Source organism: Streptomyces ochraceiscleroticus, from assembly GCF_000720485.1.
Lineage (GTDB): Bacteria > Actinomycetota > Actinomycetes > Streptomycetales > Streptomycetaceae > Streptomyces > Streptomyces ochraceiscleroticus.
Genome location: NZ_JOAX01000013.1, coordinates 112,881 through 170,169 on the forward strand (window position 1 = coordinate 112,881; position 57,289 = coordinate 170,169).

50 protein-coding genes (2 of these 50 only partly in view) are annotated in these 57,289 nt (G+C 72.2%); 24 read left to right on the top strand and 26 right to left on the bottom strand.

The genetic code is table 11. The features are described from left to right. Positions 1–228: the 3' portion of a hypothetical protein gene (locus IG84_RS0117790; protein ID WP_031057893.1), read on the top strand. Its footprint begins 15 nt before the window's first position; the window shows 228 of its 243 coding nt (coding positions 16–243); the start codon falls outside the window, past its left edge; its stop codon occupies positions 226–228. Next, complete coding sequence (locus tag IG84_RS0117795) at positions 221–1,252, top strand: ferredoxin--NADP reductase (RefSeq protein WP_031057897.1); 1,032 nt, start codon at positions 221–223, stop codon at positions 1,250–1,252. Before IG84_RS0117790 ends, IG84_RS0117795 begins: the two co-directional genes overlap by 8 nt. A 34-nt stretch (positions 1,253–1,286) precedes the next feature. On the opposite strand, the gene IG84_RS0117800 is transcribed toward IG84_RS0117795, so the two are convergent. Continuing rightward, on the bottom strand, positions 1,287–2,138 hold the full coding sequence (locus tag IG84_RS0117800; protein WP_031057899.1) for an IclR family transcriptional regulator: 852 nt from the start codon (positions 2,136–2,138) through the stop codon (positions 1,287–1,289). 159 nt (positions 2,139–2,297) lie between these two features. Between IG84_RS0117800 and hsaA the strand changes: the two genes are divergently transcribed. From hsaA to IG84_RS0117825, 5 genes are read left to right on the top strand one after another with little or no spacing between them, the layout of a single operon-like run. Further along, positions 2,298–3,482 carry a 3-hydroxy-9,10-secoandrosta-1,3,5(10)-triene-9,17-dione monooxygenase oxygenase subunit gene (gene hsaA / locus IG84_RS0117805; RefSeq protein WP_031057902.1) on the top strand — a complete coding sequence of 395 codons (1,185 nt, stop codon included), beginning with the start codon at positions 2,298–2,300 and terminating at the stop codon, positions 3,480–3,482. Beyond that, the gene (hsaD, locus tag IG84_RS0117810; protein WP_245659388.1) at positions 3,482–4,354 is read left to right on the top strand and encodes a 4,5:9,10-diseco-3-hydroxy-5,9,17-trioxoandrosta-1(10),2-diene-4-oate hydrolase; all 873 of its coding nucleotides are present in this window, start codon (positions 3,482–3,484) and stop codon (positions 4,352–4,354) included. The genes hsaA and hsaD overlap by 1 nt, the downstream gene beginning before the upstream one ends. Before the next feature lie 39 nt (positions 4,355–4,393). Then, a complete protein-coding gene (locus tag IG84_RS0117815) occupies positions 4,394–5,305 on the top strand; it encodes a VOC family protein (RefSeq protein WP_031057906.1) in 912 nt (303 codons plus the stop codon). Then, a complete protein-coding gene (locus tag IG84_RS0117820; protein ID WP_031057909.1) occupies positions 5,293–5,793 on the top strand; it encodes a flavin reductase family protein in 501 nt (166 codons plus the stop codon). The genes IG84_RS0117815 and IG84_RS0117820 overlap by 13 nt, the downstream gene beginning before the upstream one ends. After that, positions 5,793–7,478 (top strand): FAD-dependent oxidoreductase, encoded by a 1,686-nt coding sequence (locus IG84_RS0117825; protein WP_031057912.1) that lies wholly within the window; start codon positions 5,793–5,795, stop codon positions 7,476–7,478. The genes IG84_RS0117820 and IG84_RS0117825 overlap by 1 nt, the downstream gene beginning before the upstream one ends. 63 nt (positions 7,479–7,541) lie before the next feature. On the opposite strand, the gene IG84_RS0117830 is transcribed toward IG84_RS0117825, so the two are convergent. The 3 genes from IG84_RS0117830 to IG84_RS0117840 all read right to left on the bottom strand — a co-directional run bounded on the left by IG84_RS0117830 (position 7,542) and on the right by IG84_RS0117840 (position 10,261). Beyond that, positions 7,542–8,300: a glucose 1-dehydrogenase gene (locus IG84_RS0117830; RefSeq protein WP_031057917.1), complete on the bottom strand. Its 759-nt coding sequence runs from the start codon at positions 8,298–8,300 to the stop codon at positions 7,542–7,544. Further along, positions 8,300–9,430, bottom strand: coding sequence for an LLM class flavin-dependent oxidoreductase (locus tag IG84_RS0117835; protein WP_031057919.1), 1,131 nt, complete (start codon positions 9,428–9,430; stop codon positions 8,300–8,302). Before IG84_RS0117835 ends, IG84_RS0117830 begins: the two co-directional genes overlap by 1 nt. Before the next feature lie 180 nt (positions 9,431–9,610). Continuing rightward, entirely contained in the window at positions 9,611–10,261 is a 651-nt protein-coding gene (locus tag IG84_RS0117840) for a TetR/AcrR family transcriptional regulator (RefSeq protein WP_051861896.1), read from the bottom strand. 155 nt (positions 10,262–10,416) lie between these two features. Here IG84_RS0117840 and IG84_RS0117845 point away from each other — a divergent pair, with 155 nt between their 5' ends. The 4 genes from IG84_RS0117845 to IG84_RS0117860 all read left to right on the top strand — a co-directional run bounded on the left by IG84_RS0117845 (position 10,417) and on the right by IG84_RS0117860 (position 17,085). Continuing rightward, positions 10,417–11,730, top strand: a complete 1,314-nt coding sequence (locus IG84_RS0117845) for a UDP-glucose dehydrogenase family protein (protein ID WP_031057923.1) — start codon at positions 10,417–10,419, stop codon at positions 11,728–11,730. 59 nt (positions 11,731–11,789) lie between these two features. Beyond that, entirely contained in the window at positions 11,790–13,025 is a 1,236-nt protein-coding gene (locus IG84_RS0117850) for a glycosyltransferase (RefSeq protein WP_031057926.1), read from the top strand. Then, entirely contained in the window at positions 13,022–14,668 is a 1,647-nt protein-coding gene (locus IG84_RS0117855; protein ID WP_245659390.1) for an MDR family MFS transporter, read from the top strand. The genes IG84_RS0117850 and IG84_RS0117855 overlap by 4 nt, the downstream gene beginning before the upstream one ends. A gap of 287 nt (positions 14,669–14,955) precedes the next feature. Next, positions 14,956–17,085: a glycoside hydrolase family 3 N-terminal domain-containing protein gene (locus IG84_RS0117860; protein ID WP_051861898.1), complete on the top strand. Its 2,130-nt coding sequence runs from the start codon at positions 14,956–14,958 to the stop codon at positions 17,083–17,085. Positions 17,086–17,145: 60 nt separating this feature from the next. Here the strand turns inward: IG84_RS0117860 and IG84_RS0117865 are convergent, their stop codons facing one another. Further along, positions 17,146–17,445 (bottom strand): hypothetical protein, encoded by a 300-nt coding sequence (locus tag IG84_RS0117865; RefSeq protein WP_031057935.1) that lies wholly within the window; start codon positions 17,443–17,445, stop codon positions 17,146–17,148. Between the two features lie 455 nt (positions 17,446–17,900). Here IG84_RS0117865 and IG84_RS0117870 point away from each other — a divergent pair, with 455 nt between their 5' ends. From IG84_RS0117870 to IG84_RS38940, 4 genes are all read left to right on the top strand, one after another. Beyond that, positions 17,901–19,295 (top strand): family 2B encapsulin nanocompartment shell protein, encoded by a 1,395-nt coding sequence (locus IG84_RS0117870; protein ID WP_031057938.1) that lies wholly within the window; start codon positions 17,901–17,903, stop codon positions 19,293–19,295. After that, a complete protein-coding gene (locus IG84_RS0117875; RefSeq protein WP_078648953.1) occupies positions 19,282–20,547 on the top strand; it encodes a cysteine desulfurase in 1,266 nt (421 codons plus the stop codon). Before IG84_RS0117870 ends, IG84_RS0117875 begins: the two co-directional genes overlap by 14 nt. Positions 20,548–20,707: 160 nt before the next feature. Beyond that, positions 20,708–20,953 carry a hypothetical protein gene (locus tag IG84_RS0117880; RefSeq protein WP_157848901.1) on the top strand — a complete coding sequence of 82 codons (246 nt, stop codon included), beginning with the start codon at positions 20,708–20,710 and terminating at the stop codon, positions 20,951–20,953. A gap of 109 nt (positions 20,954–21,062) precedes the next feature. After that, on the top strand, positions 21,063–22,049 hold the full coding sequence (locus IG84_RS38940) for a LysR family transcriptional regulator (RefSeq protein ID WP_031057944.1): 987 nt from the start codon (positions 21,063–21,065) through the stop codon (positions 22,047–22,049). Here the strand turns inward: IG84_RS38940 and IG84_RS0117890 are convergent. The 3 genes from IG84_RS0117890 to IG84_RS0117900 all read right to left on the bottom strand — a co-directional run bounded on the left by IG84_RS0117890 (position 22,027) and on the right by IG84_RS0117900 (position 24,790). Continuing rightward, the gene (locus IG84_RS0117890; protein ID WP_031057947.1) at positions 22,027–22,803 is read right to left on the bottom strand and encodes an SDR family NAD(P)-dependent oxidoreductase; all 777 of its coding nucleotides are present in this window, start codon (positions 22,801–22,803) and stop codon (positions 22,027–22,029) included. The genes IG84_RS38940 and IG84_RS0117890 overlap by 23 nt on opposite strands. After that, complete coding sequence (locus IG84_RS0117895) at positions 22,796–23,290, bottom strand: cupin domain-containing protein (protein WP_037800438.1); 495 nt, start codon at positions 23,288–23,290, stop codon at positions 22,796–22,798. Before IG84_RS0117895 ends, IG84_RS0117890 begins: the two co-directional genes overlap by 8 nt. 138 nt (positions 23,291–23,428) lie before the next feature. After that, entirely contained in the window at positions 23,429–24,790 is a 1,362-nt protein-coding gene (locus IG84_RS0117900; RefSeq protein WP_031057952.1) for a sugar porter family MFS transporter, read from the bottom strand. A 195-nt stretch (positions 24,791–24,985) separates the two neighbouring features. Here IG84_RS0117900 and IG84_RS0117905 point away from each other — a divergent pair, with 195 nt between their 5' ends. The 4 genes from IG84_RS0117905 to IG84_RS0117920 all read left to right on the top strand — a co-directional run bounded on the left by IG84_RS0117905 (position 24,986) and on the right by IG84_RS0117920 (position 30,068). Next, the gene (locus tag IG84_RS0117905; RefSeq protein ID WP_031057955.1) at positions 24,986–25,810 is read left to right on the top strand and encodes an amidohydrolase family protein; all 825 of its coding nucleotides are present in this window, start codon (positions 24,986–24,988) and stop codon (positions 25,808–25,810) included. Between the two features lie 194 nt (positions 25,811–26,004). Further along, entirely contained in the window at positions 26,005–26,763 is a 759-nt protein-coding gene (locus tag IG84_RS0117910) for an SDR family NAD(P)-dependent oxidoreductase (protein WP_031057959.1), read from the top strand. Further along, on the top strand, positions 26,760–27,794 hold the full coding sequence (locus IG84_RS0117915; protein WP_078648958.1) for an aldo/keto reductase: 1,035 nt from the start codon (positions 26,760–26,762) through the stop codon (positions 27,792–27,794). The genes IG84_RS0117910 and IG84_RS0117915 overlap by 4 nt, the downstream gene beginning before the upstream one ends. A gap of 168 nt (positions 27,795–27,962) precedes the next feature. After that, positions 27,963–30,068: an ATP-binding protein gene (locus IG84_RS0117920; protein WP_051861900.1), complete on the top strand. Its 2,106-nt coding sequence runs from the start codon at positions 27,963–27,965 to the stop codon at positions 30,066–30,068. Positions 30,069–30,097: 29 nt separating this feature from the next. Here the strand turns inward: IG84_RS0117920 and IG84_RS0117925 are convergent, their stop codons facing one another. The 10 genes from IG84_RS0117925 to IG84_RS0117970 all read right to left on the bottom strand — a co-directional run bounded on the left by IG84_RS0117925 (position 30,098) and on the right by IG84_RS0117970 (position 40,122). Further along, entirely contained in the window at positions 30,098–31,087 is a 990-nt protein-coding gene (locus tag IG84_RS0117925; protein WP_031057967.1) for a CDP-alcohol phosphatidyltransferase family protein, read from the bottom strand. A 111-nt stretch (positions 31,088–31,198) separates the two neighbouring features. Then, positions 31,199–31,867, bottom strand: a complete 669-nt coding sequence (locus IG84_RS0117930) for a hypothetical protein (RefSeq protein ID WP_031057968.1) — start codon at positions 31,865–31,867, stop codon at positions 31,199–31,201. Continuing rightward, complete coding sequence (locus IG84_RS0117935; protein ID WP_031057970.1) at positions 31,864–32,721, bottom strand: carbohydrate ABC transporter permease; 858 nt, start codon at positions 32,719–32,721, stop codon at positions 31,864–31,866. Before IG84_RS0117935 ends, IG84_RS0117930 begins: the two co-directional genes overlap by 4 nt. Further along, positions 32,721–33,677: a carbohydrate ABC transporter permease gene (locus IG84_RS0117940; protein WP_031057973.1), complete on the bottom strand. Its 957-nt coding sequence runs from the start codon at positions 33,675–33,677 to the stop codon at positions 32,721–32,723. The genes IG84_RS0117935 and IG84_RS0117940 overlap by 1 nt, the downstream gene beginning before the upstream one ends. An 11-nt stretch (positions 33,678–33,688) precedes the next feature. Further along, positions 33,689–34,963: an ABC transporter substrate-binding protein gene (locus tag IG84_RS0117945; RefSeq protein ID WP_031057976.1), complete on the bottom strand. Its 1,275-nt coding sequence runs from the start codon at positions 34,961–34,963 to the stop codon at positions 33,689–33,691. Between the two features lie 2 nt (positions 34,964–34,965). Continuing rightward, positions 34,966–35,712, bottom strand: coding sequence for a cupin domain-containing protein (locus IG84_RS0117950; RefSeq protein ID WP_031057978.1), 747 nt, complete (start codon positions 35,710–35,712; stop codon positions 34,966–34,968). A gap of 35 nt (positions 35,713–35,747) precedes the next feature. Further along, positions 35,748–36,683: a DUF6807 domain-containing protein gene (locus tag IG84_RS0117955; protein ID WP_031057981.1), complete on the bottom strand. Its 936-nt coding sequence runs from the start codon at positions 36,681–36,683 to the stop codon at positions 35,748–35,750. A gap of 8 nt (positions 36,684–36,691) precedes the next feature. Next, positions 36,692–37,882, bottom strand: coding sequence for a Gfo/Idh/MocA family protein (locus tag IG84_RS0117960; protein WP_211266474.1), 1,191 nt, complete (start codon positions 37,880–37,882; stop codon positions 36,692–36,694). Between the two features lie 130 nt (positions 37,883–38,012). Continuing rightward, entirely contained in the window at positions 38,013–39,641 is a 1,629-nt protein-coding gene (locus IG84_RS0117965; RefSeq protein ID WP_031057987.1) for a phytoene desaturase family protein, read from the bottom strand. Position 39,642: 1 nt separating this feature from the next. Continuing rightward, a complete protein-coding gene (locus IG84_RS0117970) occupies positions 39,643–40,122 on the bottom strand; it encodes an SRPBCC family protein (RefSeq protein ID WP_031057990.1) in 480 nt (159 codons plus the stop codon). Positions 40,123–40,268: 146 nt separating this feature from the next. Between IG84_RS0117970 and IG84_RS0117975 the strand changes: the two genes are divergently transcribed. Beyond that, positions 40,269–41,321, top strand: a complete 1,053-nt coding sequence (locus IG84_RS0117975; protein ID WP_051861904.1) for an SDR family oxidoreductase — start codon at positions 40,269–40,271, stop codon at positions 41,319–41,321. On the opposite strand, the gene IG84_RS0117980 is transcribed toward IG84_RS0117975, so the two are convergent. The 6 genes from IG84_RS0117980 to IG84_RS0118005 all read right to left on the bottom strand — a co-directional run bounded on the left by IG84_RS0117980 (position 41,254) and on the right by IG84_RS0118005 (position 47,983). Beyond that, positions 41,254–42,741 carry an APC family permease gene (locus IG84_RS0117980; protein WP_031058000.1) on the bottom strand — a complete coding sequence of 496 codons (1,488 nt, stop codon included), beginning with the start codon at positions 42,739–42,741 and terminating at the stop codon, positions 41,254–41,256. The genes IG84_RS0117975 and IG84_RS0117980 overlap by 68 nt on opposite strands. Further along, positions 42,741–44,285, bottom strand: coding sequence for a GMC family oxidoreductase (locus tag IG84_RS0117985; protein WP_031058001.1), 1,545 nt, complete (start codon positions 44,283–44,285; stop codon positions 42,741–42,743). Before IG84_RS0117985 ends, IG84_RS0117980 begins: the two co-directional genes overlap by 1 nt. 39 nt (positions 44,286–44,324) lie before the next feature. Beyond that, entirely contained in the window at positions 44,325–45,791 is a 1,467-nt protein-coding gene (locus IG84_RS0117990; RefSeq protein ID WP_031058014.1) for an aldehyde dehydrogenase family protein, read from the bottom strand. Positions 45,792–45,902: 111 nt separating this feature from the next. Further along, positions 45,903–46,748, bottom strand: coding sequence for a cytochrome c oxidase assembly protein (locus IG84_RS0117995; protein WP_037800442.1), 846 nt, complete (start codon positions 46,746–46,748; stop codon positions 45,903–45,905). Then, positions 46,748–47,296 (bottom strand): DUF2243 domain-containing protein, encoded by a 549-nt coding sequence (locus IG84_RS0118000; protein WP_031058018.1) that lies wholly within the window; start codon positions 47,294–47,296, stop codon positions 46,748–46,750. Before IG84_RS0118000 ends, IG84_RS0117995 begins: the two co-directional genes overlap by 1 nt. Before the next feature lie 96 nt (positions 47,297–47,392). Then, positions 47,393–47,983 carry an AAA family ATPase gene (locus tag IG84_RS0118005; protein ID WP_031058020.1) on the bottom strand — a complete coding sequence of 197 codons (591 nt, stop codon included), beginning with the start codon at positions 47,981–47,983 and terminating at the stop codon, positions 47,393–47,395. 96 nt (positions 47,984–48,079) lie between these two features. Between IG84_RS0118005 and IG84_RS0118010 the strand changes: the two genes are divergently transcribed. Next, positions 48,080–48,874, top strand: a complete 795-nt coding sequence (locus IG84_RS0118010; protein ID WP_031058022.1) for an SDR family NAD(P)-dependent oxidoreductase — start codon at positions 48,080–48,082, stop codon at positions 48,872–48,874. Between the two features lie 112 nt (positions 48,875–48,986). Continuing rightward, positions 48,987–50,081 carry a YihY/virulence factor BrkB family protein gene (locus IG84_RS0118020; protein ID WP_078648960.1) on the top strand — a complete coding sequence of 365 codons (1,095 nt, stop codon included), beginning with the start codon at positions 48,987–48,989 and terminating at the stop codon, positions 50,079–50,081. Positions 50,082–50,207: 126 nt separating this feature from the next. Here the strand turns inward: IG84_RS0118020 and IG84_RS38945 are convergent, their stop codons facing one another. Continuing rightward, on the bottom strand, positions 50,208–50,609 hold the full coding sequence (locus IG84_RS38945; RefSeq protein ID WP_051861905.1) for a hypothetical protein: 402 nt from the start codon (positions 50,607–50,609) through the stop codon (positions 50,208–50,210). Positions 50,610–50,746: 137 nt separating this feature from the next. Between IG84_RS38945 and IG84_RS0118030 the strand changes: the two genes are divergently transcribed. Continuing rightward, positions 50,747–55,165 (top strand): cation-translocating P-type ATPase, encoded by a 4,419-nt coding sequence (locus tag IG84_RS0118030; RefSeq protein WP_211266475.1) that lies wholly within the window; start codon positions 50,747–50,749, stop codon positions 55,163–55,165. Here the strand turns inward: IG84_RS0118030 and mdlC are convergent. Continuing rightward, positions 55,152–56,744 (bottom strand): benzoylformate decarboxylase, encoded by a 1,593-nt coding sequence (mdlC, locus tag IG84_RS0118035; RefSeq protein WP_031058032.1) that lies wholly within the window; start codon positions 56,742–56,744, stop codon positions 55,152–55,154. The genes IG84_RS0118030 and mdlC overlap by 14 nt on opposite strands. A gap of 211 nt (positions 56,745–56,955) precedes the next feature. Here mdlC and IG84_RS0118040 point away from each other — a divergent pair, with 211 nt between their 5' ends. Next, positions 56,956–57,289 carry the 5' portion of an MFS transporter gene (locus tag IG84_RS0118040; protein WP_078648962.1) on the top strand. Its footprint extends 1,049 nt past the window's final position, so the window shows 334 of its 1,383 coding nt (coding positions 1–334); the start codon lies at positions 56,956–56,958; the stop codon falls past the right edge of the window.

Below are 57,289 nucleotides of genomic sequence, written 5' to 3' on the forward strand. Positions count from 1 at the left end.
TGCGCGGCCTGCGGCAACCAGGTCCTCTGCGAGAAGTTCAGCCCCGCCCACACCTCCGTGCAGTGGACGGCCGAAGCGGCGTCCGTCTGCCCGGAGTTCAGCGCCCTGGTGGCCGCGGGAGAAACCGCTGCCCGGATCCGGACCTGCGCGGCGCTGCGCCACAGCATCGACCGGGCCGCTGCCGAGGGAACCCTGCGCGTCACCACGTGGGAGGCCGCCGATGCCTGAGCCGCGTACGTACCGGGTGCGGATCCGCGAAGTGATCGAGGAGACGGCCGAAGCGCGGTCGCTCGTCCTGCAGGTGCCGCCGGAGAGCACCGAGCGATTCGCTTACCGCGCCGGGCAGTTCCTCACTCTGAAGCTGCCGGGTGCGGACGGCGAAACGGTTGCAGCCCGCTGCTACTCCCTGTCCAGCTCACCCGAGACCGGCGAGCCCTTGAAGATCACGGTCAAGCGGGTGGCCGGCGGGTACGGCTCCCACTGGCTCTGCGACCACGTGACCGCCGGCGACGAGCTGGAGGTGCTGCCGCCGGCCGGCACCTTCACGCCGGGCTCCCTCGACCGCGACCTGCTGCTCGTCGCGGGCGGCAGTGGCATCACGCCGGTCATCTCCATTGCCAAGTCGGTGCTGGCCGGCGGGCGGGGCAAGGTCGCGCTGCTGTACGCCAACCGCGACGAGTCCTCGGTCATCTTCCGCGACGAACTGCGCGAGCTGACCGCGCAACATCCTGACCGGCTGTTGGTCGTCCACTGGCTGGAGTCGGTTCAGGGGCTGCCTGCCGCGGACCGGCTGGCAACCGTGCTCGCCCCGTACGCGGACCGGGAGGCGTACGTCTGCGGGCCCGCGCCCCTGATGGACGCGGTCGAGGAGTCCCTGCGCGGGCGCGGCCGCCGCGTCCACCGGGAGCGGTTCTTCTCGCTGAGCGGGGACGTCTTCGCGGAGCCCGGCGGGGAAGACGCGCCGGTCCTGGAAGAGGGCGCCGCGGAGGCCGAGGTGGAGCTGGACGGCGACACGCACACCGTCTCCTGGCCGCCGCAGACACCCCTCCTGGACGCCCTGCTCGCCGCCGGCGTCGACGCTCCGTACTCCTGCCGGGAGGGCGCGTGCAGCGCCTGTGCGTGCCGGGTCGTGGCCGGCGAGGTGAAGATGCTCCGCAACGACGTGCTGGAGGACGAGGACATCGCCGAGGGGTACGTCCTGGCCTGCCAGGCCGTCCCCCTCACCGACCGGGTCGGGATCAGCTACTCCTGAGCCCGCGGGCGGATGCTCACATCCACTCCGCACATCACATCCACTCCGCGAACCGCATCCACGACATCATCGTGTCCATCTGTGCCGGTTCGAGGGCCGGTTCCGGGGGCGGCGCCGCGGTCGTACGGGGGACGGCCGCAGCCCGCCCCGGCCCGTACAGTGACGCCCAGATCGCCCGCGCGGTCCCCCGCACCACCGGGGCGAGCCGCTCCAGTTCGCGGTGGAGGCCGTTGCCGCAGACCGAGACCGCGGCGATCGCGCGCCCGGCGCCCCGCAGCGGCGCCGCCACGCACGCCACGCCGCGGAAGCTCTCCTCTCGGTCGAAGGCCACGCCGCGCTCGCGGATGCGCGCCAGCTCCGCGCGGAAGGGGCCGGGCCGGGTGAGGGTGTACGCCGTGCGCGGCCGCAGCCCGGCCCGCAGCACCTCCGCGACCAGCGCCTCCTCGCCGAACGCCAGGATCGCCTTGCCGGTGGCCGTGCAGTACGCCGGCTGCCGGCCGCCGATCCGCGACGGTACCGACGCGTCCGCGACGCCGCCGAGCCGTTCCAGGTACACCACTTCGGGTCCGTCGAGCACGGCGAGGTGCACCACGTGCCCGGTCTTCTCGTGCAGCGCGTGCAGATGCGGCAGCGCGGCCCGGCGCAGTCGGTTGTGGTGCGCGGCCATCGCGCCCAGCTCCAGCATCCGCATGCCCAGGCGGTAGTCCCGGCCGTCGCGGTCCAGCCAGCCGAGCTGTACGAGTTGGTCGAGGATGCGGTGCACGGACGAGCGGGGCAGCCCGGAGCGGCGTACCACCTCGGTGAGCGTCAGCCGGGGCGTGGCGCCCTGGAAGGCGCCCAGGACGAGCGCGGCCTTCTCCAGAAGTGACGGCGGACGCACTGTCATCGGCGACTCCTGCGAGGAGCGGGGAGGGGTGCCGAGAGCCTGCCACGGTTCCCGCTCAGCGGGAACCCGCTATTTCGAATCGAAATAGTCAGGCGTAGATTCGCGGCACTTCGCACCTCCGCATCACACGGCCACATTCACGACCTGAGAGGGGTCGCCATGAGCGAAGACGCCATGAGCGCGCACGAGGTCCTCGCCGCCGTCCGGGAGCTGGCCCCGGTGCTCCGCGAGCGCGCCGCCGAGGCCGAGGAGCTGTGCCGGGTGCCCGACGCCTCGGTCAAGGACATCGAGGGCACGGGGTTCTTCCGGCTGCTGCAGCCCAGGGCGTACGGCGGCTGCGCGGCGGACCCGGTGCTCTTCTACGAGGCGGTCAAGGAGATCGCCAAGGCGTGCGGCTCCACCGGCTGGGTCGCTTCCGTGGTCGGCGTCCACCCCTGGCACGTCGGCCTGTACGACCCGAGGGCGCAGGAGGAGGTCTGGGGCGTGGACCGCACCACCCGGATCGCCTCCTCCTACGCCCCGACCGGCCGGGTCACCGTGGCCGACGGCGGCTTCCGGATCTCCGGCCGCTGGCACTTCTCCTCCGGCTGCGACCACGCCGACTGGGCGCTGCTGGGCGGCCTCGTCCTCGGCGAGGACGGCGCGCCGGTCGACATGCGCACCTTCCTCGTGCCCCGGACCCAGTACACGATCGACCGGGTCTGGGACACCGTGGGCCTGCGCGGCACCGGCAGCAACGACATCGTCATCAAGGACGCCTTCGTGCCCGAGTACCGGGCGCTGAGCTTCGGCCCGGTCAGCGCGCTGCGGACGCCGGGCCAGGAGCTGAACCCCGAGCCGCTGTACCGGCTGCCGTACGCCTCGGTCTTCACCACCACCATCTCCACCCCGATCGTCGGCATCGCCGAGGGCGCGTACGAGGCGTACACCGAGGCCACCAAGCGGCGGATCCGGGTCTCCTACGGCCAGAAGGTCGCCGAGGACCCCTTCGCGCAGGTCCGCATCGCCCGCGCGGCCAGTGACATCGACGCCTGCTGGCTGCAGCTCCGCCGCAATATGAGCGAGCTGTACGCGTGCGCGGAGCGCGGCGAGGACCCGTCGGCGGAGCTGCGCGCCCGCGTCCGCCGCGACCAGGTGCTCGCCACGGAACGCGCGGTGGCGGCGGTGGACCTGCTGGTGGAGAACGCCGGCGGCAGCGCGATGCGCAACGGCCCCAACCCCGTCCAGCGCGCCTGGCGCGACGCGCACACCGGCCGCGGGCACGCCGCCAACGACCCCGAGCGCGCGCTGGTGCTCTTCGGGCAGGCGGCGCTCGGCCTCGACATCCAGGACACGATGCTCTGATGGGGGATCAGATGGCGGTGCTTACGTATGAGTCGACGTCCCGGATGGTCAAGGCGGGCGGCGTCGAGCTGCACTTCCATGAGGCGGGTCCCGCCGAAGCGCCCGTCGTGATCATGCTGCACGGCGGCGGGCCCGGCGCCTCCGGCTGGAGCAACTTCGGCGGCAACCTGCCCGTCTTCGCCCGTACCTTCCGCACCCTCCTCATCGACCAGCCCTGCTTCGGCCGCTCCGCCAAGCCCGAACTCGACAGGGACTACTTCAGCTACAGCGCCGGCTCCGTCGCGGCCCTGATGGACGAACTCGGCATCGAGCAGGCGCACTTCATCGGCAACTCGCTCGGCGGCGGCACCTCCGTCCGCATGGCACTGGACCACCCGGACAGGGTCGGCAAGCTGCTGCTGATGGGGCCCGGCGGCGTCTCCCTCAACCTCTTCGCGCCGGACCCGACCGAAGGCATCAAGCGGCTCTTCGAATTCCAGGCGTCGCCCGAGCCGACCAAGGAACAGCTCCGTGCGTTCCTGAGCGTCATGGCGTACGACCAGTCCCTCATCACCGACGAGCTGGTCGAGGAACGCTGGGCATCGGCCACCGACCCGGAGACGAAGCTCGGCAACGCCCGGATGGCGGCCGCCTTCGCCAACCCCGCCTGGGCCCAGGACTGGATGCTGTGGCGCGAGGCCCACCGGATCACCCAGCCCGTCCTGCTCACCTGGGGCCGCGAGGACCGCACCAATCCGCTCGACGGCGCGCTGGTGGCCCTGAAGTCCATCCCCGACGCCCGGCTGCACGTCTTCCCGCACTGCGGCCACTGGGCGCAGACCGAGCAGGCCGACGAGTTCAACCGCCTCGCGATCGCCTTCTTTTCTCAATGAACAGCAGCTTTTCTCACTGACGCCCGAAGGGGACCGACCATGGACATCCGTGCTCTCGGCTATCTGCGCGTGGAGACCGCCCGCTTCGAGGAGTGGCGCACGTACGCGCTGGACCTCCTCGGCATGGTGGCGGCCACCGGCACCGACGACGACACCCTCTACCTGCGCATCGACGACCGCGCCCACCGCCTCGCCGTCGTCCGCGGCGCCGCCGACCGGCTGCAGGCCGCCGGCTGGGAGGTCGCGAACGCCGCCGCGCTCGTGGACGCCGCCCGGGAACTGGAGGCGGCCGGTGTCGCCGTCAAGGCCGCCGACGACGCCGTACTCGCCGAGCGCCGCGTCCAGGGCCTGATCCAGTTCACCGACCCCTGCGGCAACCCGCTGGAGCTCTTCTGGGGCCAGGCGCAGGACCACACCCCGCTCGGCACCCCGTACGGCAACCGCTTCGTCACCGGCACCGCCGACGGCACCGGCGACCTGGGCCTGGGCCATGTCGTCCTGCCGGTCCCCGACATCGAAGCGGCGCTGGACTTCTACGAGAACGTCCTCGGCTTCCAACTGCGCGACTCCATGAAGCTGCCCCCGCAGGCCGTCCCCACCGCCAAGGAGCAGCGGGACTTCCACCTGATGCACTTCCTCAGCCCCAACCGGCGCCACCACAGCCTCGGCCTGTACCCGGGTGAACTGCCGCCCGGCATCGTGCACTTCATGGTCGAGCTGGAGACCCTCGACGACGTGGGGCGCGGCCTGGATCGCATGCACGAGGCGGGCATCCCCATCGCCTCGACCCTCGGCCGGCACACCAACGACCGGATGGTCTCCTTCTACGCCCAGGCGCCCGGCGGCTTCCAGGTCGAGTACGGCTGGGACGGCCTGGTCGTCGACCCCGCCACCTGGGTCGCCAAGGAGATCACCGCCGACAGCTTCTGGGGGCACCGGTGGAACGGCTGATCGGGCGTACAGCGGTGGACCCGGCCGGATTCAGGGACGTCCTGGGCCGCTTCGCCACCGGCATCACCGTCGTCGCGGGGCTCGACGACAACGGCCGCCCGGCCGGCTTCGCCTGCCAGTCCTTCGCCTCACTCTCCCTCGACCCGCCACTGGTCATGCTGGCCGCCGGCAAGACGTCCACGAGCTGGCCGCGCATCGAACGGACCGGCCGTTTCTGCGTCAACATCCTCGCCGAGCACCAGCGGGAGATCTGCGCCGCGCTCGGCCGCAGCGGCCCCGACAAGTTCGCCGGCGTTCCCTGGACCACCGGGGAGCACGGCACCGTACGCATCGACGGCGCCCTGGCGCACATCGAGTGCGCACTGAGCACCGTGCACGAGGCCGGCGACCATCACCTGGTCACCGCCGAGGTCCTCGCGCTCGACGCGCGCGAGGACGGCCGCCCGCTCCTGTACTTCCGCAGCCGCTACGCAGTGGGGGCCTTCTGATGCCGGAGCACCGCACCCCTTCCTGGGACCACACCTACGACGTCGTGGTGATCGGCTCCGGCGCCGCCGGAATGGCCGCGGCCCTCACCGCCCGGCTGCGCGGGCTCACCGTCCTCGTGGCCGAGAAGACCGACCTGTACGGCGGCTCGACCGCGCTGTCCGGCGGCGCCATCTGGGTACCGGGCAACTTCCACCTCGACGCGGCGGGCCTCGGCGACACCGTCGAGAAGGCCCGCGCCTACCTCGACGCGACCGTCGGCGACCGGGTACCGGCCGCGCGCAAGGACGCCTACCTCGCACACGGCCCGGCCATGGTCCGCGAGTTCCACGACCGGACCGCCGTCCGCTTCGCGTACACCCCCGGCTACAGCGACTACTACCCGGAGCGGCTCGGCGGCTTCGCGCAGGGCCGGTCCGTCGAGCCCGAGGTCTTCGACTTCAGGAAGCTGCGCCCCGGACTGCGTGCCACCATGCGCCGCGCGGGCCTGCCCACGTACGGGCTCACCATCACCTCCCGGGACTTCCGCCATCTCAACATGGCCGCGCGCACCTGGGCCGGCAAACGCACCTCGGTGAAGCTCGGGCTGCGCGCGCTCGCGGCCCTGGCCACCGGCCGCCGGCCGCTGGCGCTCGGCGAGGCGCTGGTCGCCCGGATGCGGTATTCGATGGACCGACTGGGCGGCGACCTGTGGCTCTCCGCGCCGCTCACCGGCCTGGTGACCGAGGACGGCAAGGTCACCGGCGTCCGGCTCGACCGGGCGGGCAAGGAGATCACCGTACGGGCCTCCGGCGGCGTCGTGCTGGCCTCCGGCGGCTTCTCGCACAGCAGCCGGCTGCGCGAGAAGTACCTCCCGGCGCCCACCTCCACCGCCTGGTCGTCGGCGGCCGAGGGGCAGACCGGGGACGCCCTCGAAGCGGCCGTCGCGGCGGGCGCCGCGACCGACCTGATGGACAAGGTGTGGGGCGCGCCGTCCGTGGTGGCGCCCGGCGAGAAGCCGTTCTTCCTGGTCGCGGACCGCGGCATCCCCGGCATGGTGATCGTCGACCAGTCCGGCGCACGGTACGCCAACGAGGCGGCGCCGTACCACGAGTTCGTCGACGCGATGTACGCGCACGACCGGCCCGGTGCGTCCACCGTGCCTTCCTGGCTGATCCTGGACGCCACCTCCAAGGCCCGGTACGTCTTCATGGGGCTGCTGCCGGGGCAGCCGTTCCCGAAGAAGTGGACGGCGAGCGGCTTCGTGAAGCAGGCCGGCACGGTCGAGGAGCTGGCCGCGCGGACCGGTTTGCCGGCCGACCGGCTGCGGGCGACGCTCGACCGCTTCAACGGCTTCGCCCGCGCGGGCCGCGACGAGGACTTCGGGCGCGGCGACAGCGTCTACGACCGCTACTACGGCGACCCCACCTTGCCCGCGCCCAACCTCGCCCCGCTGGCCAAGCCCCCTTTCCACGCCGTCCCCGTCCACCCCGGCGATATCGGCACCAAGGGCGGCCCGGTCACCGACGCGACGGCCCGCGTACTGCGCGAGGACGGCTCGGTCATCGAGGGGCTGTACGCCTCCGGGAACGCCTCGGCCGCGGTGATGGGCGAGACGTACCCGGGGCCGGGCGCGACCATCGGCCCGGCGATGACCTTCAGCTGGATCGCGGTCAACGCCATCGCGAAGGCGCTCGCCGGGCGCTGATCCCGTACGCACCGAGGAAGCCCGCCGGTTCCGTACCGGCGGGCTTCCTCCGTGCGTACGGCCTTACTGAGCGGTCAGCCCGCCGTCGATGGCGAACTCGGCGCCCGTGACGTACGCCGACGCGTCCGACACCAGATACAGCACCAGCTCCGCGACCTCCTCCGAGCGGCCCATCCGGCGCAGCGGTACGTTCGGCCACTCGCGCTCCCCGGCATCGGCGCCGAGCGCGCCCGCGACCATCGGGGTGTCCACCATGCCGGGGTGCACGGAGTTGACCCGGATGCGGTGCCGGGCGAGGTCGAGGGCCGCGGACTTGGTGAGCCCGCGCAGCCCGAACTTCGTCGCCCCGTACGAGGCGTGGCCCTGAATGCCGACCAGCCCGGCCGTGGAAGAGATGTTCACCACCGACCCGCCGTTGCCCGTCGCACGCATCGCCGGGACCACCGCCTGGAGGCCGAGGAACGGCCCGACGAGATTGACCTGGAGCAGCCGCTGCAGATTCGCCTCGCTCTCCTCCTCGATGGGCGCGGTGCGCCACAGCGCGGCGTTGTTCACCAGCGCGTCGATCCGGCCGAAGGTGCCGAGCGCGGCCTCGGTCACGCGCTGCCAGCCCGCCGCGTCGGTCACATCGTGCGGTACGAACACCGCCTGTTTCCCGAGGTCCGAGGCGACGTCGCGGCCCGTGTCCTCCTGGACGTCCGTGAGGACGACACGCGCCCCGTGCTCCGCGAACAGCCGTGCCTCGGCGGCACCTTGCCCGCGCCCGGCTCCGGTGACGAGTACGACCTTGCCGGCCAGCCGCCCCACCGTGTCCGAGGCCATCAGCCCGCGGTCCCTTCCAGGGCGCGGAAGTGCGGGATGACGCGCTCGCCCCACTGCCGGATGGTCTCCATGCACACGTCCTGCGGCACGGTGCCCATCTGGATCAGACACATCACCTCGTCGACGCCGATCCTGCGGAGCTGCTCGACGTAGTCGATGGCGGTCCCGGCGGTGCCGTAGGCGTGCTCGGCGTTGTAGGTGCCGGTGTCGGCGGGGCGGGCCGGGATGTCCGCCTCGTGCAGCTTGGCGACGAGCTCGTCGCGGCGGCGCCCCATCGCGGCGACATGGTCCTCGTCCTCCGCGTACACGGTCGGCTTCGGGCCGTTCCCGTACCAGTGCGCGATGGACTCGGCGAAGAACCGCTGGCCCCGCGTGCCGATCCGGTAGGCGGCGTCGGCGTCGTCCAGGACGATCGTCGGGCACAGCGCGGAGAAGTGGTCGTTGACCTCGGTGGAGACGAAGCGCTCGGTACCACGTACGGAGATGGCCTCGTCGTAGACCTTGCGCATCTCGCGGATGTCGTCGGCGCCGGCGAAGCCCAGCACGAGTGCGCCGACGCCCAGTTCGGCGGCGAGCTTGAGGGTGTCGTGCTTGCTGCACGCCATGAACAGCGGCGGGTGCGGGGCTTGTACGGGACGGGGGAGCACGGCGCCGGGACCGATGTCGAGCGACCCGTGCCACTCGAAGGTCTCGTCGCGCCAGGCGCTGCTGATGATCCGCAGCGCCTCCTCCATCTGCGGATAGGTGTCCTCGGGCCGCACCCCGAACATGGACATCTCCTGCTTGGTGGCGCCGCGTCCGGAGCCGATGTCGACGCGGCCGCCGGAGAGCACGTCGAGCATGGCGGACCGTTCGGCGACCCGTACCGGGTGCTGGTAGCCGAAGGGCATGGTCACCACGCCGTGGCCGATCCGGATCCGGGAGGTCTTCGCCGCCACCCAGGACAGGAAGACCTCGGAGGCGCTCATGTGCGCGTACTGCGTCAGCGAGTGGTGCTCGACCGCCCAGATCCGGTCAAATCCCATCTCCTCGGCGAACACGGCCTGTTCGACGCAGTCCCGGATCACCTGCCGCTCGGATGCGGGAGACGGATCGGCCATCTGCGCCTCGAAGATCATCGAGAACTTCACGACGGGCTCCTTCGCTCGACTGTTTCTGTTCCGACTGTTTCTGTTCCGACTATGCCTATTAGAAATACACCTATCAGAACTGCGGAGGAGAGGGAAGGCAGTGCGCGGAGCCGGAAAACGACGACGGGCCACGGCCGTTGGAGCGGCCGTGGCCCGTCGGGGCGGGGGAGAGTGGCGGGCTCAGAGCCCGCAGGGACAGCTGCACGTGCAGCCGCAGTCGCGCTGGTCCGGCTGCAGGAGGGCGGCGAGGCCGGCGCGGAGGTGGGTCTCCAGGGTGGCGGGCGAGGCCGCGTCCAGGGCGGGCGTGCGGAACGCCTTGCGCATCAGGCTCGTACCGAGGAGCCAGGCGGCGAGCAGCTCGGCGCGCAGCTCCGCGTCGGGTCCCTCCAGGCGCTCGGCGAACCGGCCGGAGAACACCTCGGCGACCTTGTCGCGGAAGTGCCGGAGGGCCTCCTCGCGGCTGGAGGAGCGGAGCACGGACAGTACCGGGTGCGGTACCTCCTCGTCCGGCGGGCTGTTGGTGACGAAGTCGCAGACCCAGGCGGCGACCTCGTCGAGCGGGACCTCCAGCAGCGGGTCGAATATCGCGGGGTCCATGGACACCGACGCGAACAGGGCTTCCTTGGAGCCGAAATAGCGGTACACGAGGGCGGCGTCGACCCCCGCGTCCCCGGCGATGTCCCGGATGCTGGCGCCGTCGTAGCCGTACCTCCCGAAGCGCAGCGCCGCGGCCTCCATCAGGGCGCTGCGGGTGCCCGCCGCGTCGTGTTTGCGCGCCCGTGCGGGCTGCTCGCCGGTGTCGTGCTTCGCCTTCGCTGTCGATCGGTCCACGCGTTCGTACCTTCTTCGGCTCGTCGTTCAGCAGCACATGGTCCAGGATCCGGAGCGTGTCCGGAAGTCATCGGTTGTTGTCATCGATCGTTGACCCACTCCGGGGCCCCTCCATAAGGTCGGGCCGCGACGATCATTCGAAAAGGTGATTATCAGTGACTGAGAGACGCGTTGCCGTCATCGGTACCGGTTATGTGGGCCTGACCACCGGCGCCTGCCTGGCCTCACTCGGGCACCGGGTGGTGTGCGCGGACGCCGACCCGGGCAAGGTCGAGCGGCTCCGCAGGGCCGAGGTCGACATCCTGGAGCCGGGACTGCCCGAACTGGTACAGGAGGGGCTGGATTCGGACCTCCTGCAATTCGTGGGGGACACCCCGGCCGCCGTGCGCGACGCCGATGTGGTCTTCCTCTGCCTCCCGACGCCCATGGGCGCGGGCGGCGCCGCCGACCTGGCCGCCGTCGAGGCCGTCGCGGGGGAGATCCGCGCCGAGCTGCCGCACGGTGCCGTCGTGGTGAACAAGTCCACGGTGCCCGTCGGCACGGCGGACCGGGTCGCCGCGCTGCTCGGCCGGCCGGACGTCTCCGTGGTGAGCAACCCGGAGTTCCTCCGCGAGGGGCGCGCCGTGCACGACTTCCTGCACCCGGACCGGATCGTGGTCGGGGGAGCGGAGGCCGAGGCCGCGCGGCGGGTGGCGGAGCTGTACACCGACCTCGCGGCACCGCTGGTCGTCACCGACGCCGCCAGCGCCGAGCTCACCAAGTACGCGGCCAACTTCTTCCTCGCCATGAAGCTGTCCTTCGCCAACAACCTGGCGACGCTGTGCGAGCGCTTCGGCGCGGACATCGGCGACGTCACGGCGGGCATCGGCCACGATCCGCGCATCGGCGCCGCCTTCCTCCAGCCGGGCCCCGGCTGGGGCGGCTCCTGCCTGCCCAAGGACACCCACGCGCTGCTGTCCGTCTGCGAGGCGGCCGGGATCGACTTCCCGCTGCTGCGCGCCACCATCGAGACCAACGTCGAGCACCAGGCCCGCCTCGTGGAACGCGTCGCGGCCCAGTCCTCGCGCGGCGACGGCTCGCTCGACGGCGTACGGCTGGCCCTGTACGGCCTGGTGTTCAAGGCCGGCACCGCCGACCTGCGCGACTCGCCCGCGCTGGCCATCGCCCGGCAGCTCCGGGAGCGCGGCGCCGAGCTGTACGCCTACGATCCCGCGCTGACCGAGGCCCGGCCCGACCTGAGCGACCTGGTCACCCTCGTGGACGACCCGCTGAAGGCGGCCGAGGGAGCCGAGGCTGTCCTCGTCCTCACCGAATGGCCGGACTTCCTCGAACTGGACTGGGAGGAGGTCGCCGCCCGTCTCGACGGCCGCCTCGTCCACGACTTCCGCAACGTGCTCGACCAGGAGCGGCTGGAGCGCGCCGGGCTCGTCCGGCAGAGCATCGGCAGCCCGTACACGATGGCCGGCTGACCACGGCCCGGGGCCGGCGCCCCACCCCCCACGACGGACCGAACCGAAAGGCCCCTTTCATGCGAGTCTTGTGCACCACCACAGGCAGTCCCTCGCACGGCCGCGCCCAGCTTCCCCTGCTCCGGGCCCTCGTGGCCGCGGGACACGAGGTACGGGTGGCGACCACCGAGGAGCTCGCCCCGCTCTTCCAGCAGGACGACCACCACGTGCTGACCTGCCTGCCGCGCTTCTCGCCCCAGGAGTTCGCCGACCCGGCACAGGACCTGGCCGGCATCGCGGACGCCGCGGCTCTCGGCCCGGAACAGCAGCAGGCCGCCATCGTGCGCTTCATGATCAGGGTCCTGTCCGGCCCGATGGCCGAGCGGCTCCGCGAGGCCCTGCGCCCCGTGGCACTGGAATTCCGCCCTCACCTCATCCTGCGCGACGGCATGGACCTCAGCTCCTGCCTCATCGCCGAGGAACTGGGCATCCCGCAGCTCCCCACGCCCTCGGGCGCGAGCAACGTCCTCGACCCGACGGAGATCCACCCCGGCCTGAACGCCCTGCGCGCCGAACTCGGGCTGCCCACCCAGGAGGACCCGCTCTCGATCGTCCGGCACGGGCGCATCGACTACGTACCGGCGGACTTCTCCTTCGCCCGCCACCTGCCGGGCCCCTGGGCGTACCGCCAGACGGTGAACGTGGACCGCGACTCGGTCCTGCCCCCGTGGGTCGCCGAACTGCCCACCGACCGGCCGCTGGTGTGGGCCGCCATCGGCACGGCGCTGCCCATGCTCCAGAAGCGGATGGAAGAGGGGCAGCAGCTTCCGGAGATGCCCTTCGAGATGCCCGACGCCGCCAAGACGCTGCAGAGCATCGTCGAGGCCGCGGCGAAGCTGGACGAGTGCACGGTGATCGTCGCCACCTCCGGAGTCCCGGTGGACACCACGGCGCTGCCGCCGCACGTCCACGTCACCGACCGGCTGCCGCAGCCGCTGCTCCTGGAGTGCGTCGACCTCTTCCTCACCCACGGCGGCTTCAACAGCATCCGCGAAGCGCTGCGCACCGCCACGCCGCTGGCGGTCCTCCCGCAGTTCGGTGACCAGCACCCCAACGCGGAGCGCGTCGAGGAGCTGGGGCTGGGCCGGCAGATCACCGACCGCACTCCCGACGGCATCGCCGCGGTCTGCCGGCAGGTGCTGGCCGACTCCGGCGCCGCCGCCACCGCGCGCCGTGCGCGGCTGGAGATGCTGGCGCTGCCGGAGATCGAGCACGCGGTGGCCGACCTCGAGAGGCTCGTGGGAGAGCGCGCGTGACCTCCTCCGACGCGCTCCGGAAGCAGGAGCAGCAGCCCGCGGGCGGACCGGCCGAGCAGGCCGGGCCGCCCGCGCGGCTGTCCCACCGCGAGGTCGTCATCGTCATGTCCGGCCTGATGCTCGGCATGTTCCTCGGCGCGCTCGACCAGACCGTGGTCTCCTCCGCGCTCCGCACCATCGCCGACGACCTGCACGGACTGACCGCCCAGGCATGGGTGACCACGGCCTACCTCGTCACCGGCACCATCGCCACGCCGCTGTACGGCAAGCTCTCCGACATCCACGGCCGCCGCCCCGTCTACCTGGTCGCGATCCTGCTCTTCGCCGCCGGGTCGCTGCTGTGCGGCTGCGCCGCGTCCATCCACCAGCTCGCCGCGTTCCGCGCGCTCCAGGGCCTCGGTGGCGGCGGGCTGATGTCGCTGGCCATGACCGTGATCGCGGACATCACCTCGCCCCGCGAACGAGGCCGGTACCAGGGCTGGTTCATGGCGGTCTTCGCCGGATCCAGCATCATCGGGCCGGTGGTCGGCGGCGTGTTCGCGGGCAGCGGCATGCTGCTCGGCATCACCGGCTGGCGCTGGATCTTCCTGGTCAACGTGCCGCTGGCAGCGGTGGCCCTGGCCGTGATCACGCGCGTGCTGCGCCGGGTGCCGCACCAGCCCGTACGGCACCGCCTGGACTACGGCGGCGCGCTCGCCCTCGCCGTCGGCGTCGTCCCCCTCCTCGTCATCGCCGAGCAGGGCCGGAGCTGGGGCTGGGCCTCACCGGCCGCGCTCGCCCTGTACGCGACCGGCGCCGTGGGGCTGGCGGGCTTCGTCCTCATCGAGCGGCGCATGGGCGAGGCGGCGCTGCTGCCCCTCCGCCTCTTCCGCGTCCGCAGCTTCCGCCTCGGCACCCTGCTGCACTTCATCGTGGGCATCGGCATGTTCGGGGCAATGACCACGCTGCCGCTGTACCTCCAACTCGCCCAGGGCATGAGCCCGATGGCGGCGGGCCTGGCCATGCTGCCCACCACGGTCGCCAACGTCGCCGTCACGCTGACGGTCGGCCGGCTGATCGCCCGTACCGGACGGCTCAAGGTCCACCTCGTGACGGGCATCGGCTGCTTCACCGCCGCCATGCTGGTCTACGCGACACTCAGCGTCGACAGCCCGCTGTGGTACGTCTCGATCGGCATGCTCTTCATGGGCGCGGGGCTGGGCGCGGCGATGCAGACCATGACCACACTGGCCCAGTCCGAGGTGCCGCGTACGGACATGGGCGCCGCGACCGCCTCGGTGAACTTCTTCCGCTCCAACGGCGGTACGGTCGGCGCCGCCGCGTTCCTCTCGATCCTCTTCTCCCTGGCCGGCTCGCGGATCGGCGAACGGCTGTCCGCGGCGTTCCGCCACCCCGAACTGCGCCGGCTCGCCGAAGAACCCGGCAACGCCCGGACGCTGAGCGGAGTGCTCCGCCCGAACGGCGGCCTGAACCTGGAGGACTCCGCTTTCCTGCACACCCTGAACCCACGCCTGGCCCTGCCCTTCCTGGAGGGCTATGTGGCGGCCATGCGCATCGTCTTCCTGGCGGGCGCGGCCGTGACGCTGCTGGCCTTCCTGGTCGCGGCACTGCGAGTGCCGAACCTCAAGCTCTCGGACGAGTGACACGTACGGGGAGCGGTGTCGCGCCTCTTGACCCACCAGTCAGGGAAAACTTAACGTCCATTCACCTTCTGAATTCAGGGCAGGCAATGCGGCCTGCCCATTGCCGAAGAGGTGAACTCATGCAGGGGATGCGACGACGCACGCTTCTGAGTGCGGCCGGTGGTACGGCCGTCGCCGGCGGGCTCCTGGGGGTGGGCAACGCGCAAGCCGCTGCCGCACCGGCTGCACGAAGCGGTCCCCGTGCTTCCGGGCCGTACGATCAGAAGATCAAGCAACTGCTGGGCCGGATGACGGTCGATGAGAAGTTCGGCCAGCTGCAGCAGCTCCCGTGGACCTGGGACACCGGTCCCGGCGGCGGCGAGACCAAGGCGGTCGAGGACGCCGCGCGCAAGGGCATGCTCGGCTCGGTCTTCTCTATCTTCGGGGCGAAGACCACCAACGCCCTGCAGAAGATCGCCGTCGAGGAGTCCCGGCTCGGCATCCCGCTGGTCTTCGGTCTGGACGTGATCCACGGCATGTGGACCAACTTCCCCATCCCGCTCGCCCAGGCGGCAAGCTTCGACCCCGAGGTCACCGCGGCGGACGCCGAGGTCTCCGCCAAGGAGGCCCGCTCGAACGGCGTGCACTGGACCTTCGCGCCCATGATGGACGTCACCCACGAGCCGCGCTGGGGCCGTATCGCGGAGGGCAGCGGCGAGGACCCGTACCTCACCTCGGCGTTCGCCGCCGCCAAGGTGCGTGGCTACCAGGGCGAGGACCCCAAGGGCCTCAAGGCCAAGGACCGGATCGCGGCCTGCGCCAAGCACTTCGTCGCCTACGGCGGCGCGGAGGGCGGCCGCGACTACAACACGGTCGACGTCTCAGAATCCCGGCTGCGCAACCTCTACCTGCCGCCGTTCAAGGCCGCCCTGGACGCCGGCGTGGCGACCGTCATGGCGTCCTTCAACACCATCAGCGGCGTCCCCGCGCACGCCAACCCGCACACCCTCACCGACGTCCTCAAGAAGGAGTGGGGCTTCGACGGGCTGGTGGTCAGCGACTTCACCGGTGTGAAGGAGCTGATCGCGCACGGCTTCGCCGAGGACGGCGCCGACGCGGCGCGGCTGTCGCTGAACGCCGGTGTCGACATGGAGATGACCAGCACCCACTTCGTCGAGAACGGTAAGAAGCTGCTGCGCGCCGGCAAGATCGAGCAGCAGCGGCTGGACGACGCGGTGTACCGGGTACTGCAGCTCAAGTTTCAGCTCGGCCTCTTCGACCACCCCTACGTCGAGGAGACGGACGAGATCACGGAGCCGTCGGCGGACGCCCGCAAGGCGGCCCGCGCGGCAGCGGCCCGCTCCATGGTGCTGCTCAAGAACGAGAAGTCGGTGCTGCCGCTGTCCGCCAAGGCGTCCTCGATCGCGGTCGTCGGCCCCTTCGCCGACTCCGCCGACCTCCTGGGCACCTGGGTGATCCCGGCCTCCGAGAAGAAGTTCCCGGCGGTGAAGGTGCTGGACGCCGTCAAGAAGGCCGCGCCGAAGGCGAAGGTCACCTACGCGAAGGGCGTCGACGCCGCGGGCAAGGACACCGGCGGCATCGGCGAGGCCGTCGCCGCCGCCAAGGCCGCCGACGTGACCGTGGTCGTCGTCGGCGAGCCCCCGGCGATCAGCGGCGAGGCCGCAGCCCGCAGCGACATCTCGCTGCCGGGCGCGCAGGAGAAGCTCATCGAGGCGGTCGCGGCCACCGGCAAGCCGTTCGTCGTGGTACTCGTGAACGGCCGCCCGCTGACCGTGGGCGACTGGCTCGCGCAGGCGCCCGCCGTCCTGGAAGCCTGGCACCCCGGCATCGAGGCCGGCCACGCCATCGCGGACGTCCTCTTCGGCACCGTGAACCCGGGCGGCAAGCTCCCCGTCTCCTTCCCCCGCACGGTCGGCCAGATCCCGATCCACTACAACCACGAGTCCACCGGGCGCCCTTACGACCCGGACAACAAGTACACCTCCAAGTACCTGGACCTGCCCGACGGCCCGCAGTTCCCGTTCGGCTTCGGGCTCAGCTACACCGACTTCACGCTCGGCGAGCCCAAGCTCAGCCGGTCGAGCGTGGCCGCCGACGCGCTGCGCAAGGGCGACACCCTGGAGGTGTCGGTCGAGGTGCGCAACACCGGCGAGCGGGCCGGCGACGAGGTCGTACAGCTCTACGTCCACGACCGCGCCGCCTCCCTCACCCAGCCGGTCCGCAGGCTCCGCGGCTTCCGCCGGGTGACCCTGGAGCCGGGCAAGCACACCACGGTGCGCTTCCGCCTCGGCGCCGAGGACCTGGGCTTCTGGACGAACGACAGCCACGGCCACTTCACCGTGGAGGCAGGCGCGTTCGACCTCTACGTCGGCACCAGCTCGGCCGCCACCGCCAAGACGGGCCTTACGGTGAGCTGACTCGTCGGGCACCGACCACTCGCCATCCGCCACCCGCCGCACGGCGGGTGGCGAGGTGCGTCAGTGGTCGTCCCAGTGGCCGTCGTGCGGGGCGTGGCGGTGGCCGTCGTGGAGGTAGTCCACGTGGTCGCCGTGCGGAACCGCGACGTGGCCGCAGCCCTCCTGGTGCTGGTGGGTGTGGTTCTGGTGCTCGGTGTGCGCGGTGGTCTCGCACTCGTCGACGTGGTCCTCGTGGGGACGGTGCAGACAGCCGTCGTGCACATAGTCGACGTGGTCGCCGTGCGGCACAGCCACATGACCGCAGCCGGCTCCGTGCTGATGGGTGTGACCCTGGTGGGTGGTGTGCGTGGCTGTCGCCATGACCCTTCCTCCTGATCTGCGGTGCTGTGGATGATCTTTGCGCGATATTGACAAAATGCGCCAGTGTGCCCCGAATGCTAGATCAGTCACCGCATTTTATCGCTGATGTCTGATCCGTCGCCGTATCCGGTATGAGGTCGCCCCGAACGGCCGTACGGACGTAATCGCGTCGTATCCGGGAATCGGACGGTGGCGTCCGGAAGGCGTGCGACCGGGCAGGTGTCGCGGACATCGGGGGTTCGGGCGCTGGTCACGCCTTCTTGACACGCGAAGTGGTTGTATTCCGGACTAATTACCACAAGAACCGGTCCGATTGTTTCAGGACTATCAAGCGCAACGCCGTCTTGTGGTCGATAAGTGCCCGCCGTGACGATCACTCTCGTTCCCGGCCGCCGCTCCACCGTGTCCGGGACGTCCATACGGGGCCAACCCCCCACCGACCTCCAGGAGTCCCCATGAGCGACCACCGCCTCACCCTCGGCCCGGATGCCGCACGGCAACTCGCGACCACCACCAAGACCGCGCCCCAGATGCGCGGCATCACCCCGCGCTACCTGCTCCGCGCGCTGCCCTGGGTGGACGTCGACTCCGGCGTCTTCCGCGTCAACCGGCGCCGTACATTCCTGCTCGGCGACGACCGGATCACCATCGACACCGACCACGAGGGCACCCGCCGCGTGGTCAGCGAGGACCTGCGGGAGATCCCCTACCTGCGCGAGGCGGACCCGGCGCTGCTCGGCGAACTGGCCCAGGCGTTCACCGAAGTCAGCTTCGACGCCGGCCAGTTACTCGTCCAGGAGGGCGAGTCCACCGACCGGCTGTGGGTGCTGGCGCACGGCCGCGCGGAGAAGCGTGTGACCACCCGCTACGGCGAGGAGACCGTGCTCGAGGTGGTCGGCGACGGCCAGTTCTTCGACCTGGACTCCTGGACCCGCGGCGAGCGCACGCCGTACCAGGTCAAGGCCCTCACCCCCGGCGTCGCGCTCTGCGTCGAGCGGTCCGTCCTGGGCCGCCTGTCGGACCGCGACGAAGCGCTGTGCTCCGCGGTCACCGCGTACAGCGAGGGCGGTGCGCCCCTCGCCGGCAAGGAAGCCCCCATCCAGCTCGCCGGCGGCCACGTGGGCGAGCCCGAACTGCCCGGTACCTACGTCGAGTACGAGGACACGCCGCGCGAGTACCACATGACCGTCGCCCAGACGGTGCTGCGCGTCCACACCCGCGTCTCCGACCTCTACAACGAACCCAACGACCAGGTGCGGGCCCAGGCCGACCTGACCATCCAGGCGCTGCGCGAGCGCCAGGAATCCCTGATGCTGAACCACCCCGACTTCGGCCTTTTCCACAACGTCACCCCGGGCCAGCGGGTCCAGGCGCGCACCGGCGCGCCCACCCCCGACGACCTCGACGAACTCCTCACCAAGGTCTGGAAGCAGCCCGGTTACTTCATCGCCCACCCGAAGGCCATCGCCGCGTTCGGCCGGGAATGTACCCGCCGGGGCGTGCCCCCGGTGATGGACACCCGCTTCGGCAGCCCCCTGCTGACCTGGCGCGGCGTGCCGCTGCTGCCGTCCGACAAGGTGGGTTTCACCAACGGCTCCGGCGCGGTGACCGGCACCACCGAGATCCTGCTCATCAGGGCGGGGGAGGCCGAGCAGGGCGTGGTGGGCCTGCGCCCCTCCGAGGTGCCCGACGAGGTCGAACCCGGCCTGTCCATGCGGAACATGGGCACCGACAAGAAGGCGATCACCTCCTACCTGATGACTGCTTACTTCAACACCGCGGTCCTGGTCGAGGACGCCATCGCCGTGCTCCAGAACGTCGAGGTGTCCAAGTACTATGACTACTCCTGAGACCCTGGAGGCGCCCCGGAGGGCCGCGAGCCCCGGGCGCGGATTCGACCCCGAGACCGTGCGGCGCGACTTCCCGGTCCTGCACCGTACGGTCAACGGCCACCCGCTGGTCTGGCTCGACAACGGTGCCACCACCCAGAAGCCGCGCCAGGTCATCGAGGCGCTCGCCGCCTTCTACGCTTCCGCCAACTCCAACATCCACCGCGGCGCCCACACCATGGCGCGCGAGGCCACGGAGGCGTACGAGGGGAGCCGCGCGGCCGTCGCCTCGTTCCTCGGCGCCCCCTCCCCGGACAGCGTCGTCTTCGTCCGCGGCACGACCGAGGCGGTCAACCTCGTCGCCCAGACCTGGGGCCGGGCCAACCTCGGCGCCGGCGACGAGATCCTCGTACCGGTCCTCGAACACCACTCCAACATCGTGCCGTGGCAGATGATCGCCAAGGAGCGGCACGCCCGCGTGGTGCCCGTACCGCTCGGACCGGACGGGCAGATCGACCAGAACGCCTTCGCCGACCTGCTCTCTTTCCGCACCCAGCTCGTGGCCCTCAGCCACGCGTCCAACGTGCTCGGCACCGTCCCGCCCGTGCGGGAGATGACGGCGCTGGCACACCGGTACGGCGCCAAGGTGCTGGTGGACGGCGCCCAGGCGGTCGCGCACTTCCCGGTGGACGTACAGGCGCTGGACGCCGACTTCTACGTCTTCTCGGGGCACAAGCTCTTCGGCCCCACGGGGATCGGCGCGCTGTACGGCAAGCCGGAGGTGCTCGCGGGCATGCGGCCGTGGCAGGGCGGCGGCAACATGATCGACTCGGTCGACTTCGGCCGGACCACCTTCGCCCCCGTACCGCATCTGCTGGAGGCGGGCACCGGCAACATCGCCGGCGCCGTCGGCCTGCGCGCCGCGATCGACTGGCTGACCTCGCAGGACCGCACCGCCGTCACCGCCTACGAGAAGGCCCTGACGGAGTACGCCGTACAGGCCCTGGCCGGCGTCCCCGGACTGGAACTCATCGGCGCCGCCCCCGAGCGGATCTCCGTCCTCACCTTCACACTCGCGGGATACGACCCGGCGGCGGTCGCCGAGTGCCTGGACCGCGACGGCATCGCCGTCCGGGCCGGCCACCACTGCGCCCAGCCCGCGCTGCGCCACTACGGCCTGGAGAGCGCGGTCCGCGCCTCCTTCGCCCTCTACAACACGCCGCGGGAGGTGGACACCCTGGTCGCTTCGCTGCAGAACATGCGGCAGCAGTGACGGAAGGGGCCGGTCGAGGCACCTCGGAGCCGTCCGCGCCACTCCGTCCCTTCCATTCAGGTGACGGAGTGTGTGACGGCTGTGACGCGTGGTTACTCATCGACTGCCGGGCGGTGCAGGAAGCCGCCTCTTCCCTGTGCAACCTATGGAGGAACCGAAGATGAACCGCACTGCGAAGCGCCTGACCGCTCTCGTCGTTCCCGTGGCAGCCCTTGTCCTGGCGGCCGGCGGCACGGCCGTGGCCGACGAGCCCGAGTTCCTGAACACCAAGATCGCGACCACCGACTCCGGTTACCAGAGCGGAAGCGCCAGCGAGCACCACGGCGCGTCGACCACGGGCGCGGAGACCCACAGCCTCCTCCTGGAGACCGGTGCCGACAACAGCGACGACGACAGCGACGACTGATTCGGCGCTTCCGGCCGGCGGGGGCCTCTGCCACTGAGACCTGTCGAGCACCAGCCCCGCTCTTCTCCGGGAGAGCGGGGTCCGCCATGTACAAGGTGGGGAGCGGAACATGGAACTGCGTGATCTGGAGTACTTCGCCCTGGTGGCCGAGGAGTTGCATTACGGCCACGCCGCGGCCCGGCTGCACGTCGCGCCCGCCGCCGTCCGCCGCCGCATCAGCGACCTGGAACGGGAGCTGGGCCTCGTCCTCTTCGACCGGACGAGCAGCCATGTGGAGCTCGCCCCCGCGGGCGGCGAACTGCTGCCCGCCGCGCGCCGCACGCTCGCCTCGGCCGCCGAGATCGAGGACACCGCGCGCACCCTGCGCGCCGCCCGGCTGGGCGAGCTGCGCATCGGCTGCGCCCCGGGCGCGGCCCGCCTCGTCGACGTACTGATCGGCAAGGTGGCGCGTGCACGGGCCGACGTGGCCGTGGTGTCCGTCCCCATGTGGAGCCTGCAGGCACTGGACGCCCTCGTACAGGGTGAGCTCGGCCTGGCGCTGGTCCGCGATCCGCTGCCGCCGCACGGGACGTCGTCCCTGATCGTCGGGAGGTACCGCGACGACCATGTGGCGGTGCCCGCGCCCGGGCCGCTGACCAAGCAGGTCCCGGTGCCGCTCGGCGCGTTCGAGGGCATGCCGTTCCTGATCAACGAGCGGGACACCGCGCCCGGCGTGCACGACGCGACCGTACGGTTCTTCGCCGACCACGGCGTGGCCCCGCTCTGGCAGCACCACCGGCTGCGCGAACAGGAGCAGCTCATGGCGCTGGTGGCGGCCGGCACGGCGTCCGGGCTGGTGCACGCGCACCCCGCCGACGTCTCCGACCCCGCCAACATCACCTGCCCGGGCGTCGCCGTCCTGCCGCTCAGTGAGCCCGGCCCCGAACACCGCTTCCACCTGGTCTGGCGCGCGGACGACGACTCCGAACTGCTGCGCGCGGTCATCGACCTGATCTGCGATCACGGCTGCGACCTCGACGAACCCGAACCGGAGAGCGGGCCGGGACACGGGGCGGAGCACGGTCAGGACGGCGTCACCACGTCGGACGGGCGCTGACGCCGCCGTCCACGACCAGGTCGGTGCCGGTGATCCAGGAGGCCGCGTCCGAGGCGAGGAAGACGCAGGCGTCGCCGACGTCCTCGGGGCGGCCGAGCCGGGTGAGGGGCGCGGCGCGGGTCCACCGGTCGACGCCCTCCGGCCAGTCCGTGTCGAGGCCGGGGCGGTCGATCAGGCCGGGGGAGACGGTGTTGACGCGGATGCCGAGGGGGCCGTATTCCATGGCCGCCGAGCGGGCGAACATGATCAGCGCGGCCTTGGCGGCGCTGTAGTGCGCATGCCCCGGCGCGGGCTGGGAGCCCTCGATCGAGGCCATGTGCACGACCGATCCGCCGTCCCCGCGCCGCATCGCCCCGACGGCCGCCTGAGTACAGCAGAACGCGCTGGTCACATTGGCTTCGGAGAGCCGCCGCCAGTCGGCCGCCGTCATCTCGGCGAGCGGCTGGACCGGCTGGATCCCGGCGTTGTTGACGAGGACGTCCAGCCGGCCGCGCCAGGAGGCCGCCGCGTCGACCAACTGCCGGCACTCCTCCTCCTGTGTCACGTCCGCCCGTACGGCCAGCGCGCTGCCGCCCTCCCCGGTGATCTCCTTGACGAGGGCCGTGGCCTGCTCCTCACCTCGGTACCAGTGGGCCACCACGGCAGCCCCGGCCCGCGCGAGCCGCCGGGCGATCCCGCCGCCGAGGAGTCCGCTGGCGCCGGTGACCAGGGCGACCCGTCCGGCCAGGCTGCCTGCCTGCCGCGCCTCACTCATCGTCGGCCCCGTCCGGCATCCGCAGCGGGCCGCCGGGCCGGCACAACTCCCTGATCCGCTCCGCGTACCCGGGGTACTGCCTGGTGAGGACGTCCACGTCGCCGCCTTCGTAGTCGGAGGGCAGAAAGCCGGGCGCCATCGTCGTACCGCACAGCGACCAGCGCCCGCCCGGGATCACCCGGGCGCCCATCCACGTACCCGCAGGGACCACGGTCTGCACCTCCCCGTCGCTGCCGCCGAGGAGCACCACCCGGCCGGCGCCGCCCGGCCCAAGGAGCAGCAGTTCGAGGGGATCGCCCCGGTAGAAGTGCCACACCTCGTCGAGGGGCAGCCGGTGCAGGGCGGAGAAGCCACCGGCGTCCGTGGTGAGCAGCACGATGATCGCCGAGCCGGCCGGGCGGCCCGTGGCGTCCGGCGGCCCCGCCCACGTCCGGCGGAACAGTCCGCCCTCGGCGGGCAGCGGCCGCAGCCCGTACCGCTCGGCCATCTCGCCCGCCGTCGTCCCCTCCGTACCCGGCACGGCTCGCCCCTCTCGTCGTCACGACGCCGTGATGCGTACCCGTATCCGGCGGGCCGTCACCGGTGCGGGCAGCCATTCCGTGCAGGGGCGTGGTGGACGACCGGGCTACGCGCGCTGCTGCCAGTACCGCTCGATCTCCTCCAGGGAGCGGCCGGCGGTCTCCGGGACGCGCCGGGCGACGTACCACGCGGCGAGCGCGGACAGCACGGCGAAGACGGCGAAGACGGAGCTGCCGATCGTCTTCAGTACGTCCGGGAAGGCCAGCGCGAAGGCGAAGTTGAGCAGGTACTGGGTGAAGGTGATCACGCCCATGCCCAGCGCCCTGGCCCGCAACGGCAGCACCTCCGGGCAGTACAGCCAGAACACCGGCCCCAGCCCGAACCCGAACGCGAAGGTGTACACGAACACGCAGATCACGGCGAGCACGGGGACATCAGGGAAGAGGGCGAGCGCCACCATCGGCGGGACCTGCGCGGCCAGCGAGACGGTCAGCAGCTTCACCCTGCCCAGGCGTTCGATGAAGGGGAGCGACGCCGCGGTGGACAGGACCAGCGCCGCGCCGACGCCGTAGTTCGCGATCGTCCCCGCCTGGGAGCCGTTGCCGTCGGTGAGGTGGGAGAAGATGACGGGCGCGTAGTAGACCACCGCGTTGATGCCGGTGAAGACCTGGAAGAAGGTCAGGATCAGGGTGATGCGCAGCGCGGGACGGTAGGTTCCCGCCAACTCCCGCAATCCCGCGTGCTGTTGGGCCAGACTGTCGCGGATCTCGGTGATCTCCGCCTCGGCGGTCTCCGGTGTCGCGCGCAGCCGGCGCAGGACGCCGCGGGCCTCCTCCTCGCGCCCGTGCGTCATCAGCCAGCGCGGGCCCGCCGGGCTGAGCACCATGCCGGCCAGGAAGACCACCGCGGGCACGGCACCCAGGCCGAGCATCCACTCCCACGCGCCGGCCGCCGACAGCGCGTCGCCGACCCCGTACGCGAGCAGGATGCCGACGTTCACCGCGAGCTGGTAGAGCGCGGTGATACGGCCGCGCAGGTGCTTGGGCGCGAGCTCGCTGAGATAGATCAGGCCGAACATGTTCGCGATGCCGACTGCGAAGCCGAGGACGAACCGCGCGACCATCAGCGCACCCGCATTGAAGGCCAGACCGCAGGCGACCGAGCCGACGACGAAGATGACACCCGCCAGGACCAGCAGATGGCGGCGGTCCCAGCGGCGGGCGGCGAGCGAGCCGCCGACGATGGCCGGCAGCGCGCCGAGCAGCAGCAGGCTGGTGACCAGGCCCTGCCCCGTGGCGTCCAGGCCGAACCGGTCGGTCAGCGGTTGCAGCGCGCCGGAGATGGCGCCGGAGTCGTAGCCGTACAGCAGGCCGGACAGGCCGCCGAGTACGGCGATCCAGTGCACCCGCCGGGGCACCTTCTCGGCGCCCTGCGCGGCGGCTCCGGTCGGGGACTGGACCTGTGCCACGGGTAACCTCCGATGGCGGTGGCGGACGGGAGACACGGGCGGGCTGGGTCCGAGGGCGACAATGGTGTGCACCCCATCCATCGTCAAGAGGTCCGACCTATTGTCATCCGGGCTCCCCGGAGGTATCCGGTATTCCTGTATCCGCAGGACGAGTTCACCGGCCGTACGCGGCGCCGGCCCGCTCCGGGAGGACCAGTGATCGACGCGCACCACCATCTCTGGAATCCGGCCGTCCGCGCGTACCCCTGGCTGGATCCGGACGCCCACGCGCCGATCCACCACCCCTACACGCCGGCCGACCTCCGGCAGCAGGCCGCGGCCCACGGTGTGACCGCCACCGTCCTCGTGCAGACCGTGGCCACCACCGAGGAGACCGCGGACTTCCTCGCGACGGCCCGCGCCTCCGGCGGCCTGATCGCGGGCGTGGTCGGCTGGACGGACCTCACCGCACCCGAACTCGCCCTGCCCGACGACCCGTTGCTCGTCGGTGTACGACACCAGGCCGAGGACGAGCCCGAGCCGCGGTGGCTGGTCCGCTCCGACGTCCGGCGCTCACTCGCCGCGCTCGGCGCCCGCGCGCTGGCCTACGACGTACTCGTGCGGGCGCCGCAGCGGCAGGCCGCGCTGGAGTGCGTACGCGGCCTGGACGAGGTGCCGTTCGTGCTCGACCACGCGGGCAAGCCGGGCATCGCGGCGGGGGAGTGGGAGCCCTGGGCGTCCTGGATCACGTCCATGGCGGCCTGCGCGAACACCGTGTGCAAGCTGTCCGGGCTGGTCACCGAGGCGCCCGGGCACGCCTGGACGGCCGAGCTGCTGCGGCCCTACGCCGAGCACGTACTGGCCGCGTTCGGCGCCGACCGGGTGCTGTTCGGCTCGGACTGGCCGGTGTGCGAACTCGCGGGCGGTTACGCCGCGGTGCGCGCCCTCACCGATGACCTGCTGCGGGGGTGTACGGCCACGGAGCGCGCTGCGGTACTGGGTGACACCGCCCGGCGGGTCTACGGCCTGGGCGTCGGATGACATCGGATGAGAGCCGGCGAGAGCCGATGACCTCTTGTGCCGCGGCTCCGCGTGACCGTATGTTCACGTCGCCGGGCCAATACATCCGATGTATTTCGCCGGTGTAGTCGACGGAAGAGGCACACACAAGAAGCGGCGCGCGCGGCGCGCAACGGATCGACGAAGGACGACGACGCACTCCAGGAGGAGCGGGCATGAACGACATGAACGGCCTCAAGGCCCTGGTCACCGGCGGCGCCTCGGGCATCGGCCTGGCCACCGCCGAGCTGCTCGCCGCGCGCGGCGCCCGGGTGGCCGTACTGGATCTCGTACCCGACAAGGTCGAGGAGCCGCTGACCGGCTACCGGGCCGACGTCAGCGACGACGACTCCGTACGCGAGGCGGTCGGGGCCGCGGCCCGCGACCTGGGCGGCCTCGACATCCTGGTCAACAACGCCGGCATCGGCGCGGCCGGCACGGTCGAGGACAACACCGACGCCGAGTGGCACCGCGTCCTGGACGTCAACGTGCTCGGGATCGTCCGCACCAGCCGCGCGGCGCTCCCGTACCTCCGGGAGTCCTCGCACGCCGCCATCGTCAACACCTGCTCCATCGCCGCCACCGCCGGACTGCCGCAGCGCGCGCTGTACTCGGCCTCCAAGGGCGCCGTCCTCTCGCTCACCCTCGCCATGGCCGCCGACCACGTCCGCGAGGGCATCCGCGTCAACTGCGTCAACCCCGGCACCGCCGACACCCCCTGGGTCGGGCGGCTGCTGGACGCGGCCGACGACCCCGAGGCCGAACGCGCCGCGCTCAACGCCCGGCAGCCGATGGGCCGCCTGGTCACCGCCGAGGAAGTCGCCGCCGCCATCGCGTACGTGGCGTCGCCCGCAGCCGCCTCGGTCACCGGCACCTCGCTCGCCGTCGACGGCGGCATGGCGGGCCTGCGGCTGCGTCCCGAAGGGCAGCGGTGACCGGCGGAACGCCGGACGCGCGGAGCGGGAACGCGGCGCCACCCGGCCCTGCCGGACGCCGCCGCACCCTCGGGCGCAGCGGCGTCCCCCTCACCGCCCTGTCCTTCGGCGGCGCCGCTCTCGGCAACCTCTACACGGCCGTCACCCCCGACCAGGCCACCGCCACCGTCGACGCCGCCTGGGATCAGGGCATCCGGGCCTTCGACACCGCGCCGCACTACGGACTCGGCCTGTCGGAACGGCGGCTGGGCGCAGCGCTGCGCGACCGGCCGCGCGACGCGTACGTGCTCTCCACCAAGGTGGGCCGGCTGCTGCGCCCCGGCGGCCCGGGCGGCGACGACCTCGCCCACGGCTTCGCCGTGCCGGCCACCCACCGCCGGGTCCGGGACTTCAGCGCGGACGGCGTCCGGCGCAGCATCGAGGAGAGCCTGTACCGCCTCGGTCTCGACCGGATCGACCTCGCCTACCTGCACGACCCGGACGACCACGCGGAGCAGGCGTTCGGCGAGGCGTACCCGGCGCTCGAACGCCTCCGCGCCGAGGGCGTGGTCCGGGCGATCGGCGCGGGCATGAACCAGACCGCCATGCTCGCCCGCTTCCTCCGCGACACCGACGTCGACGCCGTCCTGCTCGCCGGCCGCTATACGCTGCTCGACCCCTCGGGCCTGGACGAGGTCCTGCCCGAGGCCGCGGCGCGCCACCGCGGCGTGATCATCGGCGGCGTCCTCAACTCCGGCCTGCTCGCCGACCCGCGCCCCGGCGCGACCTACGACTACGCGCCCGCGGCACGCCCCGTACTGGAGCGCGCCCTGCGCCTCAAGGCCGTCACGGAGCGGCACGGCGTTCCGCTGCGCGCCGCGACCCTCCACTTCCCCTTCGCCCACCCGGCCGTCGCAAGCGTCCTCATCGGGCCCCGCTCACCCACCGAGGCAACCGACGCGACCGAACTCCTGCGCCGCCCCATCCCTGCGGACATGTGGGCGGAACTCCGGTCGGAGGGCCTGCTCCCGGCGCACGTCCCGACCCCCTGAACCGACACCGCCGCCCCGGCGCTCAGGACATGCCCCGTTGTGGTCCATCCCGGTCTCTTACGGTCCGCAGCCGTCGGCAGTGATCGTTTTCTCCCTATCGGTCATGCAGCATGGCGAGCTTGGGCAGGCTGGGCTTCTCCCGCGCAGGGCGGGCCGAGGAGGGCGACCGTGGCGGTGCCGCAGCGGATGGGGAACCTCCCTGCCGAGTCGGGTGAGTTGTTCGGACGCCGGGCGGAGCTGGCTCAGATTCAGCGGCTGTTCGAGGGAGCGCGGCTGGTCACGCTGACGGGGGTCGGCGGTGTGGGCAAGACCCGGCTGGCGCTGCGGGCCGCGGCCGAGGCACAGCCGCGTCTTCGGGACGGTGCGTGGTGGGTGCCGCTGTCGGCACTGCGCCAAGGCGGGCTGCTGGCGCACGTCATCGCCGAGGCGCTCCCGCTGGCGGATCAGACGAGCCGGCCCATGATCGAGGTGGTGGCGGAGTATCTGGCGGACCGGGAACTGCTCCTGGTACTGGACACCTGCGAGCACGTGACCGGTACCTGCGCGGTGACCGTGCAGGCGTTGCTGGCGGCGGCACCGGGACTGCGGATCCTGGTGACCAGCCGCATTCCCCTGCGGATCTCCGAGGAGCGATTGCTGACAGTGGCTCCGCTGCCGGTCCTCGAGCCCGCCGGCCGGCCGGCGAGCGGGGCGGACGCGGTGGCGCTGCTCGCCCAGCGGGCCGCCGACACGGTTCCCGGCTTCGCCGTCACCGACGCCAACCGCCCCGGCCTCGTACGGCTGTGCCGGCGCCTGGACGGCCTGCCGCTCGCCATCGAGCTGGCCGCGGCGCGGCTGGGCGAGATGTCCGTGACCGAGCTGACCGAGCGGCTGGAGGATCGCTTCTCCGTACTCGGTGAGACCGACGAGGTGGTGTACGGAACCGAACCTCCCTGGCATCAGGGGCTGCGTACCGCGATCGGCTGGAGCCACCAGCTCTGTACGCCTGCCGAGCGGCTGCTGTGGGCGCGGCTGTCGGTGTTCGCGGGCGGCTTCGACGCGCACACGGCCCAGCGGGTGTGTGCCGACGCGGAGCTCCCGGCCGGGAGGATCCCGGCCCTGCTGGGCGCGCTGGCCCACGCCTCGCTCCTCACCGCCGCCCCGTCCCCGGGCGGCGGCCCGCGCTTCCGGATGCTGGACACGATCCGCGAGTACGGCGCCGGATGGCTGCGGCGGCTCGGCGAGGAGGACCGGGCACGCCGTCGGCACCGGGACTTCTACCTGGCGCTGGCGCGCGCGGGCGACGCCGCGTGGTTGGGCCCGGACCAGTACGCCTGGTACGACCGGATGACCGGCGAGCACGACAACCTCCGCGCCGCGCTGGAATACAGCCTGACCACACCGGAGGAGGAGCACACCGCGCTGGAGCTGGCCGGCGCACTGTGGTTCTTCTGGGGGGCCTGCGGCTTTCCCCACGAGGGCGTGCACTACCTGAACCGGGCGCTCGCACTCGACACGACGCCGAGCCGGGCACGCAACAAGGCCCTGTGGGCCTGCGGCTTCGCTTTCAGGAGCCTGGGCGACCCCGACGCCAGCCTGGCCCGGAGCGCAGAATGCGCCGCCGCGGCCGAACGCCTCGGTGACACCGAAGCGGCGACCTGCGCGATGACCATCACCATGGGCGCGGCGATGATGCGCGGTCACGGGACACAGGCGCTGTCCATGGCGGAGCGTCTGCTCGTCACGCAACAACCCGGCGACGAACTCGCCCTCCCCGTGCTCTGGGCCCCGCTGATGGCCGGCCACGTGCACACCTCCGAGGGCCGCATCGAGGAAGCCACCACCCACTTGGCGCACGTGCGTACCCTCTGCGACCGGCACGGTGAACGCTGGGCGCGCGCCTATGTCGATTACTTCCGCGCACGGGCCGAACTGCTGCGCGGCCGGCCCGAGACGGCGCAGAGGTATGCCCGGGCAGCCCTGGAAACCAAGCATCGGCTGCACGACAGCGTGGGAACCGCGCTCGTCATCGACCAGCTTGCCGGGGCTGTGATCGCCGTCGGCCAGGGGGAACGGGCCGCCCGGCTGCTCGGACTGGCCCAGCAGGTCTGGGGCACCCTGGGGCCCCCGCAGTTGGGCGTCCCCGATCTTGTTGCCGTCCGCCGGGCCTATGAGCGGAAGACCCGCGACGCCCTCGGCGACGTCGCGTACAAGAGGGCCTTCCAGGCCGGCTACGACACCGACCTGGACACGGGCATCGCCGACGCCCTCAGCAAGGTGCCGTTGGGCGTGTGATGAGTGCACCGCCGACCGGGGCCCGGCGCTCAGGCCGCCGCCGGAGTCTTCGTGTTCTCGAAGGAGTCGAGGGTGCGGGCGAAGTCCCGGGTGGAGAGGAGCAGCTTGTAGACGATGGCGAGTTCGAAGACGAGCAGGAGGACGGCGGAGACGACCGTGACGGGGATGACCGCGTCGAAGAGCGGCCCGACGATGAAGACGCCCATCTGGAATTCGATGCCGCTGATGAGGTGCGTACGGACGCGGTGCCGCAGCAGGTAGGAGCGGGCCCGCAGATAGCCGGGGAAACGGCTGCGGAACTCCCGCTGCAGGTCGATGACGTCGGACTTCTTCCGCCGCTTCGGCGCCGGTACGGCCACCAGTACCGGCGTGCCCGCAGTGCTCTGCGCGTCGTCCGCCCGGTCCTGCTGGAGGTCCTGCTCGATGTCCGCCTCGGGGTTGTCGCGCAGCAGGTCCTCCATGAACGCGACCTCCGCCGTGTCCTCGGCCCGCCGCGCCGCCCGGATGCGCGACTTGATCTGCTTGCGCATCGTGTGCCGGGTCTTGAAGATCTCCAGCGAGTTGATGTACCGCAGGCCGTCGAGCGCGACCACGCCCGCCGCGAGCCAGATGTAGAAGGTGTTGCCGGTGCGGTGGTACTGACCGCCCATCAGGGCGACGGCGCAGGCCATCACGCGGATGCGGTCGAAGATGTAGTCGAGCCAGGCACCGAAGACGGAGCCCTGGCCGGTGAGCCGGGCGACCTTGCCGTCCATGCAGTCCAGGATGAAGCTCAGGTGGTACACCACGGCACCGGCGATGAGCCAGCGCCAGTCGCCCTGCGTGAAGCAGGCCGCGGAGACCAGGCCGAGGAGGAGCGCGCCCCAGGTGATCTGGTTCGGGGTGATCCGCGTGCGCATCGCGGTCTGCCGCACCAGAGGAGTGGCGACCGGGTCGACCAGCAGCACGGTCCACCATGCGTCCCGCTTCTTCTGGGTAAGGCGACGCACCTCGGCGAGGGGCGGTATGTCTCTGCGCATGTTCGACTTCCTGGTGTTTATACGGGCTTCACCAGAAGTTAAGGAAGTAATTGGTGATTGCACAAGGTTCGCCCGGGGCAACCTTTTGTGGGGGGTAAGGGTCTTACGGGGTCAGTGAGTCGATGCCTTCAGTGCGTCCGCCGTCGCGGACGGGCCCGCTCGGCGCGCCTCGACCGCCGTCAGCGCCACCGCCAACGGCCCCGGCAGCAGGAAGAGCACGGGCGGTACGGTCCATGCGCAGACCGCCGCCGTGGCCAGCGCCAGCAGCACCAGGAGGCTGCCGGGGAGGTCCCGTACGGTGAGTGCCGCGGCCGTCCGTACGGCGGTGCGCCAGCCGCCCGCAGCGCCGTCCGTCCAGCCCTCCGCCGCGGCGGGCTGCGCACACGCCCGCAGCCCCAGCACCGCCAGTACCGTGCCCACGGCCGCCAGGAACAGCGCGAACGGCACCGCGCCCGGCAGCCCCGCGGCGGCCAGCCCCGCGTCCGCCGCGACCAGCGCGCCGAGCCCCAGCAGCGCTCCGCCCGCGACCAGGTCGGCGCGCCACGGCCGGGCGCGCAGCGCGGCGAAGTACCGACCGGCCGTGCAGGGCTCGTCGTACCACTGCCGCCTGCGCAGCATCGTGCACGCCGTGGCCAGCGCGGCCGGCACCGTCACCAGCGGCAGGCAGGCCACCGTCGTGGCGAGCCCGATGGCGAGTACGTCGGCGAAGAACGCGAAGCGCGGCCCGAACAGCTCGCCGGGCTCCCGTCGCGCGGATGCCGTGTCCGTCGGGGCGCTCATCCCTTGACCCCCGAGTTCGCCATGCCCTCCACCAGGAAGCGCTGGAAGGCGAGGAAGAACAGCACGATCGGGAGCAGCGCGAGGACCGACATGGCGAACATCGGGCCGTAAGCGGACTGGCTGGAGGTGTCCACGAAGGTGCGCAGGGCGAGCGTGAGCGTGTACTTGTCCGGCTCGAAGAGGTAGATGAGCTGGGTGAAGAAGTCGTTCCAGGTCCAGATGAAGGTGAAGATCGCGGTGGTGATCAGCGCGGGCCGGGTGAGCGGCAGCACGACCCGCGCGAAGGTACGGAACGGCCCGCAGCCGTCGATCTTCGCCGCCTCCTCCAGCTCGCGCGGCAGCCCGCGCATGAACTGCACGATGAGGAAGACGAAGAACGCGTCGGTCGCCAGGAACTTCGGCAGCACCATCGGCCAGAAGGTGTTCACCATGCCGAGCTGGTTGAAGACGATGTACTGCGGGATCAGCACCGCGTGGTGCGGCAGCATGATCGTGGCGATCATGAAGGCGAAGAGCGGACCGCGCATCCGGAACCGCAGCCGCGCGAAGGCGTACGCGGCCAGCGAGCAGCTCAGTACATTGCCGAGCACGGCACCGACCGAGATGGTCAGCGAGTTGCCGAAGAGCTTCAGCAGGCTGACGCCCTCGATGCCGGCCGCGGCCGTCGTGTAGTTCTCCGTGGCGAGCCGGGACGGCAGCAGCGCGAGGCTGGCGAGCACCTCGTCGGCCGGCTTGAAGGACGTCGCGACCAGCCAGCCCAGCGGGTAGAGCATGACGAGCAGCACCAGGAGGCAGCCGGCGTGCAGGGCGGTGCGCGGCCAGTTGGCGCGCACAGCGGTACGCGTGAAGGTCATCAGCGGCCCTCCTCGTTCGCGTAGAAGACCCAGGAGCGGGAGGTGCGGAAGAGCACCGCGGTGACGATGGCGATGGCGATGAGCAGGACCCACGCCATCGCGGAGGCGTAGCCCATGTGCGAGGCGGTGAAGCCGCGGTCGTAGAGGTAGAGCGTGTAGAAGAGAGTGGAGTCCGCGGGGCCGCCCCGGCCGCCGCTCACCGCGAACGCCGGGGTGAAGACCTGGAACGCCTGGATGGTCTGCAGGACGAGGTTGAAGAAGAGGACCGGGGACAGCATCGGCAGGGTGATCGAGACGAACTGCCGCCACCGTCCGGCGCCGTCCACCGACGCCGCCTCGTACAGCTCCTTCGGTATCTGCTGCAGCCCCGCCAGGAAGATGACCATCGGCGCGCCGAACTGCCACACCGTCAGCAGCGCCACGGACAGCAGCGCCCAGCCGGGCCGGTTGACCCAGCCGCCGGTGTGCAGGCCCAGCGAGCCCAGTACGTTGTCGACGGTGCCGCCGTCGTTGAACAGCGCCCGCCACACCAGCGCGATGCTCATCGAGGCGCCGAGCAGCGACGGGGCGTAGAACGCGGAGCGGTAGAAGCCCTTGCCGCGCTTCATCGACTTCAGCGCGACCGCCACCGCCAGCGCCAGGGCGAGCTGGAGGGGGACGGCCACCAGGACGTACAGCAGGGTGTTCAGGACCGAGCGGAGCAGCCGCGGGTCCTCGGTGAACATCTGCGTGTAGTTGCGCAGGCCGACCCAGGACGGCGGGTCGAAGAGGTCGTAGTCGGTGAAGGAGAGGTAGAGGGAGACCGCCATCGGGAGGAGGGTGAGGACGGCCGCGCCCAGCACCCAGGGGGAGAGGAACACCCAGGCGGCGCCCTCCCGTTCCCGCTTCGGCCGCCGCTTCCCGCCCTGTACCGCAGGGGCCGGGCGCTGCCGGGGGAGTACGGCCGCCTCGTCCATCGTTCGCGTGCTCACGGCCTCAGCTCCGTCCGTGCCTCGGTAAGGAAGTCCTCGGCGACCTCGCGCGGGGACGCCTGCTCGAAGGCCACCTGGTCGTAGTCGCGCTGGAAGGTCGACTGCAGGCCGTTGTCGCCGCGCGGCGGCGCGGCCGGCGGGTCCTTCAGCTTGCCCTCCAGGGATTCCTGGAGCCCGGCGACCTGCTGCTGGAAGCCGGTCACCTTCGGCAGTACGCGGGTCCGCTGCCGGCCGTTGACCGGGGTGCCGCGGTCCACGCCGAGGATGTCGGCGGCCGCGTCGGAGTTGAGCAGGAAGTCGAGGAAGCGGGCCGCCTCGCGGGGATGGGTGCTGCCGGCGGCGATCCCGAGGAGCATCGACGGCTTGTAGTACTGACCAGGGGTGCCGTCCGGGCCCGCCGGCATCGGCGCGAGCGCCAGCCGGTCCCCGTACATCGCCTCGTAACCGGCCGATGGGGCATCCCAGTTGAACTCCGCGACCGCCCGTTTGCGGCCCATCGGCGAGTCCTCGACCGAGCCCGCCATCTGTGTGGTGTCCTCGGCCCGGCTGACCAGCCCCTCCTTGCGCAGCTTCGAGGTGAAGGCCCAGAAGCGGGCCAGGTCCGCCGCGCTGAAGGCGGCCTGCCCGTCAGCGCCGTACAGCCGCTTGCCCTGCCCGCGCAGCCAGACCTCGAACCAGTCCTCCATCGAGCCCGGGTCCGTCATGGGCCGCTCGTACCCGGCGGCCTTCAGCTTCCGCAGCGCGTCCGCCCACTCCTCCCAGGTCCAGCCCGGCTTCGGGGCACGCAGCCCGGCCTTCCGCCACGCCTCCTTGTCGTACGCGAGGGCCTGCGTGCCGACGCCCATCGGCAGCGCGTACTGCACGCCGCCCACCTGCCCGGTCTTCAGCAGCCCGGAGTCCATGTCCTCGGTGGGCAGCGCCTTGCGTTGAGTCCCCAGGTCGAGCAGCACGTCGGAGCCCGCGTACTGGCTGATCTGCCGGTAGTCGAGCTGGATGAGGTCGGGGACGTCGCCGCCCGCCGCCTGGGTGGCCAGCTTCTGCTTGTACGACTCGTACGTGGAGTACGAGGTCTGGATGTCGATGCCGGGGTTCGCCCGCTCGAAGGCGGCGACGGCCTTCTCGGTGCGCGCTGCCCGGTCCGCGTTGCCCCACCAGGTGAAGCGGAGCGTGACCTTGCTGTCGGCGGCGGTGGAGGCCCCACCGCCGCCGCAGCCCGCCAGGGCCAGGCAGAGGGCGAGCGCCATGGCCGCGAGGGTTATGGGACGCCGCACGTTCACTCCCCGTAGTAAGGAAGCGTCGTACCGGGCAGTTCGTACTCCTCGCGGCGGCCGCACATGCCGTACCCGCCGTGCCGGGTCGGGCCCGCCGACCGGACCCCGCCCTCGGCCAGATGCGCCGCGTCGCCCGCGGCGAGCGCAGTGAGGTGCCGCCCCGTCCGCTCGGCGGCGGCCAGCGCGCCTTCGCGCCAGCGATCCCGCCAGGCATCGGCCTTGGACGCGACGAGCCGGGCGGCCGCCTCGTGGAAGGCGCGCAGCGGCCCGTCGTCACCGTCCGCCAGTGCGGTACGCAGCGCCTGGTACCCCTCGACGGCGAGGTCCCGCCGCTTCCGTGCGGCGGCCTCCGCCTCGGGCCCCTCCTTCGCGGGCAGCGCGGCGGCAGCGGCGTACGCCGCCGGATCGGCCAGCACCTCGGGCGGGAAGGTGAAGACCGCGTCCCCCGCCTCCGGCAGCCCGCCGTTCTGCATCAGTACCGTCACCCGCAGCCCGTCGCCGTTGACCATGCGGTGCACGGTCCCCGGCGTGAACCACGCGATGACGCCCGGCTCCAGCGGCGTCTCGCGGTAGCCGTCCGCGACGCTCAGCGTCTGTACGGCGCCCCGGCCCCCGGTGACGACGTACGCCTCCGTGCAGGCGAGGTGCAGATGCGGGCTGCCCCCGCACACACCGTCGGCGGCCTCCCACTCATAGGCGCTGAGGTGCGACAGTCCGATGCCGCCCGGCAGCGGCGCGTCCATGACCATGACCGGCTCCCTTCTTCAGTCCCTCGGTCCGTCCGTCACCAGGCCAGCGACTTCAGATGGGCTTCGATGCGGTGCGGATCCCACGCACCATCGGCGACCAGCACCCGGTACCGGTACGCGAAGGACTCGCCCGGTTCCAGCGCGAACTCCTCGAAGAACGCCCAGGAGAACGCGACGGACGGGATCGGCTCGGAGCGTACGAACCAGTGCGAGGCGTGGACGGCGTCGGCGTTCTCCGGGGCGTGCGCGAAGGCAAGCGTGGCGTGCCCGTCCACGTCGTCGTGCTCGCCCACGACCGCGATCCACGGATGCTCGGCGGCGGGCTTGCCCATCGTCTCCTCGTCGGTGCTCGGGCCGACCGGGGTCAGCACCTGCGCGCCTGTGAAGGCCCGGGGGCCGCGCCACTGCAGCCCGGTGTAGCCCGCCATCTCCCGGCCCGCGGTCGTCGGCGACCCGAAGCGCAGCGCCTCGTCACGGACGTTGGTCAGCTGGATCGACCAGTCCAGCGCGTACGCGCCGGCCTCCGCGTCCACCGAGTGCACCGCGACCGTGCGACGCTCGCGCGCCCACTCCTGGCCGCCGTTCTCGACCCAGGTGAGCGATTCGGTGAAGTCCAGCCGGTCCTCGGCGGCCTCGAAGGCGTCGAAGCCGTCGTGCCGCATGGAGCCGATCCGCTCGTGGAGCGGGAGGTAACCCTCGCCGTGTACATAGGAGTTGCCGCCCCAGAAGTTCTGGCCCGACAGATGGCTCGCGGTCATCTGCAGACCCTTGTGCCAGCGGTGGTCGTTGGGCCGGTAGCCGCTGACGGTGTGCCCCGCGAGGGTGCGCAGCGGGTGCACGTACGGCTTGCGCGCCTCGAAGGCCACCGGGTCGGGCGCGTAGACGTAGGACAGCAGCTCGGTGCCCCCGGCGGCGACCCGTATGCGCTCGCCGTGGGTGTGGGTGACGGTGATCGGCGTCGGTGCGCTCATCGCAGCGGTCACTGCTCCTTCGGTGCCCAGTCGGGGTGGTTGCCGTGCATGGCGTGGTAGTAGGGGTCGTCCGGACCGATCTCGCCCGCGCCGACCGGCCGCCCGGTGAACGCCGACTTGTAGAGCGCGGCGAGGAATTCCAGCGTGCGGCGCGCTTCCGTACCGCTGCCGGGCGGGCGGACGCCCTTCTCCATGGCGTCCAGGAAGCCGTCGAGCTGCGCGGCGTGCGAGCTGGGCACGTCGGCGGCGGGGGTGCGCCAGTGGGCGGTGCGCCGCTCGTCGTCGCGGGCGTGCACGGCCGGGGTGTACGCCCAGTCGTCGTTGGAGTGCCCGTACAGATGCGTCAGTTCGACCGTGGCGTCCGCGCAGTCGATGCGGATGCGGCTCACCTCGTCGGGGCTGAGCACGCTGTTCACGACGGTGGCCATGGTGCCGTCGGCGAACTGGACGAGCGCGGTGGAGACGTCCTCGCTCTCCACGTCGTGCACCAGCCGGCCCGCCATCGCCCGTACCTCGGTCCAGTCGCCGAGCAGATGCAGCAGCAGATCCATCTGGTGGATGCCGTGGCCCATGGTCGGCCCGCCGCCCTCGGTGGCCCAGCGGCCGCGCCAGGGAACGGAGTAGTACGCGCGGTCCCGGTACCAGGTGGTCTGGCAGTGCGCGACCAGCGGCCGCCCCAGTTCCCCGGAGCGCAGCAGCTCGCGCGCGTGCACCGCGCCCGATCCGTACCGGTGCTGGAAGACGACGGAGGCGTACGGGCCGCCGGTGCCGCCCTCTTCGGTGCCCTCCGCCGCCGCGATCGCGTCGTACTCGGCGAGGGAGAGACACAGCGGCTTCTCGCACAGCACCCAGGCACCGGCCCGCAGCGCGGCCGTTGCCTGCACGGCGTGCAGGGCGGGCGGGGTGCCGAGGAGGACCAGGTCCGGGCGCTCGGCGGCGAGCATCTCGTCGAGATCGCCGTAGCCGTGCACGTCGTCGCCCGCCAGGTCGCGGAAGGCGGTGAGCCGTGCGGGATCGGTGTCGACGGCGGCCACCAGCCGGACGCGGCCGTGCAGTTCGCGCAGGGCCGGCAGGTGGCTGCCGGTGACGATGCCGCCGGTGCCGACGACTGCGGCGCGGACGGGGGAGGCGGGAGTACTGGGGGAGATGGGCGTGGTGCGGGTGGTCGGTGGCTGGGCGGGCGGTTCGGCAACGGGCATGCCGGGACAGCTCCCTCGGATAGAAAGCGCTTACCGGCTGGCGACACTAGGCCCGCGCCGCACGTTGAGACAAGACCCCTGCAGCAAGGGAAGTTCGGCAGGACGAACGATGGCCGAGCCCTGGAACGGCCTATGTGCGGCCCTTCTCGCCATTGCGGCCCCGCTCGGCGAGCGCGCCCTGCGCGGCGGCGAGGAAGCGGGCGGGGCCGCCCGCGCGAAGGGCGGCGCGTGCCGCGTTCGCGCCGGGCGCGCCGTGCACCCCGCCGCCGGGGTGGGCGGATGCCGAGGCGAGGTAGAGGCCGGGCACCGGGGTCTCCGGGCGGCCCGTGCCGGGCAGCGGCCGGAAGACGAGCTGCTGGTGCATGCCGGCGGTACCGCCGTTGAGCGCGCCGCCGTGCAGATTGCCGTTCATGGCCTGCAGGGTGGGCGGCGCGAGGATGCGCCGGGCCCGGACGCGGCCGCGGAAGCCGGGCGCGAACCGCTCCACCTGCTCCTCGATGCGGTCGGCCATCGCCTCCTGCTCGTCCGGCTTCCAACGCCCCGTCAGCTCGTCGGGCCCCGCGTCCCCCCGCACAGTCTGCGGCACATGGGTGTACGCCCACGCCGACTCCGTGCCGGCCGGCGAGCGGGTGGCGTCCGCCGTCGTCATCTGGCCGAACAGCGCGAAGGGCCGGTCGGGCACCAGGCCCCTCGCGATCTGTGCGGCGAAACGGGTCAACTCATCGACCCCGTCGGCGAGATGGACGGTGCCGGCCCGGGCGGCCTCCGGCGCGGTCCACGGCACCGGGCCGTCCAGCGCCCAGTCGACCTTGAACGTCGCGAAGTCCCACTGGAACCGGCGCAGATCGTCGAAGATCCGCGCCGGCAGCTGCCCGGCGCCGACCAGCTCCCGGTACAGCTCCGGCGCCGGCACGTCCGCCAGTACCGCCCGATCCGCCGGAACCGTTTCGCCGCCTGCCGTGCGCACCCCCGCGGCGCGGCCGTGCCGCACGACGACCTCGGTCACCCGTTCCCCGCAGCGCACGGCGACGCCGCGCTCCGTCAGCCGGGTGACCAGCGCGGCGGTCAGCGCGCCCGAGCCGCCGACCGGCACCGGGAAGCCGATCGCCTGCCCGAGCATGGCCAGCAGCCAGCCGTACCCGCCGCTGCCCGCCGCCTCCGGCGCCAGGTCCGCGTGGAGCGCGTTGCCCGCCAGCAGCAGCCGCCCGCCGTCGCCCGCGAACTCCTCCTCACCCAGCCGGCGTACCGGCAGCACCAGGCTGCGGGCCAGCCGCAGCCCGCCGGCGCCGCGCAGCCGGACCGCCAGCCGGGCCGTGGCGCGTACCGGCGGGAACGGTGTGAACAGCGCCCGCATGATGTCCTCGCCGAGCCGGTCCCAGATGCGGCACAGGTGTTCCCACGCCTCGCCGTCCCCCGCCCCGAAGCCCGCCAGTCCGGCCGCGGTCGCCGCCCGGTCGCGGGCCAGTACCGCGCATCTGCCGTCGGTCAGCGGGTGCGCGAGGACGTGCGGCGCGTGGCTCCAGCGCAGGCCGTACCGGTGCAGCTCCAGCCCGCGCACGACCGGCGAGGCGGCCGCGAGCGGGTAGAACGCGCTGAAGACGTCGCTGATGTACTCCGGATGGACGCCCCGGTCGCTGCGGACGGCGCCGCCGGGCTCGGGCTGTGCTTCCAGTACCGTGACGCTCCAGCCCGCGTCGGCGAGGAGGTTGGCGGCCACCAGGCCGTTGGGCCCCGCGCCGATCACCACCGCGTCGGGCATGTCACCGCCCCGCCGCGCGCCCGGCCCCGGCCTTCGCTTCCGCCTCCCGGGGCAGCTCCTCGACCACCTTCGCGAGGCGCTTGAGCATGTTGCGGTGGCGCAGTTGCAGCAGGGCGTCCAAGGCGAAGTTGTGAAACAGCCCGCCGTAGCCGCGCAGCGGGTGCTCGTCCAGGATGACCAGGGTCTCCTCGCCCCAGGGCCGGATGTCCAGCGCGATCCGGGCCGAGCCGAGCGGCTCGCAGTACGCCTCCAGCTCCAGCCACCGCGGCGGCTCGTGTCGCCGGACGACGGTATGGCCCGCCAGCTCCCGGCGGCCCAGCCGCAGCTTGTAGCAGATGGAGGAGCCGACGTCCGGCCAGTCGCCGTCCTGCGGGTCGGAGTGCGACGGGCCGACCACCCAGTCGCCGTACTGGGTGCAGTCCTCGAGCACCGCCCATACGGCGGCCGGCTTCCGGGCGATGAGCTGGTGCCGTACGGCCATGTGTGCTCCATCCGGGTCGGCCGGCGAGGCCGGCGGGTCATGCCGATGGATGATCCTATATGTGTGCATTATGCCTGTCCGGGTACTCCATGGCCTCGACAAGCACCGCGGCCCGGTCCGCGGCCGTACGTACGGAGGAGGCGGCCATGGTGCCCCAGGCTGAGGGCGGCGTCGTAGTGATCACCGGCGCGTCCAGCGGCGTTGGACGGGCGTGCGCCGAGGCGTTCGCGGCCCGCGGCTGGCACGTCGTGCTGGCCGCGCGGCGCGCCGAGGAGCTGAACGAGGTCGCCCGCCGCTGCCGCCGGCGCGGCGCCGGGCGCGCGCTCCCCGTCCCCACCGAGGTGACCGACGCCGCCGCGGTGGACCGGCTCGCCCAGGAGGCCGTCGATGCCTTCGGCCGGATCGACGTCTGGATCAACAACGCCGCCGTCGCCGCCTTCGGCGCGCTCGACGAGATCCCGGCCGACGTCTGCCGCAAGGTGATCGACACCGACGTCATGGGCTATGTGTACGGAGCCCGCGCCGCGCTCACCGCGATGCGCCGCCAGGGCAGCGGCACCCTGATCAACGTCTCCTCGGTCGTCGGCGTCGCGCCGGTCCCGTACAACGCGCCCTACGCGCTGGCCAAGGCCGCCGTCCGCTCACTGGGCACCAGCCTGCGCCAGGAGCTGTGGCTGGAGGGCCACCGTGACGTGCACGTCTGCACGATGCTGCCCGCCACGATGGACACCCCGTTCTTCGAGAGCGCCGCCAACTACTCGGGCCGCAAGGTCATCCCGATGGCCCCCGTCTACACCCCCGAACGGGCGGCCCGGAAGGCGCTCCGCCTGGTGCGCTCGCCGCGCCGCGAGGCGTACGTCGGCCCCGCCGCCGCGTTCCTGGCCCTCCAGACGAAGCTCACGCCGCGCCTGATGGAGAAGGGCCTGGCGTACCAGATGAACCGCGCCCACCTCTCCCGCACCGAGTCGGCCCCGGACACCGTGGGAAGCGTGCCGCACCCGCTGCCGGGCGGCGCCGTCCGCGGCGGCTGGGCCGGCGGGCGCCGCACGGCGGGCCGCCGCCTGGCCACGGCGGCGGTGCTGACGGGCGCCGCGTATGCGGCCTTCCGGGTGGCAGGCGGCCGCGCACCTCTCAGCGCCGCGACTCAGGGATCGCGTCGCCACAGGGTGCGTCGCTGCGGCCGTAATGGTGCGTGGTGAACATGTAGATCACGCCCACCAGGACGACGACGCCACCGCACAGCAGCACGATGTAGTTGTCGTACCAGGCGGCCTCGGGCGTGCGGGCCCAGCAGATGTTGATGATGGCGAAGATGCCGTACGCCAGCGCCCCGGCGTTCACCAGCAGCCCCCAGCGGCCCAGCCGGTACTCGCCGCTCGGCTTCCAGCCCTTCAGCCGGGCGCGCAGTGCGGCCAGTACGACCATCTGGAACGAGGCGTAGATGCCCAGGATCGCGAACGACACGATCTTGGTGAGCGCGTCCTCCGAGACCAGGGAGCCGAAGGCGATGATCGCCGGGATGACGGCCGACACGAAGAGGGCCCAGCCCGGCACCGCCCTGGCGTGCGCGAACTTCCGCAGCAGCCGGTGGCCGACGATCATCTGGTCGCGCGCGTACGAGTAGATCAGCCGGCCGGCCGCCGCCTGGAGGCTGATCGTGCACGACAGGAACGAGATGAGGACCACGGCCATCACGAGCCGGGCCCCGACCTCGCCCAGCGCGTCGTACAGCAGGTGCACCACGGGGTCGGTGTCCTTGCCGGAGACCACCGCGCGGTAGTCGGTGACGGAGAGCAGGAGGGACAGACAGGTGAAGGTGGCCGCCGCGCCGCCCACGTAGATCGTGCGGCGCATCGCCTTCGGAATCACCCGGCCAGGGTGCTCGACCTCCTCGGCGGTGTCCCCGCACGCCTCGAAGCCGTAGTACTGGTAGAAGCCGATGATCGCGGCCGCCAGGAAGACCGGCAGATAGCTGCCGTCGCCCTCGGTGCCGTACGTGTCGAAGATGACGCCGAGGTTGTGCGCGCGGTGGGTGGCCAGCAGGTAAATGCCGACGATCAGCGCGCCGATCAACTCGGCGCCGAACCCGATCACGGCCGCCGCCGAAAGCCACTTCGTACCGGCGTAGTTGATCAGTACGGCGACGATGATGAGCACGACCGTGCACAGAACGGTGGTGTGGACCGTGGGTGTGAAGCCGATCAGCAGCGCGATGTACGGGCCCGCGCCGTACGCCACCGACGTGATCGTGACCAGCAGCGCCCACATGTAGATCCAGCCGGTCATCCACGCCCAGCGCTTGCCCCACAGGTGCCGGGCCCACGGATAGACCCCGCCCGCGATGGGGAACTGCGCGACCACCTCACCGAAGACCAGCGCGACCAGGAACTGACCGCATCCGGCCAGCACGAATGCCCACACCATCGGCGGGCCGCCCTCGCCGAGCGCCGTGGCGAAGAGGGTGTAGGTGCTGACGACGGGGGAGAGGTAGGTGAAGCCCAGCGCGAAGTTCGCCCACGGGCCCATGTCCTTGCGGAACTCCGAGCCGGGGACGGACCCGTCGCCGCTCTCGCTCCCGCCGCCGGCCGCGCCGTCGGCCGGGGTGTTGGCCGTCGTCATCACCGACCGCCTCCGTTCGCGCCCCGCAGCAGGTCCGCCGCCCGTTCGGCCGCCAGCAGCACCGTCACCATCGGGTTGATCGTCGGCATCGTCGGGAAGAGGGAGGCGTCCACGACCCGGATGCCGTCCAGGCCGCGCACCCGCAACTGCGGATCGAGCACGGCCATGGGGTCGTCGTCACCGCCCATCTTGCAGGTGCCCGCCGGGTGGTACACGGTGTGCGCGACCCGCCGCCCGTACTCGGACAGCGCCGCGTCCGAGGTGACATCGGGGCCCGGCGCCACCTCCCGCTTCAGCCAGTCCCGCAGCGGTGGCGTCGCCGCCACCTCGCGCGCGACCTTCAGCCCGTCCACGATCGTCTTCTCGTCGTGCCCGTCCGGATCGGTGAAGTACTGGAAATCCAGCGCCGGTTTCTCCGCCGGATCCGCGCTGCGCAGCCACATCCGGCCCACGGAGCGGGCCCGCGGCACGTTCGGCGTCATGCACACGCCGTGCTCCACCGCCGGATAGCCCAGCCGCTCCGTGTTGACGCTGAACGGCACTTGGTAGAAGTGGAACATCAGGTCAGGCCGTGGTCCGCCGTCCGGATCGCGGCGCAGGAACAGCCCGGCGTCGGAGTCCATCGCCGAGTTGGGCGGCAGCGGCCCGTCCGTCTCCCAGATGATCACCGACTCCGGGTGGTCGAGCAGATTCTCACCCACCCCCGGCAGGTCCGCCCGTACCTTGATGCCCAGCTCGCGCAGCTGGTCCGCCGGGCCGATGCCGGAGAGCATCAGCAGCCGCGGCGTGTCGATGGCGCCCGCGCACAGCAGCAGCTCCCGCTCCGCCCGCAGCGTCGTCTCCGTCCCGTCCGCGGACCGTACGCGTACGCAGGTCATCCGGCCGTCCCCGTCCGGCACCACCTCATGCGCCCAGGTCTCCAGCTTCAGCGTCAGATTCGGCCGGTCCAGGACCGGATGCAGATACGCCACCGACGCCGACGACCGCTTGTTGCCCTCCGCCTCGTACGCCAGTGAGAAGAACCCCACCCCGTCCGCGAACGGCCGGGCGTTGAAGTCCTCGACCACCGGCACGCCCAGCGCGGACGCCGCGGCCGTCACGAAGTCCTTCGCGATCGGATTGCGGTCCTGCTCCGCCACCGGCACGATGCGGTTCTGCAGCCGGTCGCGGTACGGCAGCACCGTCGCGGCGTCCCAGCCGGCAGCGCCCAGCGCCGCCCACTCGTCCATGTCCTCCGGCAGCGGCAGAAAGCTGATCAGGGTGTTGTGCGAGGAGCAGCCGCCGAGCACGCGCGCCCTCGAGTGCAGAATGTGCGAGTTCCCGCGCGGCTGCTCCACGGTCGTATAGCCGTAGTCGTACTCCGAATCCAGCAGATTGATCCAGTTCCGCAGCCGCAGGATCTTCTCGTCGCCCACGTCACTGGGCCCGCCCTCGACCACACACACCCGGCAGTCGGGATCCTCGGTCAGCCGCGCGGCCAGCACACAACCCGCCGTCCCACCGCCCACAATGACGTAGTTGTACGCCGTCTCGTCGTCTCCCATGCCCCGCTCCTCGTTCCCTCCGGTCGCCACGCCCGCGCCTCAGCCCTTGAACCAGCCGGACGGGGCCGGCTTGAGGTTCTGGTAGATGTGCTTGGCCTCCTGGTACTCGCGCAGCCCCGTCGGGCCCAGCTCACGCCCCACCCCGGAGTGCCCAAACCCGCCCCACTCGGCCTGCGGGACGTACGGATGGAAGTCATTGATCCAGACCGTGCCGTGCCGCAGCCGCTGCGCCACCCGCTGCGCCCGGCTCGCGTCACTGGTCCACACGGCGCCCGCCAGCCCGTACTTGGTGTCATTGGCGAGCCGCACCGCGTCCTCCTCGTCCCGGAACCGCTCGACCGTCACCACCGGGCCGAACACCTCCTCCTGCACGATCCGCATCGACCGGTCGCAGTCGGCGTAGATGGTCGGCAGCACGAAGAAGCCGCGGGAGAGCTCGGGGGCGTCCGGACGGCGCCCGCCGCACACCAGCCGCGCGCCCTCGTTGCGGGCGACCTCCAGATAGCCCTCCACCTTCTCGCGGTGCTCGGCGGAGCTGAGCGGCCCGCTCTCGGTGTCCTCGTTCATGCCGTTGCCCAGCCGGATGCGCTGCGCCCGGTCGGCCAGCGCCTCGACGAACCGGTCGTACAGCCCTTCCTGCACGATCAGCCGCGACCCGGCCGAACACACCTGCCCGGAGTGCAGGAAGGAGGCATCCAGCGCGTAGTCCACCGCCGCGTCGAAGTCGCAGTCCTCGAACACCACATTGGGGTTTTTGCCGCCCAGCTCCAGCGCGATGTTCTTCACGTCCGCCGCGGCGCCCGCCATGATCGTGCGCCCGGTGGCCAGCCCGCCGGTGAAGGACACCATGTCCACCTCCGGGTGCTGGGTCATCGCGGCGCCGACGGTCGAGCCCGGACCGAGTACGAGATTGGCCACCCCGGGCGGCGCTCCCGCCTCCTCCAGCAGCCGGAACAGGATGATCGTCGTCAGCGGCGTCGTCTCGCTCGGCTTCAGGACGAAGGTGTTGCCCGCCGCGAGTGCGGGCGCCACCTTCCAAGTCGCCTGGAGCAGTGGATAGTTCCACGGCGCGATCAGCGCGCACACCCCGACCGGCTGGTACACCACCCGGCTCAGCACGTCCGGGCCGACGTCCACCACCCGACCGCCGTCCTTGTCGGCGATCTCGGCGAAGTACCGGAACGCGTTCGCGATGTCCTCCACATCGAGCCGCGACTCCGCGATCGTCTTACCGGTGTCCTGCGTCTCCGTGCGCGCGATGTCCTCGAGGTCGCGCAGCAGCAGCTCGTACACCCGGTGCAGGATGTCGGCGCGGCGCCGGGTCGGGGCGTTCGCCCACTCGCCGTCGTCGAACGCGCGTCGGGCGGCCCGCACCGCCCGGTCGACGTCCGTGCCGTCCGCGTCGTCGACGGTCGTCACCACGGAGGCGTCGAACGGATTGACCACGTCACGCCTGCCGCCCGCCGCCGCCCCCGTCCACTCACCGTCGATGTACAGGTCAGCCATCTGCCGCTCTCCTCGCTCCCCGCCACTCCGGGGCCGTACGCCGGGGCCTGGACCCGCACCATGGTCCTGAGTCGGCGGCGACGCGCGGCGGGGCGCACCGAAGGGACCCGGCTACGGCGGGGAAAGTGACTCGGTCGGGCTAAGGGACGCGGCGGCCGGTCGGCGCGGGCCGCGGGCCGGGCGCCAGGTGGCGACCAGCGCGCCGGCCAGCAGCAGCTCGGCGAGGTCACCGCCGTAGTACATGAGCTCCGCGCCGCCGCGCACCTGGTCGACCGGCGCGTGCACGCCGATGAGGAAACCGCCGTACAGGAGCTGCGAGAGCGTCGCGTGCAGGGCGACGGCCACGCCCAGGAGGACCAGCCGGGCCGGCACGCCCGGGCGCGCCGGAGCCGGGTCCGGCCCGGCCACGACCCAGGCGAAGAGGCAGCCCGAGAGCAGGAAGTGCGCGTGCACCAGCCAGTGCAGCGCGGGGCGCGCCGCGGTCACGTCGTACAGCGGCGTGCCGTACAGCAGCGCCAGCGAGCCGGTGCTCAGCACCAGCGCGGTCACCGGATGGGCCACCAGCCGCAGCGGGCGGCTGTGCAGCACGCCGGTCAGCCGCCGGGCGCTGCGGGTCGGCAGCGCCCGCAGCAGCAACGTCACCGGCGCACCGAGAACCAGCGCGAGCGGCGCGTACATCCCGATCAGCAGATGCTGGGCCATATGGCCGCGGAAGTCCCCGTGTGCGAAGGCGCCCAGCGGAGGCAACAGCGCTCCGGCGGCCAGCGCGCAGCCCGCCAGGAAACTCGCGGTGCGCCAGGGACTCCAGGCCTTCGCGGCCGGGCGCCGGGCGGCCCGCCGTACGAGCAGCAGATAGGCGGCGGCGAGCAGGACCAGCAGGCCCACGGCCACCGCCGTCGGCAGCGGACCACCGGGCAGCGGGTGCCCGCTCCCGCTGTGGTGCTCATGACCACCCATCAGGCACTCCGTTCAGGAGCGCGTTCAGGAGCGAAGGCCCGACCACTGCGCTGGAGCGCCCAGCCTCCGAGGAGCAGCAGCGCCCCCAGCACCAGGAAGCCGACGTCCCACCAGACCTGGTACGGCCCGCCGTGCACGTGGTGGATGCCGAGAATCTGATGGTCCAGCACCCCCTCGACGAGGTTGAACAGCCCCCAGCCCGCCAGGACCCAGCCCCACAGCACCCGCGAGCCCCACACCCGCCGCCGCCCGTGCGTGACCCGGGAGTACAGCAGGGCCAGCCCGATGAGCACCGCGAGCCAGCACACGGTATGGAAGATGCCGTCCCACACGGTGTTCATCCGGAGCCCGGACACCGTATGCGGCGAGTAGTACTCAAGCCCGATGCGGTCGGTGTTCGTGCTGGTCAGCATGTGGTGCCACTGCAGGAGCTGATGCAGCAGAATCCCGTCGACGAATCCACCGAGCCCCACACCGAGCACGACTCCCGGCAGCCGAATACTGCGCGGATCCGGCCCGGCCCGCCCCTCACCCGTAGTGCTGGCCATACAGTCGCTCCTTCCACTCCGACGCTTCGTGCCCCGGCTCCTGTACCGGCCCCGATACCGGTTCCCGCGCCCGGCCGTCCCTCACTCGGCCGTCCGTCACTCGGCCGCCGGAGACCGGTCCACCATGTGCAGCACGGACCGCACGCGCTCCTCGACGGCCGCGCGCTCCAGCTCGACCGGCTCGTATCCGTACTCCGTGTACGTCTCGACCATCACCCGGTACGTACGCTCCGCCTCCTCCGGCGACTGCTTCCGCTCGGCGTCCGCCGCGTAGATCTCCGGCCAGAAGGGAGCGACCCATACGCGGCGGTGGTACCGGTACGCCTGCGCGGCGGCGTGCACATGGGCGGGCACCGGGAGCCCCTGCAGCCGGAGGTAGCCGACGATGTCGGGAAGGCCGCGGTCGAAGAAGACGGGACCGGCGGGCGGCGCGGCCGGGCCCGCGGCGAGCCGGTAGGAACGCAGCTCCCAGCACAGCATCAGCTCGGCGAACAGCTCCCGGTCGGCCCAGGGCAGCCCGTGTCCGCCGACGGCGACCTGATCCCGGATCACACCCCGGCCCGCCTCCTCGGACCGGGCGTACCCGAGCACCGCCAGCCGCTCGATGAGCGTGCTCTTGCCGGCTCCGGGGCCACCGGTGATGACGACGAAACGGTCGGAGTGCATGGATGTGGGAAGGGATGACATGAGGGACACCTTTCGTGCCGTTATCGGGGAAGGAGGGCGGTGCGTGGCAGCCTGCAGGGCACAGGCAGATCAGGGAGCGGCGGAAACGGAGGGTCCATGCAGGTCGATCTCGCAGGGCGGACCGCGTTGGTTACCGGGTCGACGCAGGGGATCGGGGCGGCGATTGCCGCGGGGCTCGCGCGGTCGGGGGCGCGGGTCGGGGTCAATGGGCGGAACGCCGGGCGGGTCGAGGAGGCCGTGGCCCGGCTGGGGCAGGAGGTGCCCGGCGGGCGGTTCGTCGAGGCGGCCGGCGACGTGACGACCGAAGAGGGCGCCGCCCGGCTGGCGGAGACGCTGTCGGAGGTGGACATCCTCGTCAACAACCTCGGCGTCTTCGGCGCACAGGATCCCCTGGAGATCAGCGACGCGGAGTGGCGGCGCTACTTCGAGGTGAACGTGCTGGCCGCGGTCCGGCTCACCCGTACGTACCTGCCCGGCATGACCGGGCGCGGCTGGGGCCGCATCCAGTACATCGCCAGTGACTCGGCGGTGGTGATCCCCGCCGAGATGATCCACTACGGCATGTCGAAGACCGCGCTGCTCGCGGTGGGCCGCGGCTTCGCGAAGCAGGCGGCCGGCACCGGCGTCACGGTCAACTCCGTCATCGCCGGGCCGACGCACACCGGCGGCGTGCGGGACTTCGTGTACGAGCTGGTCGACCGTGACCTGCCGTGGGACGAGGCGCAGCGCGTCTTCATGCGCGAGCACCGCCCGCAGTCGCTGCTGCAGCGGCTGATCGAGCCGGAGGAGATCGCCCATATGGTCGTCTACCTCAGCTCCGAGCAGGCGTCGGCGACCACCGGCGGTGCCGTCCGTGTCGACGGCGGTTATGTCGACTCGATTCTGCCCTGAGCGGCACAGGCGCGGTCCGTGGCCTCCATACGGACCAGTCCGGCGGGCGGGCCGCCGTCCGGGCGGGTGAGGCTGGATATCCGATCACCCGCTTCGGAAGGTGCTGTAACCCATGCAAGGGCATCAGCGAGAAGAGAACGACGGCGGCGGAGCGAGCGCCGGAGCGAGCCCCGGTGGGGGTGCCGGTGCAGGCACCGGGGCCGGAGCCGCAGCCGGGTCCGGTACGAGCGCCGGAGCCGCAACCGGCGCGGGCAACGCCGACAGGGCCGGCAGCGGCGGCCACCACCGGCGCACCCCCAAGGGCCCGGGCGATCTGCCGAAGGCGTCGTGGACGGAAGTGCTGAAGCGCACCGCCAAGGAGTTCAAGAAGGACAACCTCACCGACCTGGCCGCCGCGCTGACCTACTACGGCGTGCTGGCGATCTTCCCGGCCGTACTGGCCCTGGTCTCGATCCTGGGCCTGATGGGCAGCGGGACGCTCCAGCCGATGATCGACAACGTCGGCAAGTTCGCGCCGGGCGCCGCCCGCGACGTCATCACCAACATGCTCAAACAGATGCAGGGCAGCCAGGGCAAGGCCGGCATCGCCCTGGTCATCGGCATCATCATCGCGCTGTGGTCGGCCTCCGGCTACATCGCGGCCTTCATGCGCGCGTCCAACGCCGTGTACGACATCGGGGAGGGGCGGCCGGCGTGGAAGATCCTGCCGACCCGTTTCCTCATCACCGTGGTGACGGTCGTTCTGCTCGCGCTCATCAGTGTGGCCGTGGTGTTCACCGGGTCGCTGGCGCGGAAGGCGGGGGATGTCATCGGGCTCGGCAGCACCGCGATCACGGTGTGGAACATCGCCAAATGGCCCGTGATGGTGGTGCTGGTGAGCTTCATCATCGCGCTGCTGTACTGGGCGGCGCCCAACGTCAAGCGCAGGTTCCGCTGGGTCACTCCCGGCAGCCTGCTCGCTGTAGTGCTCTGGCTGGTCGTCTCGGCGCTCTTCGCCCTCTACGTCGCCAACTTCAGCAACTACAACAAAACTTACGGCAGCCTTGCCGGGATCATCATCTTCCTGGTGTGGTTGTGGATCTCCAACCTCGCCATCCTGCTCGGTCTCGAATTCAACGCCGAGATGGAGCGGAGCCGCGCCCTGGAAGCCGGGCATCCGCGGGACGAGGAGCCGTACGTCGAACCGCGCGACACCCGGAAACTCTGAGCGAGCCCCTCACTACGCACCCGGCGGAGGACCGCCTCCGTCGTGGTGCGGTGCCGGGCCCGGTCCCTCGCGGAACCGGACCCGGCATCGCCTTACCGGCGGCTCTCCTCCTCCCCTTCCGCGCGGTCAGTCCTTCTTCTTGGTGGCCTGCTCAGAGGTGTCAGAGCTCTCCGACTCCTGCTGTTCGGCCGGTTCCTGCCGCCCCGAGCGCCGCAACAGGACGGTCGCGCCGCCGACGGCCAGCGCCACCGGCCACTCCAGCGCCCCGGCGACGGCCAGCGCTCCGAGCCCGCCGTAGTACAGGAGTTCCCTGGCAGGCGGCATGGACGGCAGCCAGTCGCCGGCCGTCCGCGCGTTGTTCACCACGTCCCCCGGCGTGAAATAGGGGACGTGCAGCGGGGCGCGGACATCGAGGGTGTGCACGCTCAGGCCCTGCTTACTGCGGTGGACGTGCGTGTCCTCGGTGGTCTCCGGCTGGGCGGTCCGTTTCGCAGCGGATTTCCGCGTGCTTTCGGCTGTACTGGGCATCCCAACTCCTCGTGTGGCCCGAGTACGGTGTGCTGTGCGCAATCCATTCTCGCGCGCGGCGACGCGTCGGGGCATCGGAACGAAGCGGGCGGGCACCGGCTTCGGGGGGCCGGATGCCGGGAGGCGGGTGGCGGACGGTGAATGTTCCGGGGATCGGCATCGTGCACACGGTGGTGCGGACCGCGGCGAGCGCACTGGGCTCGCAGGCGCGACCACGTACACGCATCGTCGGCGAACACGCGCACATCGCGGTGCGCGGACTACGGGACGCCGAGGAGGCGACGGCAGCGGCGGTGACAGCTGCTGTCGAGCGGCGGCTCGCCGAGCTGCCCGCCGTACGGTGGGCAGCGGCCAACGCCGTGCTCGGGCACGTGGTGGTCGCCCTGGAAGGCTCCACGGAGCTTCTCGAGACGGCGCAGGCGCTGACCGAAGCGGTCGAGGCGGTGGAGGAGGAGCACGGGCTGACCGGCCCGCTGCCCGAACACCCCCTCGCGCCGAGCGACATCAGGCGCGCCGCGCTCTCCCTCGCGCTGCACGCGGCGGCCGCCCCGGTCGCCACCGCCGCCCAGCTCTCCCGGCGCACCCCGCTGCCGGTCGCGCTCTCCGCCCTGGTCACCATCGTCGACACCCAGCCGGCGCTGCGCCGCAGGGCGACGGCCGTGCTGGGCGCCGCCAACGTGGACGTGGCGCTGGCCGGCCTGAGCGCGCTCGCCCAGGCGGGCGCCGGCGGTCTCCCCGGGCTCGCCGTGGACGCCGTCCGGCACACCCTGCGGCTGGCCGAGACCGCAGCCCACCGCGACACCTGGGAAGCCGCGGCACCGCGCGTCGCCGGGACCGAGGAGCACGCCCGCGCCGCCGCGGCACCCGGCACGCCGCGCGAGGTGCCGCTGCGCGAGGGCCCGGTCGAGCGGTACGCGCGCCGGGCCGGATGGGTGGCCGGTACCGTCTTCGCCGGCACCCTCGCCGTCACCCGCAGGCCGGCACCCGCGGCGAGCGCGGCCCTGGCGACCGTGCCCAAACCGCCCTGGGCGGCCCGCGAGGCGTTCGCCGCCATCCTGGGCCGCGGCCTGTCCCTGCGCGGCACCCTCGTCGCCGACCCCGGTGCGCTGCGCCGGCTGGACCGCGTCGGCACCGTCGTACTGGACACCGACGCCCTGCTGACCGGCGGCCATCTGCTGGCCGACCTGGCCCCGCTGGACCCGGAGCGCTCCACCGGCGACCTCGCCGCGACCGCGTACCGGCTCTTCGACGGACGGCACCCCACGGCGGCGCACGAGGACGACGGCTGGTCGCTGGCGCCGCTGGGGGAGCCGGGGAGCGGGGAGGAGGCGGACGCGGCGGCCCGGCTGCGCGGCGCCGGCGCCCAGCACGTACTGGCGCTGACCCACGAGGGACGGACACGCGCGCTGGCCGCCGTGGTGCCCGAACTCCACGAGATCGCCGAGGGGTTGGTCACCGCGGGCCGCCGGCCCGGGCTCACCGTCCTGGCGGCGGGCGCACACGCGGACCACGTCGCCCTCTCCGACGCGCACGGCACGGTGCCGGGCGGCGACCGGCTGGCCGCCGCCGTCCGCGATGCGCAACGCGACGGCAGGGGCGTGCTGCTGATCTCCCGGGACCGGGCCGCGCTCGCCGCCGCGGATGTCGGCGCGGGCGTCACCGGCCGGGACGGCGTACTTCCGTGGGGCGCCGACCTGTACCTGGGCGCCGATCTCGCGCAGGCGGCGGTGCTGGTCGCGGCGTGCGGCGCCGCCCGGCCCGTCTCGCAGCGCGGCGTACGGCTGGCCCAGGCGGCGGCCGTGGTCGGCGCGGTGGCGACGCTGGCCGGCCGGCGCAGGCGCGGCCTCGCCGCGCGCAGCCTGCTCGCCGTCAACGCGGCGGCCGCGCTCGGCATGGCACAGGGCGTATGGGCGGCCGCGCAGGCGCTGCGCACCAGCGGCACCCCGATCAGGGCGCGTCAGCCCTGGCACGCCATGACCCCGGAAACGGTACTGGACCTGACCGACGGCACCGAGGATGGCCTGAGTACCCGTCAGGCCCGCAGCCGCACCAGGACGGCGTGGGAGCACGTGCAACAGCCCTCGCTGGTCCGGGCGGTCGCCACCGAGACCGCCAACCCGCTCACCCCGGTGCTCCTCGGCGGCGCCGCCCTGTCGGCCGGGGTCGGCGCGCTGCTCGACGCGTACATCATCGTCGGCGTCACCCTGCTCTCCGGCTGCATCGGCGGCGTCCAGCGGTACTTGGCCGACCGCGCCGTGGCCGACCTGCACCGCCGCTCGGCCGTCATGGCCCTCGCGCTGCGCGACGGCGAGGAGCGCCGGCTCCCCTCCGAAGAGCTCGTCGCGGGCGATGTCGTCGCGCTGGCCGCCGGCGATGTCGTACCGGCCGACTGCCGGCTGCTCACCGCCCGCGGCCTGGAGGCCGACGAGTCGGCGCTGACCGGCGAGTCGCTGCCGGTGGCCAAGGACGTCGCGCCCGTGCTCGCCTCGGACGTGGCCGACCGTACGTCCATGGCGTACGAGGGGACCACCGTGGCGGCCGGCCGGGCGCGCGCCGTGGTCGTCGCGACCGGCGCCGCCACCGAAGCGGGCCGCGGCGCGCAGGCCGGGCGGGGCGCGGCGGCCCCGGTCGGCGTGGAGCGCCGCCTCGCGCAGATCACCCGCACCACGCTGCCGGTGGCGCTCGGCGCGGCCGCCACCCTGATGACCGTCGGCCTGCTGCGCGGCCGCCCCGCTCGGGAGACGGTCGGCGCGGGCGTCGGCCTCGCCGTGGCCAGCGTCCCCGAAGGGCTGCCCTTCCTGGTCTCCGCCGCCCAACTCGCCGCGGCGCGGCGGCTGTCGGCACAGGGCGTACTCGTCCGCGACCCCCGGACCATCGAGGCGGTCGGCCGCACCGACGTGCTCTGTTTCGACAAGACCGGCACCCTCACCCACGGGCAGATAGCGCTCAGCGCCGTCTCGGCGGACGGCCGCAACCTGGCACTGGAACGCCTCACGCCCGCACATGAGGACGTACTGGCCGCCGGGCTGCGAGCCACCCCGCGCCGGCGCCGCAAGCAGCCGTTCGCGCACGTCACCGACAGCGCCGTGGTCAGCGGCGCCGAGGAGGCGGGTGTGCACCGCACCCGCTCGGCCCCCGGCTGGAAGCGCACCGCGTATCTGCCGTTCGAGCCCAGCCGCGGCTTCCACGCCGCGGTCGGCCGCAGCGGCCAGGAGTGGGTGCTGTCGGTCAAGGGCGCGCCGGAGGAGGTGATCCAGCGCTGCACCACCCAGGAGGGGCGGCAGTTGGACCGCGCCGACCGCGAGGAGATCCTCGCCGAGGGCGAGAAGCTGGCCGCCGAGGGACACCGTGTCCTCGCGGTCGCCGAACGCCGCACGCTCAAGGACCCGACCACCGAGGGCAAACTCGCCGACGAGACCGTCGGCAAGCTCGGCTTCCTCGGCTTCCTCGCCTTCTCCGACCAGGTACGCGGCACCGCTGCGGGCTCCGTGCAGGAACTCGCCGACGCCGGCGTGCACATCGTCATGATCACCGGCGACCACCCGCAGACCGCCGAGTCCATCGCCAAGGAACTCGGTGTCATCGACGGCCGCCGCGTCATCACCGGCGCCGAACTGGACGGGATGGACGACGCGGCACTGGACAGGGCACTGCCGAACGTCGGCGTCGTCGCCCGCTCCACGCCGGTGCACAAAGTACGCGTCGTCCAGGCGTTCCAGCGGCTGGGCCGTACGGTCGCCATGACCGGCGACGGCGCGAATGACGCGCCGGCCATCCGGATCGCCGATGTCGGCATCGCGCTCGGCGGCCGGGGCACCCCCGCGGCGCGCGCGGCCGCTGACCTGGTGGTCACCGACGACCGGCTGGAGACCATCCTCGCCGTGCTCATCGAGGGCCGGGCCATGTGGGCCTCGGTGCGCGAGGCGCTGGCCATGCTGGTCGGCGGCAACCTCGGCGAGATCGCCTTCACCGTCCTCGGCGCCACCGTCTCCGGCACCTCGCCTCTGACGGCCCGTCAACTCCTGCTGGTCAACCTCTTCACCGACCTGCTCCCGGCCATCGCGCTCGCCGTCCGCCGGCCGCATCCCGACGCCGCCGACCGGCTGCTCCGCGAGGGGCCGGAGGCGTCGCTGGGCGCCGCGCTGACCGACGAGACCGCGCAGCGGGCGCTCGCCACGGCGGCCGGCGCCGCCGCCGGCTGGCTCGCCGCGCGCCTCACCGGCCGCCCGGCCCGTGCCCGTACGGTCGCGCTCGCCGCGCTGGTCGCATCCCAGCTCGGCCAGACCCTGCTGATCGGCGGCCGGGACCGGTCCGTCGTGGCCTCCGCCGTCGGCTCGATGGCGGCCCTCGCGGCCGTCGTCCAGACCCCGGGCCTCAGCCACTTCTTCGGGTGCACCCCGCTCGGGCCGGTCGCCTGGACGATCGCCCTGGGCGCGGCCGGCGCGGCGACGGCGGGCTCGCCCTTCCTCCCGCCGCTGATCACCCGCATGGAGGCGCTGGCGACCCGGAAGAAGGGAGAACAGGTCCCGGCTACGGCTACGGTTACGGCTCCGTGAGTTCGGTCGCCACCTCGATGACGGCGGGCCGGCCGCTGCCGAGCGCGTCCTTCAGGGCGCGCACGAAGTCCTCGCCGGTCCGCACGGCGCTCGCCGCGACCCCGTAACCCCCGGCGAGCTGGACGAAGTCGATGCCGGGCACGTCCATGCCCGGCGTCTCCCCGGAGTCCAGCACCTTGGAGAACCAGCGCAGCGCACCGTACGTACCGTTGTTGAGGATCACGATGATCACCGGGATGCCGTACCGGGCGGCCGTCCACAGCGCCGTGATGCCGTAGTTCGCCGACCCGTCGCCGATCAGCCCGATCACCTGCCGCTCGGTGTGCGCCAGTTGCGCGCCGACGGCGGCCGGCAGGCCGAAGCCCAGTCCGCCGGAGGCCGGGAAGAAGTAACTGCCCGGCAGTGACAGATCCAGCTGCGCCCAGAACGCGCCGGTCGTCGAGGTGGACTCCTTCACGTACACCGCGTCCTGGGGCGCGTTCCTGCGCAGCAGCGCGAACAGCTCCTCCGGATGCAGCCGGTCGCCGGACGCGGCAGCGGGCGGGGTCCGGAAGCCCGGCAGTGGCGGCAGAGCCGGGCGCCGCCCGCCGGTCACCGCGTCCGCCACCCGCGCCAGCGCGTCCCGCACCCCGCCGACCAGCGCCTCGCCCATCGGCGCCCGCGCGGCCTCGCCCGGGTTACTGGTGAGGTGGATCAGCCGCGCGCCCTCGGGCAGATACGCGCCGGGCACGAACTGGTGGTACCGGAACACCGGAGCCCCGGCCACCAGGATCACATCGTGCCCGGCCAGCGCGTCGCTCACGCCCTGTACGGCGGCGGGCAGCACCCCGCGGAAGGCGGGGTGCCGGGTGGGGAACGGGCAGCGGGACGCCGAGGGCGCGATCCACACCGGCGCGCTCAGCTTCTCCGCCAGCCGTACCGCGTCGACATTGGCCTCCTCGGCGTCGGCCTCGGGGCCCAGCACCAGCACCGGGTTCTCGGCCTCGTCCAGGGCCGCCACCAGCTCGTCGAGCTGCGCCCCGCTCAGTGAGCCGGCCGCGGCCGTCCGACGCATCGTCAGGTGCCGGACACCCTCCGGCGCTTCCTGCGCCCAGTCGTCGTACGGCACCGACACATACACCGGCCCCTTGGCCGGCAGATTCGCCAGATGGACCGCCTGGCTGAGCGCGCGCGGCACGTCCGCCGCACAGGCGGGCTCGCAGGCCCACTTGACCAGCGGCTTCGGCAGCGCGGGCGCGTCCACGTTCGCCAGCATGACTTCCTGGCCGACCGTGGATCGCACCTGCTGGCCCGCGGTGATGACCAAGGGGCTGTGCGCGTACACGGAGTTGGCGAGCATGCCCATCGCATTGCCGGTGCCGGCGGCCGCGTGCAGATTCACGAACGCGGCGCCGCCGCGGGCCTGCGCGTACCCGTCGGCCATCGCCAGCACCGCCCCCTCGTGCAGCCCGAGGACGTATCGGAAGTCACCCGGCAGCCCGGCGAGGAACGGCAGCTCGTTCGAGCCCGGATTGCCGAAGACCGTCGTCAGGCCGTGCGCCCGGAGCAGCTCGTACGTCGCGTCCCTCACGGTGGCCATCGATTCTCCTCTTCCCGCGCCGATGATGGGCCTCACGGTAGGAGCGGCACGGCGCACGGGTACAGATCCACTGACTCACGCACAGCCATTGACAGCCGCCGGGTGCGGCCCGACACTCATGCCACTCGCTCGGTGAATGAGAGTTCACCAGGCGAACGACGATGAAACAAGAGCCGATGTGTCGATCCGCCGCACAGATTCCAGGGACACCATGACTTCCTCCGGCACGACCGGGCCAGGCCGCCCGACCGCCGACCGCCCGCACCACACCTTCCGCACGGTCTTCCCGGTCCTGGCCCTGTGCTGGCTGGCCGTCTTCTTCGACGGCATGGACGTCAACATCTACGGCGCCGTCATGCCGCACATGCTCGACGACCCCGGCCTCGGACTCACCCCCGCGAGCGCCGGCTCGATCGGGAGCTGGACCGCCTTCGGCATGTTCTTCGGCGCGCTCGCCGCCGGTAACGTCACCGACTGGCTCGGCCGCCGCCCCACCCTCGTCGCCAGCGTCGTCCTCTTCTCCCTCGGCTCCGCGGTCTGCGCCC

Coding starts and splice junctions, on each gene's coding strand:
- IG84_RS0117910 (WP_031057959.1), top strand. CDS start 26,005: ATGAACGACATGAACGGCCTCAAGGCCCTGGTCACCGGCGGCGCCTCG.
- IG84_RS0117870 (WP_031057938.1), top strand. CDS start 17,901: ATGAGCGACCACCGCCTCACCCTCGGCCCGGATGCCGCACGGCAACTC.
- IG84_RS0117935 (WP_031057970.1), bottom strand. CDS start 32,721: ATGACCTTCACGCGTACCGCTGTGCGCGCCAACTGGCCGCGCACCGCC.
- IG84_RS0118005 (WP_031058020.1), bottom strand. CDS start 47,983: ATGTCATCCCTTCCCACATCCATGCACTCCGACCGTTTCGTCGTCATC.
- IG84_RS0117815 (WP_031057906.1), top strand. CDS start 4,394: ATGGACATCCGTGCTCTCGGCTATCTGCGCGTGGAGACCGCCCGCTTC.
- IG84_RS0118010 (WP_031058022.1), top strand. CDS start 48,080: ATGCAGGTCGATCTCGCAGGGCGGACCGCGTTGGTTACCGGGTCGACG.
- IG84_RS0117930 (WP_031057968.1), bottom strand. CDS start 31,867: ATGAGCGCCCCGACGGACACGGCATCCGCGCGACGGGAGCCCGGCGAG.
- IG84_RS0117895 (WP_037800438.1), bottom strand. CDS start 23,290: ATGGCCGAGCGGTACGGGCTGCGGCCGCTGCCCGCCGAGGGCGGACTG.
- IG84_RS0117960 (WP_211266474.1), bottom strand. CDS start 37,882: ATGCCCGTTGCCGAACCGCCCGCCCAGCCACCGACCACCCGCACCACG.
- IG84_RS0117995 (WP_037800442.1), bottom strand. CDS start 46,748: ATGGGTGGTCATGAGCACCACAGCGGGAGCGGGCACCCGCTGCCCGGT.
- IG84_RS0118000 (WP_031058018.1), bottom strand. CDS start 47,296: ATGGCCAGCACTACGGGTGAGGGGCGGGCCGGGCCGGATCCGCGCAGT.
- IG84_RS0117955 (WP_031057981.1), bottom strand. CDS start 36,683: ATGAGCGCACCGACGCCGATCACCGTCACCCACACCCACGGCGAGCGC.
- IG84_RS0117940 (WP_031057973.1), bottom strand. CDS start 33,677: ATGGACGAGGCGGCCGTACTCCCCCGGCAGCGCCCGGCCCCTGCGGTA.
- IG84_RS0117975 (WP_051861904.1), top strand. CDS start 40,269: ATGGTGCCCCAGGCTGAGGGCGGCGTCGTAGTGATCACCGGCGCGTCC.
- IG84_RS0117980 (WP_031058000.1), bottom strand. CDS start 42,741: ATGACGACGGCCAACACCCCGGCCGACGGCGCGGCCGGCGGCGGGAGC.
- IG84_RS0117800 (WP_031057899.1), bottom strand. CDS start 2,138: ATGACAGTGCGTCCGCCGTCACTTCTGGAGAAGGCCGCGCTCGTCCTG.
- IG84_RS0117860 (WP_051861898.1), top strand. CDS start 14,956: ATGACGGTCGATGAGAAGTTCGGCCAGCTGCAGCAGCTCCCGTGGACC.
- IG84_RS0117965 (WP_031057987.1), bottom strand. CDS start 39,641: ATGCCCGACGCGGTGGTGATCGGCGCGGGGCCCAACGGCCTGGTGGCC.
- IG84_RS0117890 (WP_031057947.1), bottom strand. CDS start 22,803: ATGAGTGAGGCGCGGCAGGCAGGCAGCCTGGCCGGACGGGTCGCCCTG.
- IG84_RS0118020 (WP_078648960.1), top strand. CDS start 48,987: ATGCAAGGGCATCAGCGAGAAGAGAACGACGGCGGCGGAGCGAGCGCC.
- IG84_RS0117825 (WP_031057912.1), top strand. CDS start 5,793: ATGCCGGAGCACCGCACCCCTTCCTGGGACCACACCTACGACGTCGTG.
- IG84_RS0117875 (WP_078648953.1), top strand. CDS start 19,282: ATGACTACTCCTGAGACCCTGGAGGCGCCCCGGAGGGCCGCGAGCCCC.
- IG84_RS0117985 (WP_031058001.1), bottom strand. CDS start 44,285: ATGGGAGACGACGAGACGGCGTACAACTACGTCATTGTGGGCGGTGGG.
- hsaA (WP_031057902.1), top strand. CDS start 2,298: ATGAGCGAAGACGCCATGAGCGCGCACGAGGTCCTCGCCGCCGTCCGG.
- IG84_RS0117830 (WP_031057917.1), bottom strand. CDS start 8,300: ATGGCCTCGGACACGGTGGGGCGGCTGGCCGGCAAGGTCGTACTCGTC.
- IG84_RS0117990 (WP_031058014.1), bottom strand. CDS start 45,791: ATGGCTGACCTGTACATCGACGGTGAGTGGACGGGGGCGGCGGCGGGC.
- hsaD (WP_245659388.1), top strand. CDS start 3,482: ATGGGGGATCAGATGGCGGTGCTTACGTATGAGTCGACGTCCCGGATG.
- IG84_RS0117880 (WP_157848901.1), top strand. CDS start 20,708: ATGAACCGCACTGCGAAGCGCCTGACCGCTCTCGTCGTTCCCGTGGCA.
- IG84_RS0117795 (WP_031057897.1), top strand. CDS start 221: ATGCCTGAGCCGCGTACGTACCGGGTGCGGATCCGCGAAGTGATCGAG.
- IG84_RS0117970 (WP_031057990.1), bottom strand. CDS start 40,122: ATGGCCGTACGGCACCAGCTCATCGCCCGGAAGCCGGCCGCCGTATGG.
- mdlC (WP_031058032.1), bottom strand. CDS start 56,744: ATGGCCACCGTGAGGGACGCGACGTACGAGCTGCTCCGGGCGCACGGC.
- IG84_RS0117925 (WP_031057967.1), bottom strand. CDS start 31,087: ATGCGCAGAGACATACCGCCCCTCGCCGAGGTGCGTCGCCTTACCCAG.
- IG84_RS0117865 (WP_031057935.1), bottom strand. CDS start 17,445: ATGGCGACAGCCACGCACACCACCCACCAGGGTCACACCCATCAGCAC.
- IG84_RS0117850 (WP_031057926.1), top strand. CDS start 11,790: ATGCGAGTCTTGTGCACCACCACAGGCAGTCCCTCGCACGGCCGCGCC.
- IG84_RS38940 (WP_031057944.1), top strand. CDS start 21,063: ATGGAACTGCGTGATCTGGAGTACTTCGCCCTGGTGGCCGAGGAGTTG.
- IG84_RS0117950 (WP_031057978.1), bottom strand. CDS start 35,712: ATGGTCATGGACGCGCCGCTGCCGGGCGGCATCGGACTGTCGCACCTC.
- IG84_RS38945 (WP_051861905.1), bottom strand. CDS start 50,609: ATGCCCAGTACAGCCGAAAGCACGCGGAAATCCGCTGCGAAACGGACC.